Origin of the sequence: Providencia sp. PROV130 (assembly GCF_028482225.1) — a bacterium.
GTDB classification, from domain to species: domain Bacteria; phylum Pseudomonadota; class Gammaproteobacteria; order Enterobacterales; family Enterobacteriaceae; genus Providencia; species Providencia rettgeri.
The window spans coordinates 173015-230685 of sequence record NZ_JAMPQC010000013.1; the positions used below are offsets into that span (position 1 = coordinate 173015).

Below are 57671 nucleotides of genomic sequence, written 5' to 3' on the forward strand. Positions count from 1 at the left end.
ACTCCAAACCTGAATAATATTGTTGGTATAAGGGGTTAGTTTGTCATTATTTGACCAAGTTTGTTCTCCAACCGGGTTACGTTCTGGATGGTTAATATCTTGACATTTTGTCACGCACGCCTGGCACCCAATACACAGAGTCGAGTCATATAGCATCCCCAAAGAATTGGGAATCGGCGGGCGGTTTTCGGGTCCCGCCAAACTGGGTGAACTTCCCGCAAGTAATGCTCCCCCCGCGGAGAGTTTCAGAAAATTTCGTCTATTCACGGTTATTCTCCCCGTGAGTCAGTATCTTGTTGGCGTTTTTGACGGCCTAGCTCACGTACCGCCATCACACTGACGCCAGCCACTAACCCAACAACACCACCGATTAACCCCACAGCAGTAGATGAAATTTGGCCACCTTCACGGTTATTGACATCTGGTTTATCCGCCCTTGGTGTTGGGTTTTCCACGCTCGCCAACTGATGGATCGCTTTGTGAAAGCCGACATTTTCCTCATTACAACCATAACAAGGATGACCAATTGCCACAGGCCAGACACCGCCAACATCACAGAATTGCAATGTGGAACAATTCCCGTAAGTTTCAGGCCCCTTACAACCTAAATGGTATAAACACCAACCTTCACGATGACCATCATCACCGAATTCTTTTGCGAAGCGGCCTGCATCAAAATGAGGGCGACGTTCACAGTGTTCATGAATTAAACGACCGTACGCGAACATTGGACGATTTTTGCTATCCAATTTTGGTGGGCGATTAAACGTAATTAAATGCGCGACTGTCGCAAGAAAATTATGAGGATTCGGCGGACAACCTGGAATATTGATAACTGTTTTATCTTTAATCACTTGGTTTAAACCCACAGCGCCTGTTGGGTTATCACCTGCCGCAGCAACACCGCCCCATGAAGCGCAAGAACCAATCGCAATCACGGCTGCGGCGTGTTCAGCCACTTCACGAATATGCTCAACAATCGGCTTACCCGCTACCATGCAATAAATACCGTTATCTTTGAGTGGGATAGAACCATCGACCACTAAAACATATTTTCCTTTGTACTTTTCAATTGCGTTATGTTTGTTTTGCTCAACTTGCTCACCAAAGGCAGCAGACAGCACCTCGTGGTATTCCAATGAAATGGTATCGAGAATTAAATTTTCCAAAGTAGGATGGGTGGAACACAGCAAAGACTCCGTACACCCCGTACACTCTTGGGCACCAATCCAAATGACTGGTGGCCGTGCTGGGTCACTAATAGATTCCGCAATTTGGGCAGCAGCCTTCCCGCTTAATCCCATTGTCGCGGCCAGTGCTGTACATAACTTCATAAAATCACGGCGGTTAATGCCATGCGAAGAAATAATAGAGTTGTCTCCTATCATTCTTTTTTCCTATTATTATGGGTGGCTTAGAACCTATTCATTAGGCAATTTTTGTTTATTATCTTGAGGTTATAGATACCACAAAGCCCTGTGTACAAATGATATACACACGTTTGGCTTGTGTTTATCTATTTAAGAAGCCAACAAAACCAAGTCTAATGAAATAAATTCTTATTTAAGTAACCTGATGCATAAATATAAAATAAGATCCTATTCCTACCGCGCCTAAATCATTTGATCTTCATCAAGAGGCAATAAGAAATTTTATTTTTTTTATATATTTGCTAGAAAAATCGATTCAGTAAACTGTATTTAAAAAAGAAAAGAAATATAAATAAATGAATTTAATTTTCAATAATGCGTTATATATCACATCATTTTAAATATAAAATTCTTTTATTTTCATTACGATATTGAAATTTATTATTGAAACTTAATTAATTAAACGGAATGAGTGTATTAATAATAAACAATCTATTAATATAAACATGAACATGCTAAATAAGAATCAATATCAAAAAACCAATATAATTTATTAATATAATGGACTGCAATATTATAGGTAGATATACAATCTTTTAAATATAATACTACCCATCAATAATAGATTCATGTTTCAATATTGCAGAAGCGATAGCTACCTGCCCAAGTGATAACCCCCCATCCCCCATGGGAAATTGTTTTGCATATAACACATCGAACTCAGATAGATTATTCACTAATAGCTCTCGCAGTAGTTGGTTATGAATCACACCACCCGACAAAACAATTTGTTTGCTACCATATTGGTTCGCTGATTTCCTAGCAAGCTCGGCAAAACCTTGCGCTAATGCCACATGGAATGCATGTGCCCGTTGTGGTTTAGGCGCACAGTACGCCATCCATTGTTGCCAAAATGTGTGTAGATCCAATTGTTGGCCAACTAATGGCATAGTGACCGGATGCGAGATCACGGGTGACTTCATTGCAATCGCCTCAAGTTGGCAAGCGGCTTCCCCTTCCCAACTAGTTTGCGCCGTACAAATACCTAATGCTGCAGCAACCGCATCAAAAAGCCGCCCAGTGGATGAAACCATTGGGCTATTAATTCCTTTTTCAATTGCTTTTTGTAAGCCCTGCCAAGGAAATGACATTAAATAAGCAGCGCTTTCTTGCTTTTGCCACTGGGGAACAAACTGTAAACAATGAGCAAGGAAATTACGCCAAGGCTGGCGAGAAGCTAATTCCCCTCCCGGTAGTGCTACTGGAGGTAACCCCCCTAGATATTGGCTGGACTTATAATCCACCAGTAAGCATTCACCTCCCCATAAGCGGTCGTTATCACCATACCCCAACCCATCGAGAGCTAACCCAATAACTTTATTACTATTTAATGGTAAGCCATGTTCGGCCATTACCGCAGCAATATGCGCATGATGGTGCTGCACTTTTAGTAATGGAATTTGTAATTGCTGTGATAACGCCTCACCATAGCGCGTACTCACATAACTAGGATGCCTATCACTGACTATCGCTGCTGGCGTGAAACGATAAATAGATTCAAATAATACAATCGCAGACTGATATTGTTCGAAAATGTCCATGTCATCAAGATCGCCAAAATGTTGGCTCATTACCGCACTTTTGTCTCGCAATAAACAAAAGGTATTTTTAAGATCCGCCCCTAAGGCCAATATTGATGGCGAATTCTCAAACCCTCCAGGTAAGTCAATGGCATCAGGAACATAGCCTCGCGCACGGCGGAGCATTTCCGCTTTCCCATCATGATAGCGCACCAATGAGTCATCTGCGCGTTGGACGATATCGCGGTTATGAGTGAGGTAAAAGTCAGCGATATTGGTTAAATCTGCCAGAGCCGCTTGCTCACTCAACGCAGGGGGTTTTCCAGATACATTTCCTGACGTCATCACTAATGGGCGATTAACTTGTGCCATCAACAGGTGTTGCAACGGATTAGACGGTAACATGATACCGACTTCCGCTAGGTTTGGCGCAATATATTGGCTTAATACATGATTTTTCCAATTTTTAATCAATACAATCGGGGCTGCTGGGCTTTTTAATAATGCACGTAGCCCATCACTAGGCGGCATATTGTGCAACTCTAACCAATTCAGTGATGGGATCATTACCGCCAGTGGCTTAGTTGGGCGACATTTACGAACGCGCAAAGCCTCTACTGCGTCATCATGACTCGCATCACAAGCAAGGTGAAAGCCCCCAATCCCTTTAATAGCAACAATTTTCCCTGCCAATAGCTGTTGAGCTGCCAAGAGTAATGCGTTCTCTTTATTTGCAGTCGTTTTTCCTGATGAGTCGCATAATTTAATTTCAGGACCACACACCGCGCACGCATTGGGTTGTGCATGAAATCGTCTATCTGCTGGGAATTGATATTCCTCTAAACAATTTGGGCACAAGGGAAAATCAGCCATTGCGGTATTGGGCCTGTCATAAGGCATATGGCGAATTATCGTGAAACGCGGGCCGCAATGCGTGCAGTTTGTGAATGGGTAATGAAAGCGCCTATTCGATGGGGTGAAAAGCTCTTGTTGGCATGCATCGCAAGTGGCGGCATCAGGGATCACTTGGGTATCCATTTTGCCTTCGCCACTACGGCGAATAGTAAATGCGTTGGGTAATTTATCCCATTGAAATGGTTGTTGTTCAATACTTTCTATGTGGGCTAACGGTGGGCAGTGTTGGTACAATAACTGGGTAAATTCAGTGATATCCGAATCAATGCATAAGCGCACTAGCACCCCTTCGCCATCATTACAGACATCACCTAATAATTTACATTGGTGGGCTAATTGCCAAACATAAGGGCGAAACCCGACCCCCTGAACTTTCCCTTTGATGCGTAACTGTATACCACTTTTCACTGAGATATCCTCTTACCACTGTAAGGATATTTTCGCGCTAAAACATAAAAAAAGCTTCACTTGAGATCAAGAAAAGTTGTGGAAGTACAATTGACAGATTCATTTTTCAAAAACCGATTCATTAATTGGCAATATAATAATTCCATTAAAAAAATAGAACCTATCATTTACTCATTAATAATTCTAAACAGTCTCAAATATAAACTTAAAATCCAATTTAACTTGAATGCGTAAACAATATAACTTTCTCTATTAAATAATATTAGAATTATAGCCAATTTGATTAATTATTTTCAGAATTATTCTCTACAAACCGACATAAATAACCTTTCTAAATCATTCACCTAGTCCATAAGAACGATAGTATCCCGTCATACATAAACGTAGACTCATTCATATATTAACAATATAGCAACATCTTGGGATGCATGAATATTATTCATAAAAAAAATCAATCTATTAATAATATAAAGAGGTGATATTTTGAAATTAAAACAACTTTTCGTTTCTCTTTCTATCGGTGCTGCGCTGTTTGGTGCTAGCCATCTAGCTAGTGCAGATGAAATTATTACGCTTGGAACAAAAGGCGGTCCTTCCTTATTAAATGAAAAACGCTTGCCGCAATCTACAGCATTTATCAAGAACGATAAAATATACCTATTTGATGCGGGATACGGATCAAGTTTACGATTAGTTCAATCAAAAGCCCCATTAAAAAACCTTGATTCTATCTTTATTACCCACCTTCACAGTGACCATGTTGCCGATTACCCAGCCCTACTGTTAAATGCCTGGAACAGCGGTTTAAACCATAATATCGCTGTTTATGGCCCTGTTGGAACGGAAAGTATGACAAAAGGTGTTTGGGATACTTTTAGTCGCGATATTGATTTACGCGTTAAAGATGAAGGTAAACCTGATTTGCGTCAAATGGTTACAGCAAAAGATATTCAAGAAGGGCCTGTACTCAAGAATGATGATATCGAAATTAGTGCCTTATTTGTTCCACACCCACCTTTTAACTCAGACGAAGCCCTCGCTTATAAAATACAATCTGGCGGAAAAACTATCGTTATTACCGGTGATATGATTGATAATAGCCAAATCATTGAATTTGCTAAAAATGCTGACTACTTAATCAGTGAAGTTGTCTTAGTTTCTGGGGTGGAAAATTTAGCAAATCGTATCGGCAACGGCTCAACGCTGGCAAAAGCAATTATTTCTCACCATACGACCGCAGAAGATGTCGGCAAAATAGCCCAACAAGCCAATGTAAAGCACCTTGTCCTAACCCACTTAGTTCCTGCCGATGACCCATCCATTACAGACGATATATGGATTAATGAAGTGAGAAAACAATACTCAGGCCCAGTAACGGTCAGTAAGGACTTACAACGTTTTGAGGTGAAATAAGTTATTTCAATAATAAAAAGGTATTGATATTCAATATCTTTTTATATCTATTTATTCAAAAATTAACGTACAGAATAATAGCAGTGAAATTTAATCACTAATAAACCCATCTTCCATGCGATTAAAGTTGTAGAAGAATTCAGAAGGGTCTACGACAGCTGGGTCGCTATATTTTCTGGCTTCATCCCACCACAATTGCTGTAATTCTTTCAATTTTTCTGGGTATTTCTGTGCTAAATCTGTTGATTCAGAAAAATCTTCTGCTGTATTAAACAGTTGCCATTGGTCATCATTGTAGCTGGTGTTATAACGGTGCAATGCGACCGCTCTCCAGTTACCCTGAGTAATAGCTCGCTGACTACGCAATTGAAAATACTGCACATCACGGGTTTTTGCGTCATCCGAATTTAATGTTTCTAAGAAAGATTTACCGGCCACAGGAATTTGTTTTACGCCATCAACCTCTGTTGCAAATGACGTTCCCGCCGCCTCTAAAATTGTAGGGGCAATATCAATAACACTAACATATTGAGAGCGAATACTATTTGGTTGTTGTATATGACTAGGCCATGACACAATCAGAGGGGTTCTAACACCACCTAAATAAGGCCACAGTTTATAACGCTTAAAGGGTGTTGCCCCCGCATACGCCCAAGGGCGCTGATATAGCATGTCCGTTTTTGGTCCACCGGCATCATCAAGGTTATCGTACATTTCTTTAACCGTTGTTTTATCCATATATGCCGTTCTAAAACCACCATTTACCCCGCCTTCTGGCGCGGCGCCGTTATCTGACAATAAAATAATTAACGTATCATCATATTGGCCTGTTTCTTTCAAGTGGTCGACTAAACGGCCAATTTGTTCATCGGTATGAGTCATAAAACCAGCATAGGTTTCCATAAACCTTGCATACACTTTTTTCTGCTCAGTATCGAGTGAATCCCAAGCTGCGTCTCCTTTCTCCCTTGCCGGTAAAAGGGTATTTTGTGGAATAATGCCTAACTTCTTCTGTTTTTCAAACCTATCTAAGCGCAGTTGATCCCAGCCTTGATCATATTTGCCATTGTAATTTTTAATATAAGATTGCGGCACATGATAAGGCGAATGAGCTGCGCCTAAAGCCAAATAAATAAATTTCGGTTGTTCTGATTTCTGATCAATACGCTTAATCGCATGGTCGACTAAATCAACCGATAAATGATATTCAGGGTGATTAGACGGGGTAATTTTTTGGTTATTTTCGACTAATGCAGGTTTATATTGGTTGGTATGACCGCTTAAAAAACCATAGAAATAATCAAATCCACGCTGTCTTGGCCAAAAGCTCTGATTACGAGCTAAATCATCTTTATAATTTGGTGCCAAATGCCATTTGCCCAACGCATAAGTATCATAACCTGCAGATTTCAAGGCTTGAGCAATATTTTGTGCATTTTCAGGTATTTCCCCACTCGTTGCTGGCCCTGTACCATGAGGTGTTTCTTTCGATGGCGCATTCACATTATCCGGTGGCAAATCTTCCATATTGACAGTTTGATTGTTTCGTCCTGTAACGATAGCCGCGCGAGTTGGCGCACTAATCGCACTTGTATCAAAGCGGTTATAACGCACCCCGGATTCTGCAAGTGCATCAATATTTGGTGTTTTGATCTCTGAACCAAAAGATCCAAAATCAGCAAAACCAACATCATCAAGCACAATTAAGATCACGTTCGGTGGCTTTATATTCGACGCAGTATTTTCAGCTGCGGCATGTGTAGCAAAAGATGCCGATAGCATCAATGCGCCACTTAATGCTGTACTCATACACTGTCTAAGCGGGTTTGGCTTGTGTGGTAATTGTAAAAAATACCGTTTTTTAGTTTTTCTTGTTTCTTTATTCGACCGCTCTTTATTAGACATAGTGCCTCACTTATAAAATACGAGTTAGTAAAAAACAACTCACATTCGGATTAAAAGGACAAAAACAAAAAAACCTGAGACCTATAACATCCAATGCTATAAGTCTCAGGTTTTTGCCTAGTCAAACTAGTAACACACCCAGAATGCCACTATCTAATCAAAATAAATTAAATTCACAATCTATTATTTATATATTTGTGAACAGCATCAAAACTATTACATCCATTAAATTCTTATAATTAAATAAATTCATAGAGTTGTAATTAATTTAACTCATATCTATTTTATTTACTTCAGGAGCTCTATTTATTAAAATCAGTGGTAGCTCACAATTTCAATCATTATATATTGTAATAAAAAATAAACCCGTTTTAAATATGTATTAATTGGTGTGTTACTAGCTTGACTAGGCAAGAACCTGAATTTTTATACGTTTTATCAAATCGTATAAAAATTCAGGTTTTTTTTTGCCTAATCTTCTTGCTCAGTAACCTAATAAAATTAAAACCATAAAAAGTAACAATTAAAATAATATTGCTAATAATCAAGAATAAAGGTTGGTATATGAAAAAAGTTAGACTACTAAAATATCTGAAAGGGTCAATGCTCATCCCAATATTATTCTCTTCTATTGTAGATGCTAGAGAATATAAATTTATTGATAGCCTAAGTAATGAAACGTTAATCAAAGACAGTAAAATGGATTTATTTCTCAGAAATAGATTAAAATATTTAAACGAAAATGAAGTTGGGCCAACCTATATCCATACTGCATGGGCGCAAACTATTGGATTAAATTATCAATCAGGTTTATGGAAAGAAACTTTGGGTTTTGACGTTTCTTATACTTATGTAGCTAAATTAGGAGCCAGTGATTACTTTGCAAGTAGGGATTTATTATGGAACGATGGTTCTGGATTTAAATCTTCAAATGCTGAAAGCTTCAAAAAATTTAATAAACGTAATATTAAATTACAATTAGGTGACGATAAAGAATTAAGCTTTAAAGCTAAATATGGCTGGCAAGCACCGGGGAGATATACTGTATTAAAAAACTCTTATGAGTCATCGGAAAATAGCTATTTAGGCTATACAGGTACGTTAAAATATTATGATATCTCAATTGATACATTATATATTGATAGTGTAATGGAGCGAGCTTCCCCTAACAAAGAAAAGCTACGCAGTAAGAGCAATGAAGCAGTTGAATATATAGCCGCAGGGGGGCTTAATTATAAAACAAAAACCTTAAATGCAACCTACAATTACGGATATGCAAAAGATTATATCGATCGCCATTTCATTGATTTTAACTACATGCCACGTTCAGATATTACACTCGGTTTTCGAGCCGTTGGTAATATTCCTCAGGAAATGTATAAAAATATGCCTTCCTCACGGCAGGCTGCAAATGGCAGCTCATGGGTATATGAAGGTACGGCCAAATGGCAATATGATGCCCTAGGAATGAAAGTGGGTATTGGGTACACCGATGCCGCTAAAAATGATGGGTCACTCGGTTACTTTGACCGACATCCTGTTAAAAACGTTCGCTGGCGTTTAGACCCAATGTCTTCCGCAGCCTATCATTATCAACGTGACGGAGAGCTCGCTCTCACAGGATTGATTGACTATAAATATGCTGAAGACTTTTATTCCGCAATACAATTAAATTATGGCCAGTTCGATTTTAAAAATAACAAAATTAAAACGGGAGAAATTAACCTTATCAATGCATGGCAACCCAGTGATCCACGGTTAAAAAATTTCACAATGTTTACTAAATTAACCAAAGCTTGGTTATATCAAACAGAAGGGAATCGAATACAACCCGCCTTTGATAATAATGGTCATTATATTAAAAGAAATTCCATCGCAGTAGATATTATTTTTGACTATAAATTCAATATATTTTAATACCACTAATCATGTGTAGAGATGAAAAATGAAAAAAACTATTTTAGCTGTCAGTTTACTCGCGCTATTTGGACTTCAAGCCCAAGCATCCACAGAAAAAATGCGAATTTTATTGGTTAATGATGATGGTTGTGATGCATTTGGTATCACTGAATTAAAGTCACAATTAGATGCTAAAGGCTATGATGTTTGGCTTGTCGGCCCAGCAACAAATCAAAGTGGAATAGGGACGGCTATTACATTCAAAGCAGGGAAAGAATTCGATGTTAAAAAAGTCGATGAGCGTACTTATTGTTTTCCTGGTACACCGGCTGATTCTCTCGATTTCGGTTTACAGGGGTTATTACGGGAAACACCACCAGACCTTGTCATTTCAGGGGTCAACGATGGTCCAAACACCGGAACGTCACAACTTAATTCAGGAACAGTTTCAGCTGCTGCACGTGCTGTACGTCTTGGCTACCCAGCGATAGCCGCCAGTATTGGCTATATTATGACTGAAGAGGAAATGAAATCTGGCTGGCCAAGTACCCATAAGTATTGGCCTGATTCTGTTACTTATGTTGTTGAGCTAGTTGATGACCTAAATAAAAATTGGGTTTCAGGGCAAGCCATACTTCCGGCAAAATCAGGGCTCAGTATAAATTATCCCGCTTTAGCTAAAGATAAAATTAAAGGTATTAAATTTGTGGAGAATGAATATGCCGTATCCCCACAAATTTTATATGAAATAACACCCGATGGAAAAGCAAAACAAATTATTAATCCAGAAGCATTAAAAATAAGAAATGATGATTCTGATACAGGATACCTTGATAAAGGTTACATTACTTATACTATATTTGATGGTAACTGGAATGCCCCAGATGAAAAAGTTAAAGAGTATCAAAAAATCCTTAATATAAAATAGGATTACAATTCTAATAAATAGAGGCATAAGTATGAGCAATACAAACCCAAATTTTCAATTGATGGCAAAGCCTTCAGGTTCAGTATGCAATATTGATTGTACTTATTGCTTCTATTTAGAGAAATCGAAACTGTACCCAAATAGAAAAAATCAATGGCGAATGAGTGGCGAGGTTTTAGAACAGTATATTCGCACCAATATAGAGCAACAACCTGCTGATGTTGTTGAATTTGTTTGGCAAGGTGGAGAACCCACTCTGCTCGGGTTAGGCTTCTATAAAAATGCCGTCGCACTGCAGCAAAAATATGCAGGCAAGAAAAAGATTACTAATTCATTTCAAACTAATGCACTCAACCTTGATGATGATTGGTGCCAATTTTTTAAAAGGCATCATTTTCTATTAGGGGTGTCAATCGATGGTGACCGTTCTTTTAACGACGAATATCGTTTAACTCGTTCAGGAAAAAGCACCTTTGACCGCTTACTTGCCAGTATTGAACTGCTTAAAAAATACCAAGTTGATTTTAATACACTAACGGTCGTCAATAATTTCAATGTAGATAAGCCGATTGAAATTTATGAATTTTTAAAAAGTATTGGTAGTTATTATATGCAGTTTATTCCTGTCGTTGAACGTCAAGCACAGCAAGCAACAACGGAGGGGTTATCATTAATTTCCCCTGAATTTAATGGAACAGCAAAGGTCACGGACTGGTCCGTCGATGCAATAAAATCTGGCCAATTTCTTAATGATATTTTTGACCATTGGCAAGAGAACGATATTGGTAAGGTATTTGTCATGAATTTTGAGCAGACCATGAGCCAAAGCCTTGGTTTGCCGAGTAGCTGTGTAACCAGTGAAAGCTGTGGAGCTAATTTAGTTTTAGAAGCAAATGGCGATCTATATTCTTGTGACCACTTTGTTTATCCTGAGAATAAAATCGGCAACTTAATGGTAGATGCAGTCTCTAATATGTTGAAATCAGATAATCATCAACGCTTTTCATCACTTAAAAAAGAAAAGATTAGCGCAGACTGCCTACCCTGTGAATTTAAACCGTTATGTCACGGCGGCTGCCCAAAACATCGTTTTTTACTTGATTCAAAAAGGTTACCAAAGAAAAATTATTTTTGTGATTCCTATAAAATTCACCTTTCTCACTCTTTAGGAAAAATGAAAGCTATTTTAGAAGGATTACAAAAAAACTAATCCCCCCGTTCTATGTATTAGACAAAAAACCCAGTAAGCGTTACTGGGTTTTTTAAGACTTACTTATCTTTAGGCGCTCTTATAATGCGTATTTCTCAATCGCCTTAGCGACGCCATCAGAATCATTACAACTCGTAACCCCCGTAGCACGCTGCTTTAATTCTTCCGTTGCATTCTCCATTGCAATACAAATTCCTGAGACATCAAACATAGGCAAATCATTATTTTGGTCACCAATGCACATGATTTCGTGTTTATATAAATCTAATTGTTGTGCAAGTGCTTGGATTGCTAGCCCTTTATTTGCATTTTTATTTAAAACTTCTAAAAAATAAGGCGTGCTTCTAACTAATGTATATTGCTGAAAATAATTGGATGGTATCTTTTTGATAACACTAGATAAATAGTTTTCTTCAGAAGAAATCATTAATTTCGTAAATAAAATATCTGAGGGCATCTCATTCATTGGTACATAATGGATTAATGTATTCGAAAGATAAGCTTCATGTGTCGTATAAAAACCAATAATTTTATTTGCAGTAAAAATTTTATTATCACCGAGAGCATGTAAAGAAAGAGCTAATTCTTCCGTTTGAGCATAAATTTTCTTATAGTCATCAATATCTAATAAAAAATCGATAAGATGATTACCATTTGACGCATCATGAATAACGCTACCATTATTACTAATGCAGTAGTTTCCTGGCTTATCCAAGCCCAACTGTTGTAAATAGGGTTGAATACCTGAATAAGGTCGGCCAGAAGCTAGAATGATCTGTATGTTGTTTTTCTGTGCTTGTTGAAGAACTGATTTAATATTATCGCTGATTTGATGATGAGTATTTAATAGCGTGCCATCAAGGTCGATAGCAATTAATTTTACAGCCATACGATTTTCCTTTTCTATTCCCATTTAAAATAGCAATACAGTATTTTACAGTGGGAGAATATGACGTAGGTTAATGCCTAGCCTTACCAGTTACACACCTATACTAAAAAAATATTAAAGTAACGTTTAAACTGAATGTAGTAGCCTTTCTATGTGTAATGCCAAATAGATAATCTCCTCACGAGAGACAGGAATAGTATATTCAGACTGTATCAATGCGGCTATTTTTTTTGCACATGCAAAATTTTTCAGTAATTCCTTTTCAACGAGTTCCTCTAGTACCGAATTAAATTGGCTACTTTTGTCATGATTTGTTTGGCAGCGGATCAATAAATATTTTAGATGGTTAATAAACCGAGAAAAGCTATCGGCATCCGTATTAACTTGAATATGAAAAGAATAATTTATGATATTAACAATCTTATAAACCGTTTGCGTGAATTTTAACGTATCCCCTACGCTTTTATTATTTAACTTCGCATTGACAAAATGTAGCGCAATTAACGATGCTTCACCCGGTGGTAGGCTAACCCCTAGCTTTTCATTAATATAATCAACGGCCACTTTCCCTGCAATAAATTCAAGGTGATAAAGATAGGGAACTTCATAGAGAGAAATACTCATTTCTCTATTTTTACTTCGCTCAATAGCAAATGTAATATGTTCAGATAATGTAATGACTAAACTGTCACTTAATTTTGCATTTAAAATCGGTTTACATTTATTAATCACTTCAAGTGTTAACTTTATTATCCCAATCGGAATATTATCGACAAAATTATGAATATCATAGTCATGGGGCTTACTAAAAAGCTCATCCCCCTCAGTGCAGTGGTAGTTTTGACCTGCCTTTGAATTAAAACCAATTCCTTTACCAATTATAACGAATTCTTGTTGGGCATCATTATCCACAAGTATCACATTATTATTTATAACTTTTTTTATTATATACATATAGAGTACTTCCATTTTTATAAGTTATAAATGCAAAAAACCTGAAATGACATGAAGTAAACTTCAGCCTCTTCAGGTTTTTGCCTAGTCGAGCTAGTAACACACCAATTACCTGTAGATATATCTTTTCTCCTTTTAAAAAGCAAGATACATCGGTGCTTTTTGTGATCAATAGCTGAGTAGAAACTCCTAATTATTTTAGAGGAATGGTTTTAGTCATCGACTCGTTGTAAATAATACCTTCACAATTAAATTGTAAGAGAAATTTAAGCTTAGATATAAGCGCATCTCTGTCGCACGGATCACAAATTTATTAATCAACGATTGTCTTTCATTCATAAAAATCTTATAACGTAATGGTAGGTCTGTAACTAGCTAGACTAGGCAATAACCTGAAACAGATTGAATTTAATTAATTCAATAGTTTCAGGTTTTTTTATTCCTAAATTTTGAGGTGCAGACAACGACTTTATAAATAGTAATGATTATGAATAATAATGTTTTTTCAGAACGATAAAATTCATTATTATTTGTAAAAAATGATAGAAATTAGCATTACTCATTAGGTTGTTTGTAAAAATAAAATGAGTCAGGCATAAACTTAAGCTTGAAATATAACAGGTGTGTAACTGGCAAGACTAGGCATTAACCTGAACAATACTTCCAATTAATTTCGGGGGGGCATTGTTCAGGTTTTTTTATAGGTATACTTATGGAAAGTAGACAAGTTGCAGAACAGATCATCACGCTTATTGGTGGTCAAAAAAATATTAGTCAGCATTGGCATTGTATTACACGCTTGCGGTTTAACCTGCACAATAATGATCTTGTCGAGGTTGAAAAATTACGTGATATCCCTTGGGTATTGGGCGTTAACTTCCAAGGTAATCAACTGCAAGTCATATTGGGAAGCCACGTCACCCACGTCTTTACCGAGCTACATAGAATCGTTGAGCCAAATGGTTCTCCGCTCGAAGAAAATCAGCAAGAAGAAATAGTAGAACCGAAACAAAATATTATTAATACCTTTTTTGATTTTCTTTCAGGTATTTTTACCCCTATTTTACCCGCTATTATTGGAACTGGGTTATTGAAGGGGTTACTTGCTCTTCTTGATATTTTTGGCTTTATACCTAATGGTAGTTCAGAATACCGAATTCTCTATACAATTTCTGATTCAGCATTTTACTTTTTACCTATTTTACTTGCATTTTCTGTCGCTAAAAAATTTAAAACTAATGAGTATATCGCCGTCACATTGGCATTCATCCTTGTTTACCCGATGTTTCAAGGCGAGTCCACAATGTCTTTCTTTGGCATTAATATCCCTAACATTACTTATAACTTCACCGTTATTCCGATTATTTTAGGTGTATGGTTATTAAGCTATATTAGCAAATGGGTTGAAAAAATAATCCCTGCTAGTGTAAAAATTATTTTTGCGCCATTACTTGTTTTAATTATCTCGTCGATTATCACTTTGTCATTATTAGCACCGTTGGGCTACTACGTTGGCGAATATTTACAACAAACATTCTCATATTTATTTGATGTTGCAGGCCCTATCGCTGGTTTCATCATGGGAGGATGCCTATCACTGCTAGTGATCACAGGGATGCATTATGCCTTTTTCCCAGCGACATTTTCTAATTTTAAAACATTGGGTTATGACTTTGTCTTATTACCAATTAGTTTATCCAGCAACCTCGCTCAAGCAGGAGCAACATTAGCTGTCGCGATTAAGAGCAAAAATACTAAATTAAAGTCCATCGCTTACTCCTCATCCCTTTCTGCGGTTTTTGGTATTACAGAGCCTGCAATTTATGGCGTTACCATGCGTTTGAAAAAACCATTTTATGCGGCATTAATTGGAGGAGCCGTGGGAGGCGGAATTATCGGTACATTTGCAGTCAAAGCGTTTGCTTTTAGTATTCCTGGAATTACGGCCTTACCCACTTATGTTGAAGCGGGAACCAATAACTTCCTGTTTGTTTGTCTCGCTGTCATCGTCAGTTTTTCTTTAGCATTTATTATTACACTTTCATTAAAACTTGATGAAACGGGACTCTCTCCAAATAAAGAGTCGACTTCACCTCATAACCTAGTTTCGTCAAATAAGAATAATAGCGAAGAAAATACTCTATCAACACACGCTCAAAACGATAAAAAATTAATCAATCTTAACTTATTCGCGCCAATTTCAGGGGAAACACTGGCACTAGAACAAGTCCCAGATACTGTTTTTGCCAATAAAATCATTGGAGATGGTATTGCCATCCTTCCTTCAGATAACAAAGTTTATGCTCCCACGGATGGCATTATTTCTATGGTCACCCCAAGCAAACATGCCATCGGCCTAACTACCCATGAGGGGTTAGACATCCTAATTCATGTAGGTATCGATACCGTTTCATTAAATGGTGAAGGTTTCATTCTCCATGTTAATGAAAAAGATAGCGTTAAAGCTGGAGACCTACTCATCGAGTTCGATATTGAAAATATAACTAAACATTCATTATCAACAATCACCCCGGTTTTGATAACCAACTTTGACGAGTTCAGTGAATTACAGGTGACAAATCAGAAACATGTCACAAGTAATACCACAACATTGCTCACCGTTAATTGATTTAGTAAGAGGATATTATGAAATTAGATACCAAAAATATTAGCACAATTGGTTTTCCAAAAGGTTTCTTATGGGGCGGTGCAACAGCGGCTAACCAAATCGAAGGCGCTTTTGACCAAGGTGGTAAAGGATTATCAACTTCAGACGTTGCCGCCTATAAAGACCCTTATGCAGATGGTTCCGTCAATAACTTTACGTTTAACGTTACCTCAAAAGAGCTGGAAGAATATTTAAAACCCGAGTGTAAAGCATTATTCCCGAAACGCTGGGGGATCGACTTTTATCATCGTTATGAAGAAGATATCGCATTGTTTGCTGAAATGGGCTTCAAAGTATTCCGCTTATCTATTTCTTGGGCTCGCATATTCCCAAATGGAATTGATGAGCAACCAAATGAAGAAGGTTTAGCCTTTTACGACCGTGTATTTGATGAATTAGCGAAATATGGTATTGAGCCACTGGTGACACTTTCTCACTATGAGATGCCTTTAACGCTGACACAAAAATTCAATGGCTGGCAAGATCGCCGCCTAATTGATTTATTCGTAAAATTCGCAACTACTTGTTATAAGCGATATGAATCAAAAGTAAAATATTGGATCACGTTCAATGAAATGAACATGAACCTGAACAGCTTATATACGGGTGCAGGTACATTACCTGATACCGTTAAAAATGTTGAAGAAGCCGCATACCAAGCGTCGCATAACCAGTTTGTTGCCAGTGCAATTTCTATCAAACTGGGTAAACAAATGATGCCTAACGCCAAAATTGGCTGCATGATTTGCCGCTTAGAAACTTACGCTGAAAGTTGCAACCCAGAAGACCAACTACAGGCGTTAAAAGAAGACCAAATCAACCTATTCTACCCTGATGTTAGCGTTCGTGGGGAATACCCTGCTTACATGCTGCGTTATTTCGAAGAAAATAATATTAATATTCAAGTTGAACCGGAAGATTTTAAAGTATTAAAAGAAGGAATTGCAGATTTTATTTCGCTCAGCTATTACATGACCTATGTCACTAAAGGTGGACCAGACGCAAAAGAGTTATCAGGTCACTTAGTCAGTAAAATCAAAAACCCATTCTTAACACAATCCGAGTGGGGCTGGCCGATTGACCCAACAGGCCTGCGTATTACCCTGAATAAACTCTGGGATCGCTACGGTGTTCCACTGTTTGTCGTTGAAAATGGCTTAGGCGCACGTGACACCCTAAACCCAGATGGCACTGTTTCTGACCCATATCGTATTGAGTATATTAAAGAACACGTTATTGCCATGAAAGAAGCCATTCGTGATGGTGTGGATTTAATGGGATATACCACTTGGGGCTGTATTGACCTGATCAGCTGCGGTACCTCACAAATGACCAAACGTTATGGCTTTATCTATGTAGAACAAGATGATGAGGGTAATGGTTCTTTAAAACGTATACCGAAAGAATCTTTTTATTGGTATCAGCGAGTCATCGCTTCTAATGGTGAAAACCTCGAGTAAGCCTTAAATTTAACTTATTTAACCGAATACGCCCTCAATAGCTTATCCGCTATTGAGGGCTATTTTATTGGTATGCCTGGCCTTCAACTGTTTTTATTTTCTACACCAGATATGAGTGGCGACCTTAATACCTCGCGTTAACTGGTTTCTCATATGAAACCAAACTCCATCATAACCTCGACACACCCCACATTTTGAAACGAATATTTTACATATAGTCAACATTCGATTGACTAATAATCATCCATACAATTAATCTGGTTTTAAATAAAAAACAATGTTTCATCTATGAAACAAAATGTTACAACACATTCGAAAGGAGAAAACCATGAGCTGGGTTGCTGTCTGCGATATCTCACAAGTTCAAGAAGAATTTCCTTTTTCCGCCAAAGTTGATGATGCCGAAATTGGGATCTTCTTAGTTGAAGACCAATATTATGCCTTAGAAGATGTTTGTCCACATGCCTACGCTCTGTTAAGCCAAGGTTTTGTTGAAGATGGCAAAGTGGAATGCCCATTACATGAAGCCGTTTTTGATATTAAAACAGGTAAATGTTTACGCGAACCTGGTGGGCGAGATCTCAAAACCTACCAAACACGCATTCACGACAACCAAATCGAAATCAGTTTGATTGAGGAGTAGGAATGGAACCCATTCAAAATTTTAATCCGTATTTGCCGGCGAATAACCAAATCATCCCGGCGCGAGAAGGCGGTAAAGGCAGTATTCAAGCACCGGGAAGTGCACCGAATATCGTTTGGCAAACACGTTCACGCATCCCTGATGAATATGAAAATAAGCTTATTTTTGCACTGGAAACGCTATTCGCCGCAGGCACTGAATCACTTGAAGAATTAGTTAGCGCATTAAATCAACAACAATTATATGACCGACAAGGGCAACCTTGGTCTACCAGCAGTTTCCGCGAATTTCTTCTTGTCAATGGTTACTAACACATTGCCATAAAAAGAAAATAAAACAAAAACACTTTTGATAAACGGAAGCAAATGATGACAACGAATACACAAATTCAAAACTATCAAGATTATCTCGATGTCGGGTTACGAGGGCAATGGTACCCCGTATTATCCAGTTGGGAAGTGAGTAGCGACCCCATCGGTATTACCCGTTTAGAAGAACAAATTGTCCTTTGGCGTGACGATAAAGGACAAATTCACGCACTAGAAGACAGATGCCCTCACCGCGGAGCCCGTTTATCAATGGGTTGGAACCTAGGTGAACGTATTGCCTGTTGGTACCACGGTGTCGAAGTCGGTGGTGATGGTGTCGTTAAAGATGTCCCAGCGGTCAGCCAATGCCCTCTTGAAGGTCAAAAATGTTTAAAAACCTATCCCGTTCAAGAAATTCATGGCGCTATCTTCCTCTATTTTGCGGTAATTGACGGTGAAACACCTCCAGCCCTTGAGTTTCCTGAAGAGTTAGCTGATGACGAAAACCACAGCAATTTTCTCTGCACCGCATCGTGGAAATGCAATTACCAATACGCATTAGAAAACGTGATGGACCCAATGCATGGCACCTATCTCCATTCATCATCACACTCAATGGCAGAAGGTGATAAACAATCAGAAATGATCCTAGAAGCAACAAAAAGTGGGTTTATTTTCCGTAAAAATGACCAAATTGGTGTCAACTTTGACTGGGTGGAATTCGCGAGCACGGGTGCAAATTGGCTACGTTTATCTATCCCATATCAAAAACGCTTCGGTCCTGGTGGGCACTTTTGGATTATCGGCATGGTCGCTCCTGAAGACCGTCACCACACGCGTGTTTTCTTTTGGCGTATTCGCAAAGTGAAAGACTGGCAACGTGATTTATGGCGCTTTATGTACCGCAACCGCCTAGAAGGGCTACATTGGGATGTCCTAGAGCAAGATCGCATTATTTTGGAAAACCTCACACCAAATGCACGGGATAAAGAGTTTCTTTATCAACACGATGTGGGGTTATCTCGCCTACGTCGCATTATGCAACGTGAAGCGAAGAAACAGTTTGACTTAATCCACAATAAGGAAACTGAAAATGCGTGATGTTTTGGCAGGAAAACGCCTTGTGATCACTGGTGCCGCAAGGGGACTGGGCTTTAGCTTTGCACAAGCCGCCGCAGAGCAAGGCGCTCAAGTTATCTTGTGTGACATCCTCGAACAGCGATTACAAGAAAGTGTCGAGTCCCTACAACAACAAGGGTTTGAAGCCCAAGGTGTTTCTCTCGACTTAGCGGATCCTGACTCAATCACTCATGCATTCGACAGTATTGGTCAACAAGGTGCAATTGATGGGCTGATTAATAATGCAGCTCTGGCAACCGGAGTGGGTGGAAAGCTGCTCGATGAATATGACTTGGCGCTATGGGATAAGGTTATGACCGTCAATGTCAGAGGAACGTGGCTAGTCACCAAAGCCGCCCTCCCCTTTTTAAAACAGAGCTCCCGCGGGAAAATTATCAATATTGCTTCTGACACCGCGCTTTGGGGAGCTCCCAAGCTGATGGCCTATGTCGCCAGTAAAGGGGCGATCATCAGTATGACCCGCTCAATGGCGCGTGAACTTGGCACTCATCGAATTTGCGTCAATGCGATTGCCCCCGGGCTCACAAAAGTCGAAGCGACCGAATACGTTCCAACCGAGCGCCACCAGCTATATGAAAATGGCAGAGCATTACAAGGGGAGCAAATGCCCGAAGACGTTACAGGAACCGCTTTGTACTTGCTTTCTCCTATGGCTGATTTTGTTACAGGACAACTAATCCCAGTTAATGGTGGCTTTATTTTTAACTAATTTCACCATTCAGTAGGTAAAGAGGTGAGGACCATGAATTCAACATGTAAATATCTGGTACCCGGTTTGGAAAAAGGGCTACAGCTTCTTCTGCTACTTGCAGAACAGCACCGTGAGCTCACATTTGCAGAGATCCTTCGCTTAGTCGATATGCCCAAAGCAACGGCTTACCGTGCGATCCAAACCTTAGTGCACTTGGATTTCCTCGTCCAACACCCACGTACTGGGGCATTTTCATTAGGCCGCAAAGTACTCAGCCTTGGTCTTGGCTATATTGCATCACTCGATTTAACCCAGTTAGGCCAGCCCATTATCGAGCAACTCAGAGACCGAAGCCAATGTAACAGCCATTTAGTCATTCGAGATGGCCGTGACATTATTTACATCGCCAGAGTCAGTGGCGCAGAATCAAAAATTAACCATGTTAGCGTAGGCACGCGTTTATTAGCCCATCGAACCTCACTCGGTCGCATGCTGCTCAGTGGGTTAACTCGCGCTGAATTCGATGCGCTTTACCCAGACGATGAGCTCCCCGACAACGCAGGCAGCAAGCAGGAGTTTTGGCAAATGATCCAAGCTGACAAACTGCGAGGCTATGTGATTGGTGAATCATTTTATCGTCGAGGAATTTCATCCATTGTTTACCCTGTTTATAACCAAGCGAATGGCGTCGAAGCGGTGATTAGCATCATGGTGCCAATGAATAGCATCCCTGCACAAGAGTGCCGGCGACTACAAAATGAAGTGAGCTATGCAGCCCAAAAACTCACTGAATTTATAGGTGGCATGAGCCAAGCAAAAGCCGTTTAGCGTTAACCGAATATCATCCACACATTTTTAGGTTTATTGCCATAAGCCTCAGGTTCTTTTTGTCCAAAAAACCTTTGGCAATAACACCAATCGATAGAGGACTTTATAATGTCAGTGATTGGAATAGAAAAATTAGAATTTGGTGTTGAAGATATCCCTAGCAGCCAGAAATTTTTACATGATTTTGGCCTCCAAGCAGCCTCTGATAACGCCTCGTTATTCACCACTTTATCGGGTGCTGAAATACAGTTATTTTCCCACCAAGACCCAAATTTACCCGCACCTTTTGAAGCCGGTTCAACACTGCGCCGCATCACATGGGGAGTTGAAAGCCCGGATAAACTCAAGGAAATCATTGAGAAAATTAGGCCTTGTGATGGTTTTCAACTGACGTCAGATGGCGCACAGTGCCGTGACCCAAATGGCATGACAGTCGCTTTCACCATTAGTAAACAAAAAACAGTTGAATTAGAGGTCACCGCTATCAACCAATGGGGAGATATTCGCCGCATTGATAAACCCAGCCCAGTTTACGAAAAAGCCACGCCAATTAACGTCGGTCACGTGGTGTTCTTTGTGGATGACTTACCTTCTACAGAAGCGTTCTATTGCCAAAAACTGGGTTTTCAAGTTTCTGACCGTTATATCGACCGTGCCGTCTTTTTACGGACACAAATAAACGGTTGCCACCATAACCTGTTTTTGCTGAAACTTCCTCATCGTGGCAGCGGCCTCAACCATGTCGCTTTTACGGTTCGTGATATCCATGAAGTGATTGGCGGCGGTCTGGCAATGAACCGCCACCAATGGAGCACCTTTATTGGCCCAGGCCGCCACCCTATCTCATCCGCTTACTTTTGGTATGTCAACAGCCCAACAGGTGGAGCTTTCGAATATTACACCAATGATGATTACCTTACCGATAAATGGCAACCGCGCGAACTGGAACATTCCTTGGTTTCATTTACCGAATGGGCTGTAGAAGGCGGTCTCGATTATGAAACTCGCCGCCAAGTTAAGGAGTAGCACCATGAGCTCATTAATCCAAGGCGGTATTGTCATTATCGGTGGGGGTCAGGCTGGTGGTTGGGCGGCAAAAACCCTACGCGATGAAGGCTATCAAGGTATTATTTCGGTGATCAGCGATGAAAACCATGATTTTTATGAGCGCCCACCGCTGTCTAAAGCCGCATTGACACAGGAGAGTTTTTCATTATCACGCTTATTCAGCGAACAAGAAACTCACGCCTTAAATTTACAGTGGTTTCGCCCACTACGTGCCACCAAAATTGATAGCCAAACCCAATGTATTTATTTAAGTGATGGTCGTGTCATTACGTTTGACAAATTACTGCTCGCGACAGGCGGTCGGCCTCGCTACCTGTCGAATCGTTGGCAGCAACATCCACAAGTATTTGCCTTACGTTCATGGGATGACGCTCAGAAATTGCGCATTGCGCTGCTCTCTGCACAAAAAATTGCCATTATTGGTGGTGGTTGGATTGGCTTAGAAGTCGCCGCTTCTGCTCGAAAAATGGGGATTGATGTCACGATTTTTGAGCGGCAAAGCCGCTTATGCGAACGAAGTGTACCGCAGAATGTTTCAGAGGCTCTTGCATTACGCCACACACAAGCAGGTGTTCATGTCATAACCGATTGTGGAGATATCGAACTTGGCGAGCCGACACCAAGCGGATTACAAATTAGTTGCCAAAAACAGCCTTCGCAAAACTTCGATCTCGCTGTTATGGGGATTGGTGTTGAATTAAATCTCGAACTGGCCAAAGAAGCGGGGCTTGATGTCACCCACGGTATTGTGATTAATCATCAAGGGCAAACTTCTCACCCAAATATTTACGCTGCGGGCGACGTCGCTTGCCATCCAACACTATCCTTATGTTTACAGTCATGGGCTTATGCGCAAAACCAAGCCATTACCACAGCAAAAGCCATGCTAAACCCGCAGTCTGAAGGGTTCAATGAACTCGCTTGGTTATGGTCAGATCAATACCAGGACAACATCCAAATTTTAGGCGTCCCAACCTCACAAAAATTAAAACATATTCAACGGTATACCCCTAATTCAGAGGTTCATTTTGCTTTAAATGAAAGCAATGAATTGGTGCAAATGATTGCATTTAATGATGCACGAGCCATCAAGCTAGGTAAACGTTGGATACAAGGCCACCGCAAATTGGACCCTTCACAACTTGCTGATCCCACATTTTCATTAATGTCACTGAAATAGTGCCCAGCAGGAGAAATCTCATGGCTAATCAGACTATAACCTTACAAAACTCAGAGCATGATCAAGTCGAGCAAGATGTTCCTGAAAAGATCAATTGGTTGATCCCTATCGGGTTGTTTTCCTGTGTACTACTGGCTTTCTTCGATAAAATCAGTATTGCAGCTCTATTTTCTGACGAAAAATTTCAGCAAGCTCTGGGGATTGATTTTGACCCAACCCGTTTAGGGTTACTGATGAGCGCATTTTTATTCGCTTATGGTGTTTCTTCCATGCTGCTAAGCGGTATTGGCGATAAATTTCACCCCACCAAAATGCTGTTATTTATGATCAGTAGCTGGTGTTTTCTCATGATTTTTATGGGATTCACACACCACTATGGCACGATGGTTTTTCTGCGTGTATTGCTAGGAATTGCCGAAGGGCCTTTGCTGGCAATCGCTTACGCCATTGTGCGCCGTACCTTTCCGCCAAAAATGCAAGCGCGTGCCACCATGATGTGGTTATTAGGCACACCGTTAGGTGCAGCATTAGGCTTTCCTATCTCATTGTATTTACTCAATAATTATGGTTGGCAAAGTACATTTTTTGTCATGGCCGCCTTTACTGTTCCTGTTTGGTGGCTTGTGGTGATTGGTATTCGCCATCCCAACTTAGTCAATCGCCAAGCTCAGACTAAAAACACAGCAGGTGAAACACTTCCAGCGGAGCAATTGGCCGTGATGCGAGCCCATAAAAAACGCTTATTCCAAAATAGCCATTTTTGGATTATCTGCATGTTTAATATCGCTTTTCTTGTCTACCTTTGGGGAATGAATGGTTGGTTACCCAGCTATTTAATTAAAGGTAAGTCTATTCACTTAGAACATGCAGGAATTCTGTCATCCCTTCCCTTTATCGCCATGTTATTTGGTGAAGCCATCGGAGCATGGTTATCAGATCGCTACGATCGCCGTGCACTCGTTTGTTTTATTTCACTACTTGGTGCCGTTTTAGGCCTTGCTGGTGTGTTATTTCTCACTGGCACCTACAGCATCATTCTTATGATGGCGTTTAGCATGTTCATGTGGGGGGCGGGCGCACCAAATATCTTTGCTCTACTCGCAAAAGCCACACAAAAGCAAGTCAGTGCATTAGCAGGCGGTATTTTCAATGGGTTAGGAAACCTTGCTGGCGCTGCTACACCGCTGGCAATGGGAGTTCTTATTACTGTCACTCACACTATGGATAGCGGGCTGTTATTTATCGTCGTCATAGGTTTATTCGGCAGCTTGTTACTAGTGCCTTTACTGAAAAAATATTAATTCATTTTTTATTGGAGATAACACCATGTCACAACCGCAAATCAAACCACAAGATATTCCAATGGCACAATGGATTGAGTCGCGTATTGCTCGCCTTGAAGGGCGTAAATATGACTGGAATGCACTGAAATTCCAAGCGGATTACGACCCTAAATATCGCCGCGCACAAATGCGCTATATCGGCACGGGTGCGACTGGCGTTGCTAATGATGTCAACACCGTTCCCGCAGAGAACTTTACCTTCTCCACCATGGTTCTCCCTGCCAAATGCGAGGGGCCATTACACCTGCACCCCGATGTTGAAGAAGTGTTCTTTATGTTGAAAGGCACCATCACGTTGTTTGTGAAAGATGGCAATGAAGAGTATGAAACCGTCCTGAAAGAACGTGACCTAATTTCAGTCCCTGCGGGTATTTATCGTGGCTTATTTAACCATGGAGAAGAAGAAGCCTTAATGTGCGTCATGATCGGGACACCAAAACCTGCGATCCCGACATATCCCGAAGATCACCCTTTATCAAAAGTTAAACGTAACTAACAGGAGTCGTCAGTGATGAATTTGCTCAATAAAAAACTCCCGGAACCACAGATAGCAGACTTTGGCCAATATCGCCTCAATTGGCGAGAAGCAGGCCAAGGGCACCCGGTGGTATTGCTGCATGGTATCAGCTCTGGTTCTGCTTCATGGGTAAGCCAACTGACCAGTCCATCACTGACAGAACACTATCATCTCTATAGCTGGGATGCGCCCGGCTATTTAGAAAGCCGTGAGCTAGAGACGACAACGCCTACCGCTATTGATTACGCAAATGCATTGAATACTTTTATTGATAAATTGGCCTTATCACCCGTCGTGTTAGTGGGACACTCTCTTGGCGCCATAATGGCAAGTGCTTTTGCAGCGCAATATCCCAATAAAGTTAAAGGCTTAATCTTAGCGAATCCCGCGCAAGGTTATGCCACAAAAAGCCCTGACCAACAAAAACAAGTTTACCAACAGCGGCAAGATATTGTTTTTAGTTCTGGTATTGAGGCATATGCGCAAAACCGTGCCGCTGCTTTGTTATCCGCCAACGCAACCACTGAAAAAGTCAATTGGGTTCAACAGAACATGAAGAAGCTCAACCCCAAAGGCTTCTTAGCCGCGGCGTGGATGCTAGCCCATGACGATATTAGCCAATATTTAAATCGCTATGGTGGCCCCTTGGAAATACTGGTTGGCACAGAAGATACCATTACGCCACCAGCACAAGTAGAGCAACTCGCACGCCAAAAAAACTGCCCTTATTTCCTGATAAACCAAGCGGGACACGCCAGTTATTTAGACGCGCCAGATGCCTTTAACCACCACTTACAACAATTTTTAGAGACACTCTATTGCAAAGCCGAATAAAGGAAGACCCATGAATTTACAGTTAAATAACCGTGTTGCTGTCGTAACAGGAGGAAGCTCCGGCATCGGCTTTGCAACCGTCAAACTCTTACTGGATGAAGGATGTAAAGTGGCATTCTGTGGCCGTGATCAAGACAAACTCCAGCAAGCGCTTACAACATTACGAGAACACTACCCACAAGGGCATTTTATTGCACAGCCTTGTGATGTTCTTGATAAAACACAAACCGAAGCTTTCGCAAAACAGGTTCATCAACAATATGGACACGTCGATATATTGATTAACAACGCAGGGCAAGGCTATGTCGCAAGCTATAGCGAGACCCCCGAAGAAGCGTGGTTACACGAAGCTCAGTTAAAACTATTTGGTGTGATTAACCCCGTGAATGCTTTTTTGCCATTCTTAGAGCAATCAAATATAGCTTCTATTACCTGTGTCAATTCACTGTTGGCCTTACAGCCTGAACCACATATGGTCGCCACCTCGGCGGCTCGGGCTGCATTATTAAACATGACGCTAAACTTGTCGAAAACACTGTTACCCAAAGGCATCCGCGTGAACTCTATTTTACTTGGCATGGTGGAATCCGACCAATGGCGACGCCGTTTCGACAATCGCAGTGATAAAAATATCGATTGGGAACAATGGATTGGTGATATCGCTAAAAAACGCGGCATTCCAATGCAACGTTTAGGAAAACCCGAAGAGCCCGCACGTGCCTTAGTCTTTTTAGCCTCCCCCATGGCGTCGTTTACCTCGGGTGCCGCTTTAGACGTTTCTGGTGGCTTTAGCCATCATATTTGAAGGATTTAACGATGAAAACACTCATGTTGATTGGTTATGGTGCAATGGCTCAAGAAGTGATTACTCGCTTACCTAATGAGATAGCACTGCGCTACATTGTTGCCCGGCCCCATCATCATCAAGCCATTTTGGAACGCTTTAAAGGGGCAGTCACCCCCATCGATAACTTTGACAATAATATCGTTCCACCGGATTTAGTGTTGGAGTGTGCGGGTCACCAAGCCGTTAAGCAATATGCACCAACGGTACTCGAGAGAGGCTGGACACTGGCCATTATCTCGACGGGAGCACTTGCAGACACGGAGTTTGAACAACACTTAATCGCCTTAACCCAACGCTACCACAGCCAGTTGATCCCACTGACTGGCGCTGTTGCAGGTCTTGATGGCCTACGTGCCGCAAAAGAGGCGAATATCACCCAAGTGACCTATCAGTCACGTAAAAGCCCTGCAAGTTGGCGCAATGGCGCGGCTGAACGTTATGTCGATTTATCGCAAGTGACACAGCCCACGGTGTTCTTTAGTGGCAGTGCCCGTGAAGCGGCACTGAATTTTCCAGCGAATGCCAATGTGGCTGCCACTGTTGCACTGTATGGCATTGGGATGGATGCCACCCAAGTGCAATTGGTTGTTGACCCGACTACCACACAAAACTCGCACCGCATTGATGTTACTGGTGATTTTGGCCATTTCTGCATTGAACTCAATGGAAATCCACTCCCTTCAAATCCGAAAACATCGATGTTAGCCGCTTTAAGTGCTGTTGAAATTTGTCGTCGTGTCGCTGAGCACCAAGCTATTTAATAGGAGCCCTATTATGAACAAAATGGATATTTTTGTTGGTGGTAAATGGCAGCAAGGTCGCGGGCCTGAAATGCAATCGCGTTTTCCGGGGAATAACCAGGTGATTGCGACCCTTAACAGTGCCAGTCTAGAAGATGTCGAAGATGCGGTAATTGCCGCAGATAAGGCGTGGAAAGCGCCTTCTTGGCGTAATCTTCCCGCTCACCAGCGGGCAACTATCTTGTACAACGTGAGTCGCTTAATAGATGAAAACTGCGAAACATTAACTCAATTACAAACCTTGGATAACGGCAAGCCTTGGGCAGAAGCACGTGGCTTGGTGATGAGCGCAGCAGCAACCGCTCGCTACTTTGCGGCGGTTTGTGAAGTCTCAGGTGGTGAACTTCCTCCTCGCCGCCAGCCAGAGCTGATGACCATAAGTACTTACCAACCTATTGGCGTGATCGCTGCAATCACGCCGTGGAACTCCCCGATTGCCAGTGATATGCAAAAAATTGCCCCAGCGATTGCTGCCGGTAACGCAGTCATCTTAAAACCCGCGGAAGCCACACCTTTAATTTCATTAAAATTGGCTGAGCTATTTGAGCAAGCAGGTTTACCCAGCGGCCTATTGAGCGTGCTACCGGGTAAAGGTTCGATTGTCGGTGATGCACTAGTTCGCCACCCTCTGGTGAAAAAAATCTCCTTTACGGGTGGCACCAATACCGGACGACAATTGGCTCACATTGCGGCAGATAAACTCATCACCACGTCACTCGAGCTTGGAGGAAAATCCCCAACTATCGTGTTGTCAGACGCTGACCTTGATATCGCTGCACATGGTGTTTGTTACGGTATTTTTAGTTCGATGGGGCAAGCATGCATCGCGGGTTCGCGCCTATTTGTGGCTAAGGATATCTACTCATCCTTTATGGAAAAGCTAACGCAATTGACCCACAACCTGATTATTGGTGACCCAAGGCAAGAGCGTGTTCACCTAGGGCCATTAATTTCCCCTTCACACCGAGATAGCGTCAGAAACTATGTCGAGCAAGCCGTTCGGCAAGGGGGGAAGATCCGTATTGGTGGAACCGCTCCCGCTGACCCGGCACTTCAAGATGGCAATTACTTTTTACCGACGATTATCGAAGGCTTAAATAACCAATCTACGGTTTGCCAAGAGGAAATTTTCGGCCCCGTGCTCGTCGTAATGCCATTTGATGATGAAGACGATCTCGTTCAGCAAGCTAATGATTCTGTTTATGGGCTTGCCGCTGGTATTTGGACACAAGATTACATCCGAGCGTTTAAGCTTGCCGATGCACTTGATGTCGGCACTGTTTGGGTCAATACCTACAAAGTTTTTTCTATTTCAACGCCATTTGGCGGCTTTAAAGAAAGTGGCATTGGCCGTGAAAAAGGCCTTGAAAGCCTCAAAGCCTATATGCAACAAAAAAGCCTATTTCTGGCACTTAACCCACAACCAAACCGTTGGTGTGAATAGCAAATCCGTCACCGGATTATGGCAGCATTGAGGAGAATAAAATGTCTGAAATGATTACAGTTGGCGAAGCTATCGCCAGAACACTCGAACAATACCAAATCACAACGGTTTATGGGGTTATTTCAATTCATAATTTGCCCATAGCAGATGCTATCGGGCGCCGGGACGTGATTGATTTTACGCCAAGTCGTGGGGAGGCTGGGGCCGTCACCATGGCGGATGCCCATAGCCGTTTTAGTGGCTTAGGGGTAGCGCTAACCAGTACAGGAGCAGGTGCTGGAAATGCTGTTGGATCAATGATTGAAGCTATGAATGCATGCTCCCCCATGATCCACATTACAGGCCAAGTTGAAAAAGCTTATCTGGATATGGACGCAGGGTTTATTCATGAAACACATGACCAACTCGGCTTTTTACGTTCGAGTTCAAAGCAAGCTTTTCGTGTTCATACGCCCGAACAAGCCGTCGCCACGCTGCATAAAGCCATTCAAGTTGCTCAAACTATACCTTGTGGCCCTGTCTCTATCGAGATCCCAATTGATATTCAAAGTGCGCAGGTCCCATTATCTGTACTGAGTGCACCGCTTCCCCCTTCTAGGTTACCTGACAGTTGTACATCGTTAGTCAATGCCATTTGGGATAAACTTCAACACGCTGCACAGCCTTTATTGTGGGTTGGCGCAGGAGCCCTACAAGCAAAAGATGCTGTCAAACGCCTTGCTGATGCAGGTATTGCCGTCATCAGCAGCACCCATGGACGAGGTATTTTATCGGATGACCATCCATTCAGCTTACGCGCTTTTCATAATGCAGATTCCGTTGATGCATTAATGCGTTCATGCGATTTAACTATCGTCGCAGGCTCACGTTTACGCAGTAATGAAACCAAAACATGGTCATTACCTTTGCCACACCCCATCATTCAAATCGATATAAACCCACTCGCCGCCAATCGCAACTATTTAGCTGATTTGTCAGTAACTGGGGATTGTAAAAGTTTACTTGAAGCACTTGCCGATAAAATCGAACAAGCCAAGCGCCCTATCTCTACTCAGTGGAAGAAACAAGTGCAAGAGGCCGTACAGCAGGCGGAAGAACAACTAAGGCAACAATGTGGCCCTTATAGTCAACTCAGTGATGCCGTAGAGCAAGTCTTACCACGCGACGGTATTTTTGTCCGCGACATCACGGTATCAGGGAGTTTATGGGGAAGCCGTTTACTCAAAGCGACCCAGCCAATGCACAACATTCACTCTTTAGCAGGCGCAATTGGGCTAGGACTCGCCATGGCAATTGGCAGTGCCAAAGCAAACCCTAATGTACCTGTTATTGGCTTAGTTGGTGATGGTGGGTTAATGTTAGGCGTAGGCGAATTGGCCACCATGGCACAAGAGCAGCTCCCGATTGTATTGATTATTATGAATGACCAAGGTTATGGCGTAATGCGAGGTATTCAGGAAAAATATTTCTCAGGCCGCCAATACTATAATGAGTTACTCACCCCTTCATTTAGTCAATTAGCTCAATCGATGGGGATTCAAGCATTTACGATAGATAAAGCCACCGATTTTCAATCAACGCTCCGCCAAGCTGTCGATTTGAAGCAACCTGTTGTCGTTGAAGTGTTAATGAACCATATTGGTACAATGAATTTCTCCGGTCCACCACAGAAAAAGTTATTTTAACTTTCACCATGGTTAGGGTGGCATGAGCCACCCTATTTCATTGATAGATAATGATACAAGCGATTAAAGCCTTCTGCTTTTTAAATTATTATAGCGAGGAACTCTAGCACCCAACTAAGGTTATGAATTTGGCTTAAAATATTGCGTATAAATAGACATCGCTTGCTCTTTTAAGATGCCTTTAACCACTTCAGGTTTAAAGGGGCTTTTGTCAAAGATTTCATCACTCCCCAGCATAATATTAAAACCAGCAATCTCGGCAAGTTCATCATGAGAAAGGCTATAAACCATCCGGCCTAATTGGCTCCATACCATTGCACCGGAACACATACAACACGGCTCACAACTGGTATACAGCGTATAATCGGACAAATCCATGACTTTATGTTCAGAACAATACTGGCGTATGAGACCCAACTCCGCATGATAGGTTGGGTCACTTTCAGTATGAATATGATTTTCACCTGTCATAACGACTTGGTTATTTTTAACTAATACTGCACCAAAGGGTTCATTGCCATTTTTCGCAGCATCCGTTGCTAAAGCCAAAGCTTGCGTCATAAACTGAATATCTAGCGCATTCTGCTGCTCATTGTTGTTAAGTTTATTTTCCATATACACACCCTTTATGCATAAATTAATTTAATTTTAAAATAACCTAAATAGGTTATATCAAGTCTAGTTATGAATTAATACAAAATAAGAATGTGTATTTCCTTTTCGCTACTATTACATCCAATTCATCCTCGAAGTATTTTTCAAAAAATAATTTTAACATTATTTAATTTATTGGTTTTTAATTCTAAAATAGAAAAAATAATTTATTGACTTCAGCATTTTCTACTTTTATATTTTTCACTCTGAGGTTGATGATATAAGTTTGACCAGAACTTTAGCTGTAACAATAACTGTTCGCGTACTCCGGTAGTGAGTATTGGTCTTGAGGCAGGGCTCAGAATAAATTTGCAGTGTTTCGTAGTTTATTTTCTTGCAAGTCAGTAGAGAGTTTATCAGTAGATAAAACCTAGGATTGTGAGTTTTACAAATATCTTTGTCGAAAGGAAATGGCTATCCCCTAAAGGATGAGGGTTATTATCTCAAATGTCTCTCCTCTAATCATCCTTTAATCTGAAACGCTTTTATCATCATTATATCGTTGTAATACAACAATTACGCTAGTTACTGCAATCAGGATTTTAAATTAATCGCTATATCTGTAAATAGAGCATCCGAACGGCCACTCTTATCACATTCATACAATCATTGAGGATACTATGTCTAATAACATGAAATTGATCGTAACCATCAAAAATACTCTTGCGAAAGAATTAAATATCGAATCTATCGATGAATTAAATGAATCAACATCATTACGTGATGATTTAGGCCTCGATTCAATGACCATACTGACTTTTCTCATGTCTCTTGAAGATAATATCGATAACTTCACTATTGATGCTAACACCCTTGAAGGGCATCACGTAGAAACAATTGGGACCATCTATAACTATGTAAATGCTCGGCTTGAGGAAAAAGCATGATATGTACTATATAAATCAGGTTTTTTGTAAGGTCATGGACAGACGTGAATTAAGAAGAATACCCAGAGACCGATTTATTACTTACCAGAAAGATTTACACCGAATAGCGCAAGATGTTCTTACTGAATTGACATTACTTGAGGGGGACCAGTATTCCTATACTGAGTTGGGCAATGCGGTGTTACAGGATATGGAAAAGGAAGAATTACTTGATGGCGTTGACATGGCAATGTTTTGCTACTGGACACCCGAGTTCGACCCTGACTATTCAGCCTTCGGTCCCTATTTTATAGACCGCTATAAAATAGACGGCCACTCTTTTGATATATGTGATAACGGTAGTCTAGTCTCTGCCACAGCATTAAACGTTGCCGACAGCTATCTGAAAAATGGAACAGTTCAGAAAATACTACTGCTAGGTATGGAACAAAATACGATACCTCGAAATGTAGTACAGGGTTTTCCTATTCCATCAAGATCCTGTTCTGTTGCAGCAATATTAACGACAGAGAAAACACCTGAAAGTCAATGGAGACTCATTAATTCTGGTCACATTACTGAATGGGATTCAAGTAAATTAGAAGACAGTTATAGTTTGCTTGTCGATATTCTTAATCAGTCAAATATCAATGCAGATGATGTCGTATTGTTAACTCACCGCTGCGGGTATTTTTATAAGAAACTTCGTTTTCATCTGGAAACCACCTCTCAGGAATTATCAATAGACTATGCATTTCTTCGTCCTGACGTCACAGGAATGAATGCTTTGCTGACACTCGCAGGTGAAACACTTGCACCACTTAACAAGCTAACCGTATTACTTATCGAACATGATGTGGAAAGTCTGAGAATGGCATGGACCGTTTTACAGCAAATTCAGGAGATGGATCATGTTTAATATTAATTATCCCTTCGAAACGAAGTATTATCAGCCGTTTTATTGGAATGCAGAAGAAATATCTCTAAAAGCCTATTCAAGCCGACAGAAAATTGCTGCTCGTGGCAGATTTGCTGTGGTTTCAGAGCATCAATTAACCCACAAACAATTAGCTTTTATTACAGCACGTGGAACTAGCTGGCAGGAGACTGCTGCACTGAAGATTTACCAGAACAGTAGCGCCTTAACGCTCCATAACTTGGTAGTGTGCCAACTTCCACTACAGCCTACTGGATCTACTTCATTTCATGAACGGACGTCTCTGTTTACCTGGCAGCGAGAAATTATACGAAGTCAGTTGGAATGGATTGCACTCTGGACAAAAGTACTGATAGAACATGCTGCACAACGTAAAGTGGGGTCATCCACACTGTTATCTGTACCTTCCATTCGCTTGCGACTCGGTCAAGTCATACAACACCACGCCTTGTTAGAGCAATGTCTAATTATGAACAACTGGTCGGTACAACAGTCGCTGACTGAAATCGAAAGAATGGTGGATGCTCTGATCAAGACAGCAGGCGGTAGGGCCATGATGCAACACGGGCTGGTAGAAATGAATAGTTTATTCACCGTATTAAACCAAATTTATCTCGGAGCCGACCATGATGAATTTTGACCATTCAATCGCCTTGGCTCACTACAACCAGAAATGGCTGGATCTGGCTCAGCTATTTCGTTCTCTCTCCCTAGAAGTACTAAACGATCGTGATGTCGTGTTGGCACATCTAGACAGGCCATATTTTGAAGAAGTTTATGCTGACCGATCCAGCACCTGCTTCGAGCGTGCCTGCATGTATGAAACCCTATCATATGGCGATCCAAACATATTACTTTCCTGTCCTGGACCCTCGCTTTCAGGCATCGTACTGCGTGAGTTAGGTTCACCTGAACAACAGGACTGGTTCTTTGAACACGTTTCTCGCCAGCGAGCACGTACTTGTATGGCTGTAACGGAACCAGAAAAAGGCTCGGATGCTGGTAATCCGGCTTCTAGACTGAACTCTGACAATCTCCTTCAGGCAGAAAAATGGCTGGTGGGCAATGGATGCGAGGCAACTATAGGAACCATTGTGGTGAGAATCGGTCCCGGCCCCTACAGTATTGTGGTACTGATGCTTACTCCCGAAATGCTGTCCCATACTGGAACATTCCGCCAACTCTTGCCCCTGGCTGGCTTGCAGGGCGCTGGTTTGAGTCATCTATATTTTGACAGTGTACCCGTAAAATCAGAACAGATTCTGGGAATGCACCTCCGTCCCCTAGAACGTGGTATGCATGGCGTGATCAAAACCTTCTATCGTATGCGTCCGTGCGTTTGTGCTATAGCACTGGGTAATGCACAGGCGCTGCTGGATCATGTCCTGCCGTATTTGCGAACAACCTCGGCACGAGAACTTCATCGTACGCTGCAAAGCCAAATAAACGGTGCTCGTGCACTGAACCACCGCGCAGCACAACGTATTGACGACCAAATTTTTGACGGCGCCGCCGTGTCGCTGGCCAAAGCGTGCGCGACGGAACTGGCTGAGAAAGTGGTTCGCAGTATACCACTACTTACCGGAACCACCCATTTTCTGACGAATGCGTGGTTACAGAAAGCTACGACAGATGTCCACGGTTACGAATGGATGGAAGGCAGCTTAGATATGCAACATCTGAATATCATAGCGGGTTATCACTCCACAGCGAAATAGCTCAACAAACGGATAAACACGATGGCAATGCAACCAATACTCAAGCAACGACTGGCTCGCCGTTATCAGAAATTGAAGCTATTGAATGCACTCTGGGACACCACCTTTACGCTCTTGCTTACGATGTTAGTATCATCTATGGCAGTATTAATCAACATTAGTGTCATCAGCCAGAATACACCTCAAGCTCTGTATGCCTTAGGGTTATTTCTACCGCTGAACTACGTGATGATGGCCATTCATGAAGGACTGCGTATCCCTACGTTGCGTTATAGCTCACAGCACCACAACAACGCGTATAACGTATTGGGAAGCCGTCTGGCATTGATCTTCTGCGCAATGGTTGTGTTGATGGCATTACTTGTTGGCTGTGTCTGGCTGTTCCAGTCAAGCATTGCTGCCCTGTTTCATATTGCAGAAGAACATCAGCAGGATATTATGTCGTTCATTCTGCCGATGTTACTAGCAGGTATTCCAATTGGCTGTGCAACGCTGATTTTGTCCATCCTATTTAGCTGTGGCCTCAATCGTTCTGCCAGTATGCTGGGTATCAGCGGAACCGCTCTTAACCTAGCGGTAACATGGCTAGCCGCCACATACTGGCATCAGGGGCTACAGAGCCTTATCTGGGGGGCATTGATCGGCAGTAGCTACCTGGCATTTAGTGGCGGTACACTGTTGTACAGTCACGGAATTCGTCTCTCACTCACTAACGTCCGCCGTGAAGCTGTGCTGGTATTGAATGATATTGCTATTATCGGTTCGCCAGTGGCAGGAAGTTTTCTGCTGCTATTTGGCTTCCTTTTTTCTTTCAACTACCTAGTTTCGTTTTACGGCGCAAATGAAATCGCTGGTTTTGGTATCGCATTTCGAATCCAGTCATTCGTCATTCTACCCGCAATTGCACTCGGAACAGCCATGGCGATACACGCCAATAATGCGATTGCAGATCAAAATTTTTACCGTATCCGCCATATTTTCTTTACTGGGATAGGACTCGCAGTCGCACTTTATTTGCTCATCAGCGTACTAGTATTTTTGCTACAAGAACATCTAGTGGCGCTATTTACCCTGGATGAAACAGTCATTGTGCCTGCGTTACGTTACCTCAACTGTATTGCACCATCCTACCTCAGCTTAGGCGTAGTTTTGGTACTAATGACAACACGGGAACAGACTGGTCAAGGACAGCGAGTCTTGCTGGTCAATATAGTCTTTTACGCGATGGAAATTGGTATTGCCGCCTTACTGGGGCTCAACTACATCGATGCAACGCGCCTTTATCTCGTGATGGCGATTATGAATTGGGTGTCTGCGCTTTACGTTGTTTACGAACTGAATAAACACCTTGCTCCCATACCAGCTTACCTCGCAGGAAATACAACCTTAAACCGTGATGAAGGAAGTTCTTACTTATTGATTAATCAGGAGTTATACATGATGAACAGCTTATCAGAATTGATCCGCGATGCGAGTACAAATTACCCGACAAGAACCGCCTTAATCTTCAAAGATCGTCACTACAGTTACCATGACATTTGGATGCGAGTGTGTGCTATTGCGGCCGGAATGCGTCAAAATGGCTTACAACCAAGTGAAAGAATTGTGATTTGCCTCGGCAACCACCCAGACAGCATTGCTGTATTCTGGGCGGCACAGAAGCTCGGCGCCTGCCCTTCACTGGTCCCAATCGATACCTCCGTGAATAAGCTCGCTTATATTCTCAATAATAGTGGAGCCAAGCAATTATTCACCTCTCCAGCAATCTCCAGTGCACTAATGAAGTTTGGCCTACAGCAAGTACCTAAGCTCAGCTCAGTTATTGTGGCGGGAGAAACAAGCAGACCAAAAAACGGTATATCGCTGGAAGATTTCATTGCTGATCCGCTAACAGAAATCAATATTCCGCTAGCAGCTATCAGCGTTGACCTTGCATCGATCATTTACACTTCAGGTTCAACCGGCGAACCAAAGGGAGTAATGTTGAGCCATCAAAATATGCTAGCAGCCACTGACTCTTTAGTAACATATCTAGGTTATCGACAGGATGATGTCATTATTGCAGTTCTCCCTGTCGCGTTTGATTATGGGCTCTATCAACTAATTCTGAGCTGCTACGTAGGAGCCACTGTGGTTCTAGAGCCAGATGACGCTTTACCCACACAGATTCTTCGCCATATACAGCAATATGGCTGCACTGTATTGCCGGGCCTATCTTCTCTCTACAGTTTATTGGATACCTATGCCAGTAGAGGTAAGTTTGACCTGAGCCACGTGCGTCTGGTCTCAAATACTGGTATGGCATTACGTAAGCAGCACATCAATACGATAAAGCGCCTGTTCCCGCAGGCAGATATTTTCTCAATGTACGGTCTGACGGAGTGCAAGCGCTGCACATGGCTCCCACCAGCAGATTTGGAACGTAAACCTGATAGCGTTGGTATCGCGATTCCTAACACACAGATTCTGGTGGTGAATGATCAGAACCAGCCTTGTGTGCCGGGCGAAGTGGGTCAGCTAGTTATACGTGGCGCCACCGTAATGCAAGGTTACTGGCGTAATCCTGAAGCGACAGCAAAAAAAATTGGCAGACATCCGCTGTATGGTGACCGTTGCCTGTACTCAGGTGATTACGGCTGGTTGGATGATGAGGGCTATTTTTACTTTGCTGGACGAATGGATGAAGTTGCCAAAATTCGTGGACGCAAGGTTATTTTTAGTGAAGTAGAGAAAGCTTTATTCCGTCATGAGGCGGTTATCGAAGCGGCAGTCATTGCCCATAATGATGAACAGGATCCTGAAGATCGTATCGTGGCTTTCGTCGCTACATCTTCTCCCTGTCTACTGGCTGAAGCCGAGCTTCGCCAGTTCTGTCTGACCCAGCTAGAGCAGTATCAGGTTCCTCACATATTCGTTCAGCTATCGCGATTACCAAAAAATGCCAACGGAAAATACGATAAGCATAAGTTACTCTCAGACTTTAAAAATACCACACGGAGATTGCCTTCATGAGGAATAGGCACACATTGGTATTGTTGTGCACAATCCTTTCGGTGATATTTGCAGGGGTATCTGTCACTTTTACCACTGCACGCATATCGGAGCCAAACAAAACAAGCAGCAAGGAGCCACCCATTGCGTTACAAGGGCCACCACCGGCACTAGTTGAAACTGCGCAGGTGAAAGCCATACTCTGGCAGGATAAAAAGAACGTAGTGGGTACCGTTAAAGCAGTGCATTACCTTGATGTAAGCACAGAAGTGTCTGGAACTATTCTACAGGTGGCACCAGCAGGTAGTCAGATGGCGAAAAATGGCGTGTTGTTACGCATTGATGACCGAGCTGAACGTGCGCAGTTGAAACAAAAAGAGACTAACCTAGCAATAGTACAAAAAAACGCTCAGCGTGCTGACCTACTAGTAAACAAAGCCATTTCACAGGCAGAGCAGCAGGCTGCTCATGTTAACCTTGCTCAGGCTGTCAGCGATCAAGAAGTATTGCGCAGTAGGCTACGTAAAATGACGATCACTGCACCCTTCGCTGGCGTCGTAAGCTTGCATGATTTGTCACTAGAGCAGTCTATTCAGGTCGGACAGAAGATATTTTCCTTTTATGATCCCACAAAGCTTTATGTCGAATTCAGCGTACCGGAAGCTGATATCTGCGCACTGCATCCTGGAGTGAAAGTCACCGTGGATGATACGGTATCTGGGTATACCAGTAGCGCAACCATCACGCTAGTTAATACGGAAGTCAATACGACTAACCGTACTTTAACATTACGCGCGATGCTAGACATCGGCAAATTTCGACATGGTTCCAGTGTCCGAGTAACTTATCCAACTACGATGCCACAATCTAGATTGGTACTGCCAAAAGTAGCCGTAAATTATTCTGCCTACGGACAATCCGTATTCGTAGTGGAGGATCACACTGCGAAATTACGCTCCATTGTCATCGGTGATAAACGTGACGGTTTGGTTCAAGTACTGCAGGGGCTGGATGCGAATGAAACGGTGGTCACCGCCGGGCAAATCCACCTATACCCTGATGCTCCACTACGCTTGAGGGATAAATAGTGAATATAACTGAACTATGTTTACGACGCCCAGTAATTGCCACAGCGCTAAGTGCCTTGCTGTTTATCAGCGGAATATTTTCTCTTGGCCAGTTACCCGTTGCTCTTTACCCTACTGTTGATGCAGATGCTATCAGTATCAACGCCTGGTACCCCGGTGCATCCGCGGAGCTGATGGATGGACGAGTAACATCAGAGCTATTGTCCGCTATATCCGGCGTGGAAGATGTCAGCTACGTTACCAGTAATTCCGAAACAGGCCACAGTGAGGTGGTGCTTAATTTACGCCTCGGGAGTGACACGCAAAAAGTACTGACAAATATCATGGAACGCGTAAATGCCATTTCACGCTTTCCAACCGATATGGCCCCTCCACAAATTCTGCGAAAAGAACCGGATCGTGCGCCAGACTTCGCTTTAACATTTACCAGCGATGCAATGCAAAACGCTCAGGTATCAGATTACCTCACTCGGGTAGTGAAACCACGTCTAGAAGCCCTGAAAGGAGTAGGCAGTGTGGAGATTCTTGGCAGTGAATATTCCATGCGTATTTGGCTGGATCCACAGCGAATGGAACGCTACGGCGTAACTGCCATAGACGTCAGCACCAGCTTGAAGTCTGAAAATATACAGCTCAATGCTGGTGTGTTACGGGAAAATGACCAGCGATTTCAGCTGGTACCCCATACTGGCCTGTCAACGGTTAATGAGTTCAATCGGTTGCCCATTGTGACAGCTTCAGGCTCCCCTCCTGTGCGACTGGGTGATGTGGCCAGAGTGGAACTAGGAGGAGCTCAACCCCAGATCCAATCCGTCTTTAATGGCAAGCCGGCAACAGTGGTATTTATTCAGTGGCAGCGCGGCAGTAATCCACTTCTAGTGGGTGAGGATCTCCGTCGCACTCTTGATGAATTAAAACCCAATTTTCCTTATGACTTAAAAGCCAATTTACTTATCGACAGTAGTGAATATATCAATGGGGCGATCCATGAAGTATTTCTAACCATTCTGCTAACCTGTGTGGCTGTAACATTGGCAATCTTCTTTGGCACGGGAACGATGCGTGCCGTCAGTATTCCGGTTGTAGTTATTCCTCTGTCGCTAGTCAGTGTTTGTTTGTTGATCTGGCTTTGTGGCTTCTCTATTAACACACTCACACTGTTGGCTATGGTTCTGGCTACCGGGCTGGTAGTAGATGATGCCATTATTGTGTTGGATGTGGCGCTCCGCCGAATGCATGAAGGAGACTCCGCTTGGCTGGCCACTTTAAAAGGTGGGCGAGAGATTGCTAGTTCTCTAGTGACCATGACACTCGCTCTAGCCATAGTCTATCTACCACTGGCGTTTATCGGTGGCATTGTGGGTAAACTATTCTCTGAGTTTGCCATGACACTGGCAGGCGCAGTCATCATTTCAGGTGTACTGGCTCTGACGTTGACGCCAGTAATGTGTGCTCGGTTATTGTCGCAAACCCATCAGCAATCCCGAATGGTGATACGGGTTGAAAATCTGTTCGTTATACTACGTCGCCGCTATGAGCGCTGTCTAGTGAAAGTATTACGAACTGGGAATATTCCCCTGTGGATTTGGGGTGCAACACTTGTCAGTTGTGTAACATTGTTCGTTATGTTACCGCATGAACTCGCGCCGAAAGAGGATCAAGGCAGCCTGATGGTCATCGCAGAAGCGCCTAGTTCAATGGATAGCTCGTATCTGGAACTACAGACGCCTGCGCTTGAAGCCATTTACGACTCGTTTACCGAAATCAACAACTTTAACTACGTGCTGGGTGTCCCCAATGATAACCAACTTCTCTCCTTTGCCCGCCTGACTGACTGGTCACAGCGACAGAGATCGGCGATGGACCTGCAAGCGGAGTTACAGCAAAAATTGGTAACGATCCCAGCGTTACAATCTGTAGCGATCCTTCCGTCTTCATTACCCGGAGTGGGAGGATTGCCTTTCCAGTTTGTTCTAAAACATGAGGATAAGGATTACGCCAAACTGGACGCACTCAGTAACGCTATGCTGCGTCGTATGCGCTCTAGTGGTCTATTCCTTTTTGCCACTAAAGATCTCAAATATGACGCCCCACAAATCACTCTGCAGCTTGATCGCGAGCAGCTGGCGCAGTCCAGTATTAGCTCATCAGATGTCGGCTATACCCTCAGCCTAGCGTATGCCAACACCAAGCTTCAGCCCTTTACTTACGAAGGCCGCACCTATGATGTCATTCTAGGTTTGGATAAATCTTCGCAGTCAGCCATGGACACCTTGCTGAACCTGCAAGTCAGAAATACTAACGGTAACCTCAGTCGTCTGGGCAGTTTTATGATAGTGCAAAATCAGATTGTACCCGCCTCGCTGAAGACTTTTCAAAAACAGACATCCGTCACCTTGCAAGGCGTTTTAATGCCCGGTGTTGGTCAATCACAGGCTGCTGAATTCAGTCGCCAGATACTGGCGGACTTCAAAGCGCGAGGAGTTTCCTACGACCTAGCAGGTGAAACCCGGCAAAGCGAAGAAGAGGGGCAACGCCTGTTAATTACCTTTGCTATTGCCCTGATTGGAATTTACTGCCTGTTGACGTTGCAGCTCACCACACTCAGGGATCCTCTCATTGTCCTGTTCGGTAGCATCCCATTTTCAATCTTTGGCGCACTACTAGCACTATTTTGGTTTGGCTTACCGCTGGATCTATTTACTCAGGTCGGCATGCTGACTCTGGTCGGACTGATCAGCAAGCAAGGCATTCTGATGGTACATGCCGCAAACACCCTAAGTGAGCGTGGAGTGACAAATATCTGGTTTGCCATTACCCGCGCATCTGCTTCCCGTCTGCGAGCTATCATTCTGACCTCTCTAACGATGGTGATGGGTGCTCTGCCATTACTTTTCGCTTCAGGTCCTGCAGCAGAATCTCGCTTTGAGCTGGGATTAGTCATAGTCTCAGGAATGTTGATGGGGTCGTTCATGACCCTCTTCCTGTTACCCTCACTGTATCTTTTCGTGTATAGAAATCGAATGGAGCCACACTTGTGAATCTTACCATCAATGATATTGGTATTTATCTACCAGAAACCGCACTTGAGCTGGATCAGATTTGCATGGAGCCGCGATTGTCGAGTGCGGATATCAAAGTTTATCAACGCTTCTATGGTCTTAAGCGGATCGCTATTAGTAATACCTCTCTAGAAGACATGATGTTCCTCGCTGCCCGGGATGCCCTAACCCGCAGTGGTATCGCAGCAAGATATATCAGTTTGCTGGTACATGCCCACACGGCCCCAGAAACCTGCGCTTGGCCCAATGGACTGTTAACACGATTGTGTCGCCGCCTAGGTATGCATCACGCAATGCCACTGGCAGTACATACCAACAACTGCGCGTCCACCTTGAGCGGACTGATGCTCAGTCAAAATTACTTAGTGGGGAACAGTAAAAAGAAGCACACATTATTACTGACTGCTGATCTGACTTTCAGTGGGATTTTACAGCAAATACCCAATACCACTTTGTGCGGTGACGCCGCCACTGCATGTATTATCAGCCTGAATGGCATTGGAGCAGTAATGAAATCCCTTGAACTGAGCTATTTTGGCGAACATGCCAAAGGAGCTTGGCAATCTGATGAAGAACAGGCCAGGTTTGAAAGCAACTATACGCAGCGTCTGGCAAAAGTGATGCAGCGAAGTCGTCAACAAGCTGGCCTAGAATGGGAGCAAATCCGCTGGATCTTTCCGCACAATGTTAACCTTATCTCCTGGCGTAATACCGCAGCCAAATTACACGTCCCGTTGAGCAAAATTTATCTGGATAAGCTGCCTGAATTGGGGCACTGCTTTGGTGCTGATATTTTCATTAACTGGTATTTTGCCAGCCAGACACTTCGGACTGGCGATTATATCATGGTTGCAACAGTCGGACTGGGCGCCGTATTTGGCGCAGCCGTATTTCAATTTGTACCTCAGGGATCTACATCATGACAACAAACCATCATTTAGGGCAATTACTACTAGCAACAGCTGCTAAATATGCGCACCTTGAGGCACTGTCGATCAAAGACGATATCTGGAGTTATCAGCAACTGCATGAGTTTGCAGGACTTCTAGCCAGAGGTTATGCCCTGTCAACAAAAAAATATTGCGCCTTACTTGGTCCACGCCACATCGGAACTTTGGCTGGTGTGGTAGCTGCATTATGCTACGGTAAAACCTATCTACCTCTTCATGAAGAAATGCCAGTAGATCGGCTTGTACTCCTATCTCACAGTACAGGTTTCGATCTGCTGGTTACACGTGAGCAGGAACAAGTTCTGCTACAAAACTTTCTGATGCAGAATGAATCTCCGCTGATAATTATTCTCACTGATTGCAAGCATACTCCTAGCTGGTGTTGTGACTACCCACAGCATCGTTTCCTTGGAATGGACGATCTTGCTGTGCTCTCAGCCGTTGAACCACGGAGTGATAATCCTCAGGCCTATCTGATGTTTACTTCGGGCAGTACTGGTACACCCAAGGGCGTCGAGGTCTCACACGCCAATGTGATGCGCTACGTTGAAAATACTGTCGCATTATACCAACCCAGTCATTACGATCGTTTTTCCCAGCTGGCACCATTAAGTTTCGATTTTTCTGTACATGACCTGTTTGTCCCTTGGGCAGTGGGTGCATCAACCCATGTGTTTGGTAACAGTCAAAGTATGGTGCTAGGGCGTTTAATCGATGAGAAACGGCTGACGTTCTGGGCTTCAGTGCCGTCAACTATACTCTGGTTGAAGCGACTCCGCCAGCTAGTACCAGGAGCATTCCCGCATTTACGGCAGTCGCTGTTCTGCGGTGAACCACTACTGCATGGAGCTGCTGAGAGCTGGCATCAGGCAGCACCACACTCGCGTATCGACAATATCTATGGTCCCACTGAAGCCACTGTCGCAGTATGCGGTTACCACTGGAAAAGTAATCCCTCTCTAGCGGCTGGCACAGTAGTGCCAATTGGTCACCCTTATCCGAGAACTGTTCTAAAAATTGGCCAATCACGGCTGGATGAGCCTAGCAGTCATGAAGGTGAACTGTGGATCGGCGGCGAACAGGTCGTGCAGGGCTACTGGCCCGGTCTACTCGTGAAGGCAGACAACTTCACGGTCGAAAACGGTGAAACTTGGTATAGAACAGGGGACTGGGCTACGTTAGATCCCGAAGGGTGTTTACATTTTCTTGGGCGCTGTGATGATCAACTGAAAGTACAGGGACAACGGATCGAGCGGCTGGAAATTGAATCAATGTTGCGACAGATATCAGATACTGAAGATGTTGCAGTAGTGGGCTGGCCGATCATTGAAGGAAATAGTGTCGAGGGTTTAGTGTTTTTTGTTAGCGCACACCACAAAAGTAACCTGAAATTACGCAAATTATGTCAGGAATCTATGCCACCTATTATGTGGCCAGGCAAGTTGGTACTCGGTGCGATCCCGAAAAACCACAATGGCAAAACTGACTATATACAATTGCGCTCTCAACTGGAGGCTGAAAGTAATGCCAGCTGCGATGCAGAACAACCAGACACTGAACAGAGGTAAATATGTTCATTCAACACGTTAGCGAGCGACCTTCAGCAATATCAGTCAACTTACTTAAACAACCAGAGCTATTTAGCCAAACCACATGCAACGAGCTGATCTATAAAAAATTTATCAGTATCGAATATGTTCCTATTGCCATTCTCGGCGAAATGGAAATTCTACTTGAGCAGACGGTGTCCGATGCTGTGCCGGTCGATAGCCGCGAACGTATCAAGTTGGTAGTCCATGCACATACCTGCCCAGTGGTCAGCAATTATTCCACTCTTTTAATACTGCATGTAGTTACATGAAGAAATCATCAGTCATTTAACCACTTTTTACGATCAGCTATACCATGAAAAGCCAACACTTACGCAAGGAGCGACACACTATGTTTGATCCAGTCAGTCATTACAGACAGCACACTACCATAACCCTGCCGGGTCGTTTTGTCGCTGCGTTGGAGCCCTTACCCGATGATGTAGATGGATTGATTGGTGCGGTACAAAATCTACTGGTTCATTACCAAACGGATAAAGCGAAACTATCACCAGACATTATCGCTGCCCGAGGTGCAGAGGTGGATTTACGCTGGGCTGAGGCGATGCTTAACCGCCTGATGCAATTACAGGATGGAAATCTACTTTTACCTCGTGAGCCTGCGAAACGTCTGCTGTGTACCTGCCGAGATTTTGCCGTATTGCTCTGTACTTTTATGCGCTATAAGCAGATCCCGTCCCGGGTTCGCTATGGCTTCGCCCACGATCAATACAAACCAGAGCGACCCATACATGACCATGTGCTGGTAGAGTACTGGGATGGGCAGCACTGGCGTTATGCCGAAAGTCGTTTGTATGCGCTTCCGGAGCCCATACAAGATATTGACCAAAAAGATTTTCCGCGCGACCTATTCTTTAGTGGCGGAGAAACATGGCGACTGATTCGAGCCGGTAACCTCAGTGAGCGAGCTTTTAGTGGTTATCACTTTGACGACGATTATGGACAGTGGATCGTGCGTAACCTATTTCTGTTTGATATGGCTTCATTATGCGGATATGAGCCCCTCATGTGGGATGCATGGGGCGTATTACTAGAGGAAAAACCAGGTACACGGGTCATGAATGTTGACCAGTTGGCATTGCTCGACAGGCAGGCGCAATTTGATGTGTGTGATAGAGCAGACTGTGCATCACTACGTACTGCTCTGTTATCATGCTCTGAACTATACTATCTGCACGACGTTCACAGCTTTAGTCCAGTAAAAGGAACCTACCGCGTCAATATCCATAGGAATGAGGGAGAATAATGCGCCCGATGATCCTGGAAGGACTGGCTAGCTATCTACCGGCCACAACTCTGGTACTAGAACGCGACTATGAGCGATTCGGTATTTCTCAAAATCAGGCTCGAGTTTTCAGCCGTATGTACGGGCTACCCAACTGTCCTGTGGAAGAAGGTGATGAACTTCACATGCTGTTGCGAACCTGCGAGAAACTACTGGCTGCCTCCCCTAAACTGCATCAGCAAATCGACATAGTGATATATGCACATACAGGTGCCATCAGCGGTGTATGGGGGCAGAGTACCGTAACACAATTGGTGAGACATTTGAGGCTGAAACATGCACTACCACTGGCGACCTGCAGTAATAACTGCGTAGCTATATTTTCTGCATTAGATTTCGCGAAACATCACCTGCAGGGTGCCGGTTCTAACGCAAAGGCGTTGATTGTAGTCGGCGAAATAGCTGACAATGTTGAATTACGTCTTGTGTCAAACGTAGCAATTGTTGGTGATGGTGCTGGTGCCGGAATTTTCTCACTTGCAGGCAGCGGTCCAAAAATGCTAGCGCATACCATTCACAACTGGCCAGGCTATTCCCACGGTATCTGGCTACCGACAAATTCTGATTGCTACAAAGATTTTGAGCTGCACTATCAGGCTCGCCTGAAAGCGGTAATAGACAATGTGTTGTGGCAGGCGGACACAACACTAGATCAAATCTGCTGGATTATTCCCCATAACGTCAATATCTGGATGTGGCACAAGGCGGCAACACACCTTGATTTTCCGCTGGAAAAAATATTCCTGAGTAATATTAACCGCACTGCTCATTGTTTAGGCGCAGACATGTTTATCAATTTTCAATCCCTACAGGAGAGAGCTAAATTTTATGCTGGTGATAAAGTACTGATGGTTTCGGCAGGCGTTGGCGGGGTGTTTGGTGCAGCACTTTTTCAGTATTAATACATTATTAAATGATGAAATAAAGGTAACTGCTGAAATAAGCCAAATGGCAACCTACAGGCTCCCCCTTTGACAATTATAAAATTTTTTATGATTGCATGGTTATTTGGTGAAGTGCTTATTACTAGCTTACTGCTTAGTGCCAGAGCACGTAAAGTGATGCGTTCTTTGTTATCGGAGAACGTAAATATTAATCATTCCAGCAGGATAGGAGCATTAATTATATTATCTCTTTTCATTGTTTGCATTTGTAGGACTGGTGCTGTGCCTGGTCGAGGAACAGCGGTTACTGACATTATTCACATCAATCGGAGCAGTTTTTATCTGTAAGTAATTTTTATCAGTTACATTACTGATATTCAAACTAATTTAAGGATAAATTATGACACAGAACCGTAGCAAAACATCATCTAGTCTTTCCTTTAAAATGGCAAAGAAATTTACAATTGAGAATGATTGTCTGACCATTGGGGGTATACCTCTTCCCCGGCTAGCACAACAAATGGGGCAGACACCTTTTTTTGCCTACTCTCGTGAGCTTATAGAACGTCAGGTGGAGTTATTAAGGATCCATATTCCGAAAAAGATTAGTATTCACTATGCCATCAAAGCTAACCCATTTGTCCCTGTCGTACATCACCTGTCGCGACTGGTAGAAGGGTTTGATGTAGCATCGGCGAATGAAATGGCACTGGCGCTGAACTGTGGTGTTTCTCCCGAAAATATTAGTTTTGCTGGGCCAGGGAAGACGGTAGAAGAGTTACAACGTGCAGTGGCCGCTCAGATATTACTGAATGTCGAATCAATCACTGAACTACAGCGGATCAAAGATATTGCAGTGGAATATACTATCGCTGCACGCATCTCACTTCGTATCAATCCTGATTACAAGCTCAATTCATCTGGCATGAAAATGGGCGGCGGGCCGCACCAGTTTGGTATGGACGTATCCTGTGTGCAGGATGCCATGATGATGATCCGTGACAACCCTGAACAATTGCATTTTGAAGGTTTTCAAATCTTCCCAAGTTCGCAAAATCTGCGCTCTGATTTTCTGATTGAGACACAAAGCAAAGCGCTGGATCTGGTCATTCAACTAGCAAAAATTGCCCCCTATCCGGTACGGCGCTTTAATCTTGGTGGCGGGTTTGGTGTCCCTTACTTCCAAGGCGACATAGAGCTGGATGTGGCATCTGTAGGAAAAGCAATGCATGCTCTGGTCGCCAAAGCAGAACAGTACTTGCCTGAAGCAGAGATCATTCTGGAACTAGGGCGTTTTCTAGTTGCACCTGCGGGGATCTATGTCACGAAAATTATCGACCGTAAAGTATCGCATGAAGTGACTTACTTGGTCACAGATGGAGGTATGAACCATCACCTTGCTGCATCAGGTAATTTAGGTCAGCTCATCCGTCGCAATTATCCGGCTGTTATTGGTAACAAAATACAAGGGGATCAACGGGAAATAGTCAATGTAGTGGGACCGTTATGCACACCTCTAGATATTTTGCTGAACCAAAGTGATGTCTCTGTCGCAAAGCCGGGGGATTATATTGTTATTTTTCAGTCGGGAGCTTACGGCCTGACCGCCAGTCCAAACGGTTTTCTTAGCCGGAAAACTGCAGCAGAAGTTTTAGTATGAGTCAGGTCAAATTCAATTGAGTAGCAGGAGATAACTTTGATAAGTAAATTACTCAACGATGCACATAAATTCATACTTCATATAGTATCCTATCCCCTTTACTATTTCTGCTTAGGCTCAACCCACTGATTGTGATTTCGCATGGTAACTCAGGCAGCTTGTAGAGTCTCCATAATCTGGTAGCTTAGTGAGTAGCATCGGCAAGAAAGCCGAAATAGATATTGCCGAAGATGCCACACTTAAAATTGGCCAAAAGCTAATTGAAAAGGTTGGCGCACTTAAGCAAAGCATCACGGGTACCAAACAAGAAATTATTGCACCGGTTGTTTGGATTGGTAGCCAAAAAATTAACGTGGCGCAGCTGATGATTGATACACTGGATATTGTGAAAGAGCTGGCCGAACTTACTGCAAGCCACAGCCACCACAACACAGGAACACCATTGAATGCCAATGCCATCAAAGGCACCGCAGGTAAATCAGATGGCTTGAAAGAAAAGTATCAGCCAGTTATTGGTTAATAAAGTTTTAGTCCAACTCTTGCCCACAGCCGTGGGCTTTTTTATACCTGTAATTTAACAGCATGTAAGACAGCCTAAGCACTCCAACCATCAAACCACATCAAGCAACCTTTCATTTGGATCACATCAATAGCATGGCGCAGGCGCAGCGCTACCCCACGAAATAAAGTCCTCTACCACGTAAAATGCACTACACCGCACCCGCCTGCACAATTTGGATCTAAACTTTATTTCAGTTTTGAAATTCTACAAAACATATCGCCAAGCCGCGCCAGTGCTAGGGAGTTACCGAAAATTTCAAACTGAAATGTGAGCAAAGAATTTCAGGGGATTACAGTTTTTGGATCATGAAATGGATCGCACTAAAAATACAACGCAATGAAAGATAAAAGAAATTTCTATTTTACGTGGCTTTCATTGGATCGCGATATCAACAGCGTAATTTCAAAAAGTCAGCATCCATGCGGCTTGAGATAAATTAAAAAATGAAATTCATAATAACATTAATTTATACAGAGTATCTTTAATCATTTCCATTGCTTCTTCGTCTTCAAAAAACATATAATCAGACCTGATTCTATCTCGAGCTGAATTCCATTTTTTCTCTAACAAGTTGATTAGCTCTACATTATTAGCTCTATAAATAGCATAATCATAAGCCCCTTTTAAAAGAGGGAAGACTATTGCATTAGCAATGTGATTGACTTGTTCTGAGTATATTTTGTCAAAACTGTTTTTTTCAATACCAATAGCTGAAAGTATATCCTCACATGTATAATGTCCAGTTATAATTCTATTTCTTAAGTTATCATTTAACATATAAATAAAGACCCCAAGAATTTTATAAATAACTAATACAAAAGCTGAATTTTCTTCAATGGAGCTATTACTAGTATGTTGATAAATTTTTAAATATTTAAAAAGCTTCTCTACATCACGTAAAGAAAATTGGCGTTCTTTTATTAAATAAGAGATAAACCCCTCATATCCAGGTGTAGATAATATCTTTAAATTTTGATTTCCTTTAACTAAATAGCTGAAATATGAAATTGAATTGCTATACATTCTTTCATCATATTTTTTATGGTACTCAAGAAGATTTATTTTAAAACCAATAAATTTTTCCAAGTATCTAGTTGCATTTATTGATTCGCCATATACTTTACTAATTGATGAGGATAGTTGTTCTATGTTAGTCACCAATACAAACTTAACATTCTTTATATCAAAAATATGTTTTATAGATTCAATCATTTTCAAAGCATAATTAGGTCTACACCTATCTAATTCATCAACAAAAACAATAACAGGGTTATCACGAGCCAATGATTCAAGAATACTCCTTAACGCAGAAACATTCTCAGTAGATTTTTCATGTGTATCTAATAAGTTATCAATAGTCGCATCTATTGCTGTTGCGGTTTGATCTTTTAAAGCTTCCGATAAATCTTCGCCTAGTTTTTCTACATTTTCTTTAAGTATTAAAGTGGTACTAGCATTAAGCAAAACCTTTGATGCATATTTAATAACAGGTATTGCCTTCTTTATTATGGATTTTTTATCTTCTTTATCTGGAAACAATGAAACTATAGCTGCAATTAATGTTAAAATAGGCTCATCTGAACTATCAGCATTAAAAGCATCAATATAAACGCATTTTAGTTTCTCATTACTTCCTTTCATTTCTTGAATTGTTTTAAGACAGAACTCAGTTTTACCTGTCCCCCAATCACCATTTATCACTATTGGTGAAAGGTCAATATCACTTTCTAGTAAATTAATTAGCTTTTCAGCTATAGGTTTTCTAGAAAACTCATCCCTTGTAGAAAAAGATAGTTCAGATTGCATATAACCACCCATTAAAATTTTAAGTAAATGAAGTTATAGCAAGTTCATTTTTATTATCAATACAACATATGGCTTTATCACTATAAAGGTCACACTTCCAGCGACAAAAAAGCTTATCCTCATAATTGAAGTTAGGTGTGTAATCTCAGACACAAACTACCTAAAAAATTAATTCTGAGACTATTTTTTATACATAGCCAGCCAAAAACATATCCATAGCTTAACGAACGCCTCTTACAGATTTGAACTTCTTCAAAATCTCTGTCGCCATTTTGTCGCCATTGGCTTTTAGATACAAAAAAGCCACTTCTTTCAAAGTGGCTTAATGCGCTGATTTAACAGCTAAAATTTGGTGGCCCCTACTGGACTTGAACCAGTGACCAATCGATTATGAGTCGACTGCTCTAACCAACTGAGCTAAGGGGCCAAAGTGGAGAGGATTATACGTGTAGTTTTAGCTTAGGTCTAGTATTTCGAAACCGTATGCTGAAATTGTGTTCAACTCAATCGCTCCTCTTATAATTCAAGGCGATAGCATAAGTAATTGCTATCATTTGAAAGTCGTTTTCTGCAATTTTAATGAGCCCTACTCTTTTTTATTTAAATCAGTTTCTCACGCCTTATTTATATTTAACGCTTACCAATATCAAATTAATAATAAAAACAACATCATAATGGCAACTAAATTTATTAAAAATTCTTTATTCAAATAATTGATATAAAACAATATTTTTTACATTCAGATCTCACAATATAGTTTATAGATAATTCGCATATAGGACAAAAATGATGAAAAAAGTACGTGCAGTTCAATATGGTTGCGGAAAAATGGGTAAATTTTTGATCCGTTACTTGCAAGAGCATGGCGCTGACGTTGTGGCGGCTTTTGATATCAATGAAGCGGTTATTGGCAAAGATATAGGCGAAATCGCAGGGACGACGCTAACAGGGGTAAAAGTACAACCGCTACATGAAGCAAATAAAACCCTCGAAACATTAAAGCCTGATGTTGGCATCATCGCCACATTGAGCACCATGGCTGATTTAGAAGATGCATTCTCCTTATTTGCTCGCCATGGTGTGAATGCAATTTCAACCGGAGAAGAAGCCCTTTATCCATGGAATTCATCACCAGAAATTACGCAAAAACTCGATGCACTAGCCAAAGAAAATAATTGTACCCTTGCAGGTAGTGGCTACCCTGATATGTATTGGGGCGTACTCATTGACACCTTAGCAGGCTCCATGCACAAATTGGTGAAAATCAAAGGTTCTAGCTGCTATAACGTTGAAGATTATGGTATCGCTCTCGCCGTTGGCCACGGTGCTGGTTTAACCGTTGATGAGTTCGACAAACAAATTGGTAACTATAACGACTTACCTTACGATATTATTTCTCAGAAAATCGAAAGTGGTGAATATGCACCTCCCTATATGTGGACACAAAATGGTTGGCTATGCAGCCGGCTTGGTCTGACGATCATCAACCAAACTCAGCGCTGTGTACCGCAAATTGCTCAACAAGATATTTACTCCGACACCCTCAAAATGACCGTCAAAAAAGGAGATGTACTGGGCTTATCTGCCGTGGTGATCACCGAAACAGCAGAAGGTATTACCCTTGAAACAGAGTGTATTGGAAAAATCTTAACGGCGGATGAGTGTGATAAAAACAGCTGGCAATTCATTGGTGAACCCAACACCTCAATTGAAGTGAATAACCCAGCAACTGTAGAATTAACTTGTGCAAATTTGGTGAACCGTATTCCGGCATTGATTAATAGCCCAGCAGGCTATACCACCACAGAAAAAATGCCAAACAATGTGTTTATGACCAAACCTATGCATGAGTATTTATAGCGAACGCCGCCCACCTTTCGGTGGGCGACTTACCGGCACCTAGCCTCAGCGCGGTTTCACCATCTGCCATTCTAAGTGATGTTTTATCGACGGCCATTCTGACTCGATAATACTATATACACAGCTATCACGTAGCTCACCTGTTTTAGTTTTCATATGGTTGCGCAAAATACCATCGAGCTTGGCCCCTAAACGTTCAATAGCTCGACGACTTTGGCTATTTAAAAAGTGCGTACGAAACTCCACTGCAACACAATTTAATTCCTCAAAAGCATGCCTTAACAGCAAATATTTAGCCTCTGTATTTAATGCCGTGCGTTGTACTTCGACCCCATACCAAGTGGCTCCGATTTCAACCCGTCTTACTGCATGGTCCACACGGTTATAAGAAGTAATACCCACAGGCTGACCACTGCGTTTATCTATTACCACAAAAGGTAAACATTCCTTTTTCTGGAAATTTTCCAGACGCTTTTCCACATCTTGAGAGAAATGCTCAGGCTCAGGGACTAAGGTATACCACAAATTATTCAACCCATCTCGTCGAATGATATCTGCCAGTTCGGCATCATATTGGTGAGATAGAGGCTCAAGGCGAACATATTCACCTTCTAAAGTAATAGCTTGGCAAATCTCTTTCATCATGGTTTTCCTATATTGTTCTTTATGCTCTGTGTCTCTTTTTTTAATCTCTTTTTATGACATAAAAAAAGAAAAACGCCTATTTTTTTATGACACTCAGCTATTTAACCGAAAACATATGATAAAAATCACAAAATTTTAACATCTTTACCAAATTGCGGCTTCATTACGCTACAGTTAACTCATCTGACCTGTTAATGAAATCCCGAATGGGAGTATAATAATGAGCAATTTCCCACACCTTTTTACCCCGCTTGATTTAGGCCATACCGTCCTAAAAAATCGCATTTTGATGGGCTCAATGCATACTGGGCTTGAAGAACACCCACAAGGCAGCGAACGACTGGCGCATTTCTACCGCTTACGCGCTGAAAATGGTGTCAGCCTCATCATTACTGGTGGCATTGCCCCCAATCCTGAAGGGGCACTTACTGCACATGGCGCAGTACTAAATGATGAAAAACAGCTGTTATTTCATCAACAAATTACGGATGCCGTCCACCAAGCTGACGGTAAAATCGCCTTACAAATTTTGCATGCAGGGCGCTATGGGCTACACCCCAAATTAGTTGCCCCAAGCCCTATTCAAGCAGAAATTATTCCATTTGCCCCCAGAGAGCTCTCAACTGATGAAGTTGAAAAAACAATTGATGACTTTGTAACAACAGCCAAACTCGCTCAACAAGCAGGCTATGATGGTGTCGAAATTATGGGCTCCGAAGGTTATTTAATTAACCAATTCATCACCAAACGTACCAACCATAGAACCGATAAATGGGGTGGAAGCTACACAAACCGAATTCGGTTTCCTATTGAAATCGTACGGCGAATACGGGAAGCCGTTGGTGCTAACTTTATTATTATTTATCGACTTTCCATGTTGGATTTAGTCGAAGAAGGTTCAATATGGGAAGAAATCGAATTACTTGCCAAACAAATTGAGAATGCAGGCGCCAGTATGATTAACACGGGTATTGGTTGGCACGAAGCTCGAATACCGACGATAGCAACACAAGTCCCACGTAGTGCATTTAGTTGGGTTACCCAGAAATTAATGGGAAAAGTGAATATTCCGCTGATAACCACTAACCGCATCAATGACCCTTTTGTTGCAGAACATATTATTGCCAATCATCAAGCCGATATGGTTTCAATGGCTCGGCCGTTTCTTGCTGATGAAGCGTTTGTTCGCAAAGCGGCAGAAAATAGAGCAGACGAAATTAATACCTGTATTGGCTGCAACCAAGCCTGTCTCGACCTCATTTTTAGTGGAAAACTGGCCAGTTGTTTAGTTAACCCACAAGCCGTTAGAGAAATGGATTACCCCAACGAAAAAGCCCCACAGAGTAAATCTGTTGCGGTTGTTGGCGCAGGGCCTGCTGGGTTGTCTTGTGCAATTTACGCTGCAAAACGGGGGCACCGTGTCACTTTGTTTGAAAAATCTAACTACATAGGTGGGCAATTTAACCTCGCAAAGCAAATACCCGGTAAAGAAGAGTTTCATGAAACTATCCGTTACTTCTGCCGACAACTAGAACTATTAAATGTTGATGTGCGCCTTGAACACCAAGCCGATGTTGACTGTTTATCGGGGTTTGATGAAGTCATTATTGCAACGGGTGTCATCCCACGGAAAATCCAGCTTGAAGGGGTTGATCACCATAAAGTCATTTCTTATATCGATGTCATCACCAAACAACGCTCGGTTGGGAAAAGCGCCGCGATTATTGGTGCTGGAGGGATTGGCTTTGACGTTGCTGAATTACTAACCCAAGAAGGGAAAAGTAGCAGTTTAGATGCTTCACTATTTAATAAAGAGTGGAATATTGATACCACAATTCATTCTAAAGGTGGCGTATTCCCCCCACAAAAAGTCCCTATGGCATCAGCCCGTCAATTGTACTTATTACAGCGTAAAAATAGTAAAGTAGGGGCCGGTCTTGGTAAAACGACGGGTTGGGTTCATCGTTTGTCACTGATGAAACGTGGTGTTCATATGCTAAATGGTGTTGAATACATGCGAGTTGATGACGAAGGGCTCCATATTCGCTATCAAGATAAAACCCAATGCCTTCCCGTTGACAATGTGATTTTATGTGCAGGTCAAGAGCCTTACCGGCCATTAAAAATACAATTAGCAGAACGTGGTATTAATGCCCATGTTATTGGTGGTGCTGATGTAGCAGCCGAGCTTGACGCTCGCCGCGCCATTGAACAAGGAATGAAAATCGCGTATCAGCTTTGATTGCTTGTTCTATTGGTGAGGTTTGTCACTGAAATTAATCGTATTTTCAAAAATAAAGGCAGAGATTGTTTTCACGATCCCTGCCTTTTTCTTTAGTTTATTTGCTCGTTAATCACGGTGAGACAACCGCGCTTCCGCGTTCGCCAGTTTCTCATCTTCGGCTAAGCACACCGCCGCAGTAAATAACACGTCAGTTGAAGAGTTAAGCGCCGTTTCTGCTGAATCCTGTAACACGCCAATCATCACACCAACCGCGACGACTTGCATCGCAATCTCATTTGAAATACCAAACATGTTACAAGCTAATGGGATCAGTAATAGTGAGCCCCCTGCAACCCCTGAGGCACCACACGCACATACTGCAGCCACAACACTTAATAACAATGCCGTTGGGATATCAACAGGGATCCCTAACGTATGTACCGCAGCTAACGTCAGAACAGTAATCGTTACCGCTGCGCCTGCCATATTGATGGTTGCGCCTAATGGGATAGAAACAGAATAGGTATCTTCATGCAAATTCATACGACGACACATCCCCATATTCACAGGGATATTCGCGGCAGAACTACGTGTAAAGAATGCCGTTACCCCACTTTCACGTAAGCAAGCGAAAACTAATGGATATGGGTTGCGTTTCATTTTCCAATACACAATTAGTGGATTAACAATGAAAGCAACTATCAGCATACAGCCAATTAATACGGCGAGAACATGTATATAGCCTTTTAAGGTTGCAAAGCCTGTCGTTGCGATAGTTGAAGCAACCAAACCAAAAATCCCTAAAGGCGCTAAGCGGATCACAACACGTACCAGTTGTGTTACTGCATTAGAAAAGTCATGAACTAAATTTTTTGTGGTTTCATTTGCATGGCGCAGCGCAATACCCAGCCCGATCGCCCACGCTAATATACCAATATAATTACCCTTAATCAGTGCGTCGACAGGATTCGCAAATATGTTGATTAGCAAACCTTTTAACACTTCGGCAATATTACCCGGTGGATTTAACTGTGTATCACCCACTGCTAAAACTAAACTTGACGGGAACAGGAAAGAACCAATAACTGCGACAACCGCAGCAAAAAATGTTCCCAAAATATACAACACCAATATCGGTTTGATATTGGTTTTTTGCCCTTGACGATGGTTAGCAATGGATGACATCACTAATACCCATACCAATACCGGAGCAACCGCCTTTAACGCACTAACGAATAAATCCCCTAACAACCCGACATTTTTTGCAGCAGATGGCCATAACCATGCAAGCAAAATACCCGCGACCAAACCAACCAATATCTGTTTGACTAGACTACCTTGGCTAATAACTCGCCATAACCCTATTTTATTTGTATCCATAATAGACCTATATTATTTATCTTTTTTAGGAATTAAATGTGTTTGCACAGCAAGTATAAGGAATAATAGTCGCCTGAAAAGGCAATTATTCAAAATATACACAATGATTGACTTTGTTTAACAAACATTTTACATAACTGTGATCTCAATAGAGTTTTGTTTCTTATAGTAGAATGAGAGGAGTAAAATGGTTGAGTATTTTCATAGAGTTAAAAAAAATCCCCTACTTTTACAGTAGAGGATTTAAAAGTGAAAAAGTTAAATTAACTTTTTGCTTCGTTACGTTTATTAACAATCGCATTAATGATTAACGTTACGACTAAGATTGACGCAATCACCCCCAACGAAATCGGCGTTGGAATATGAAAAATATCGATTAACAGCATTTTTATACCGATAAAGCTTAAAATCACTGCTAAACCGTATTTTAGCATTGAGAACTTCTCAGCAACCCCAGACAACAAGAAATACATGGCACGTAGGCCTAAAATGGCAAATAAATTCGATGTTAAAACAATGAATGGGTCAGTTGTTACCGCAAAAATAGCGGGTATGCTGTCCA

47 protein-coding genes and 1 tRNA gene (2 of these 48 running past the window's edge) are annotated in these 57671 nt (G+C 42.2%); 36 read left to right on the forward strand and 12 right to left on the reverse strand.

Annotation, left to right across the window (positions count from 1 at the left end; all coding sequences use genetic code 11):
- The 3 genes from hybA to hypF form a co-directional block, all read right to left on the reverse strand.
- Nucleotides 1-267, reverse strand: partial view of a hydrogenase 2 operon protein HybA gene (gene hybA, locus PSF28_RS09590; RefSeq protein ID WP_272684981.1) — the start only. The gene continues 720 nt to the left of window position 1, outside the view; only the first 267 of its 987 coding nucleotides appear in the window; it begins with the start codon at nucleotides 265-267; its stop codon lies off the left edge, out of view.
- Between the two features lie 2 nt (nucleotides 268-269).
- Complete coding sequence (gene hybO / locus PSF28_RS09595; protein ID WP_210837671.1) at nucleotides 270-1388, reverse strand: hydrogenase 2 small subunit; 1119 nt, start codon at nucleotides 1386-1388, stop codon at nucleotides 270-272.
- A 590-nt stretch (nucleotides 1389-1978) separates the two neighbouring features.
- On the reverse strand, nucleotides 1979-4273 hold the full coding sequence (gene hypF, locus PSF28_RS09600) for a carbamoyltransferase HypF (RefSeq protein WP_272684982.1): 2295 nt from the start codon (nucleotides 4271-4273) through the stop codon (nucleotides 1979-1981).
- Nucleotides 4274-4756: 483 nt separating this feature from the next.
- On the opposite strand from hypF, the gene PSF28_RS09605 reads away from it, so the two are divergent.
- Nucleotides 4757-5686, forward strand: a complete 930-nt coding sequence (locus tag PSF28_RS09605) for an MBL fold metallo-hydrolase (RefSeq protein ID WP_272684983.1) — start codon at nucleotides 4757-4759, stop codon at nucleotides 5684-5686.
- Between the two features lie 90 nt (nucleotides 5687-5776).
- Here PSF28_RS09605 and PSF28_RS09610 read toward each other — a convergent pair whose 3' ends face one another.
- Nucleotides 5777-7495 (reverse strand): arylsulfatase, encoded by a 1719-nt coding sequence (locus PSF28_RS09610; protein WP_247605357.1) that lies wholly within the window; start codon nucleotides 7493-7495, stop codon nucleotides 5777-5779.
- A gap of 660 nt (nucleotides 7496-8155) precedes the next feature.
- Between PSF28_RS09610 and PSF28_RS09615 the strand changes: the two genes are divergently transcribed.
- Genes PSF28_RS09615 through PSF28_RS09625 form a run of 3 tightly spaced genes read left to right on the forward strand, consistent with a single transcriptional unit; the run spans nucleotide 8156 to nucleotide 11628 of the window.
- Nucleotides 8156-9508, forward strand: coding sequence for a hypothetical protein (locus tag PSF28_RS09615; protein ID WP_272684984.1), 1353 nt, complete (start codon nucleotides 8156-8158; stop codon nucleotides 9506-9508).
- Between the two features lie 28 nt (nucleotides 9509-9536).
- Entirely contained in the window at nucleotides 9537-10418 is an 882-nt protein-coding gene (surE, locus tag PSF28_RS09620; RefSeq protein ID WP_210835844.1) for a 5'/3'-nucleotidase SurE, read from the forward strand.
- 31 nt (nucleotides 10419-10449) lie between these two features.
- Nucleotides 10450-11628 (forward strand): anaerobic sulfatase maturase, encoded by a 1179-nt coding sequence (locus tag PSF28_RS09625; RefSeq protein ID WP_272684985.1) that lies wholly within the window; start codon nucleotides 10450-10452, stop codon nucleotides 11626-11628.
- Between the two features lie 79 nt (nucleotides 11629-11707).
- On the opposite strand, the gene yidA is transcribed toward PSF28_RS09625, so the two are convergent.
- Nucleotides 11708-12517, reverse strand: coding sequence for a sugar-phosphatase (yidA, locus tag PSF28_RS09630; RefSeq protein ID WP_247605254.1), 810 nt, complete (start codon nucleotides 12515-12517; stop codon nucleotides 11708-11710).
- A gap of 126 nt (nucleotides 12518-12643) precedes the next feature.
- Nucleotides 12644-13471, reverse strand: coding sequence for a PRD domain-containing protein (locus PSF28_RS09635; protein WP_210835849.1), 828 nt, complete (start codon nucleotides 13469-13471; stop codon nucleotides 12644-12646).
- 712 nt (nucleotides 13472-14183) lie between these two features.
- Here PSF28_RS09635 and PSF28_RS09640 point away from each other — a divergent pair.
- The 16 genes from PSF28_RS09640 to PSF28_RS09715 all read left to right on the forward strand — a co-directional run bounded on the left by PSF28_RS09640 (nucleotide 14184) and on the right by PSF28_RS09715 (nucleotide 30927).
- Nucleotides 14184-16100 carry a beta-glucoside-specific PTS transporter subunit IIABC gene (locus PSF28_RS09640; RefSeq protein WP_210835851.1) on the forward strand — a complete coding sequence of 639 codons (1917 nt, stop codon included), beginning with the start codon at nucleotides 14184-14186 and terminating at the stop codon, nucleotides 16098-16100.
- A gap of 17 nt (nucleotides 16101-16117) precedes the next feature.
- Nucleotides 16118-17599 (forward strand): glycoside hydrolase family 1 protein, encoded by a 1482-nt coding sequence (locus PSF28_RS09645; protein WP_210835853.1) that lies wholly within the window; start codon nucleotides 16118-16120, stop codon nucleotides 17597-17599.
- A 328-nt stretch (nucleotides 17600-17927) separates the two neighbouring features.
- Nucleotides 17928-18242 (forward strand): nitrite reductase small subunit NirD, encoded by a 315-nt coding sequence (gene nirD / locus PSF28_RS09650; protein ID WP_210835855.1) that lies wholly within the window; start codon nucleotides 17928-17930, stop codon nucleotides 18240-18242.
- Between the two features lie 2 nt (nucleotides 18243-18244).
- Nucleotides 18245-18553 carry a recombinase-like helix-turn-helix domain-containing protein gene (locus PSF28_RS09655; protein ID WP_210835857.1) on the forward strand — a complete coding sequence of 103 codons (309 nt, stop codon included), beginning with the start codon at nucleotides 18245-18247 and terminating at the stop codon, nucleotides 18551-18553.
- 57 nt (nucleotides 18554-18610) lie between these two features.
- Nucleotides 18611-19651 (forward strand): aromatic ring-hydroxylating oxygenase subunit alpha, encoded by a 1041-nt coding sequence (locus tag PSF28_RS09660; protein ID WP_210835911.1) that lies wholly within the window; start codon nucleotides 18611-18613, stop codon nucleotides 19649-19651.
- A complete protein-coding gene (locus PSF28_RS09665; RefSeq protein WP_210835859.1) occupies nucleotides 19644-20399 on the forward strand; it encodes an SDR family oxidoreductase in 756 nt (251 codons plus the stop codon). Before PSF28_RS09660 ends, PSF28_RS09665 begins: the two co-directional genes overlap by 8 nt.
- 33 nt (nucleotides 20400-20432) lie before the next feature.
- Nucleotides 20433-21209 carry an IclR family transcriptional regulator gene (locus PSF28_RS09670; RefSeq protein WP_004908423.1) on the forward strand — a complete coding sequence of 259 codons (777 nt, stop codon included), beginning with the start codon at nucleotides 20433-20435 and terminating at the stop codon, nucleotides 21207-21209.
- A 108-nt stretch (nucleotides 21210-21317) separates the two neighbouring features.
- The gene (locus PSF28_RS09675; protein ID WP_210835860.1) at nucleotides 21318-22235 is read left to right on the forward strand and encodes a VOC family protein; all 918 of its coding nucleotides are present in this window, start codon (nucleotides 21318-21320) and stop codon (nucleotides 22233-22235) included.
- A gap of 4 nt (nucleotides 22236-22239) precedes the next feature.
- Nucleotides 22240-23457, forward strand: a complete 1218-nt coding sequence (locus tag PSF28_RS09680) for an NAD(P)/FAD-dependent oxidoreductase (RefSeq protein WP_210835861.1) — start codon at nucleotides 22240-22242, stop codon at nucleotides 23455-23457.
- A gap of 20 nt (nucleotides 23458-23477) precedes the next feature.
- Complete coding sequence (locus tag PSF28_RS09685) at nucleotides 23478-24758, forward strand: MFS transporter (protein ID WP_272684986.1); 1281 nt, start codon at nucleotides 23478-23480, stop codon at nucleotides 24756-24758.
- Nucleotides 24759-24783: 25 nt separating this feature from the next.
- Nucleotides 24784-25296 carry a cupin domain-containing protein gene (locus PSF28_RS09690; protein ID WP_004257990.1) on the forward strand — a complete coding sequence of 171 codons (513 nt, stop codon included), beginning with the start codon at nucleotides 24784-24786 and terminating at the stop codon, nucleotides 25294-25296.
- Between the two features lie 15 nt (nucleotides 25297-25311).
- A complete protein-coding gene (locus tag PSF28_RS09695; protein ID WP_272664333.1) occupies nucleotides 25312-26151 on the forward strand; it encodes an alpha/beta fold hydrolase in 840 nt (279 codons plus the stop codon).
- A 10-nt stretch (nucleotides 26152-26161) separates the two neighbouring features.
- Nucleotides 26162-26956, forward strand: a complete 795-nt coding sequence (locus tag PSF28_RS09700) for an SDR family oxidoreductase (protein ID WP_210835862.1) — start codon at nucleotides 26162-26164, stop codon at nucleotides 26954-26956.
- Between the two features lie 11 nt (nucleotides 26957-26967).
- Complete coding sequence (locus PSF28_RS09705; protein WP_210835863.1) at nucleotides 26968-27759, forward strand: aspartate dehydrogenase; 792 nt, start codon at nucleotides 26968-26970, stop codon at nucleotides 27757-27759.
- Between the two features lie 13 nt (nucleotides 27760-27772).
- Complete coding sequence (locus PSF28_RS09710; protein ID WP_272684987.1) at nucleotides 27773-29242, forward strand: aldehyde dehydrogenase; 1470 nt, start codon at nucleotides 27773-27775, stop codon at nucleotides 29240-29242.
- Nucleotides 29243-29283: 41 nt separating this feature from the next.
- The gene (locus PSF28_RS09715) at nucleotides 29284-30927 is read left to right on the forward strand and encodes a thiamine pyrophosphate-binding protein (RefSeq protein ID WP_272684988.1); all 1644 of its coding nucleotides are present in this window, start codon (nucleotides 29284-29286) and stop codon (nucleotides 30925-30927) included.
- Nucleotides 30928-31047: 120 nt separating this feature from the next.
- Here PSF28_RS09715 and PSF28_RS09720 read toward each other — a convergent pair whose 3' ends face one another.
- The gene (locus PSF28_RS09720) at nucleotides 31048-31542 is read right to left on the reverse strand and encodes a nucleoside deaminase (RefSeq protein WP_210835867.1); all 495 of its coding nucleotides are present in this window, start codon (nucleotides 31540-31542) and stop codon (nucleotides 31048-31050) included.
- 659 nt (nucleotides 31543-32201) lie between these two features.
- Here PSF28_RS09720 and PSF28_RS09725 point away from each other — a divergent pair.
- From PSF28_RS09725 to PSF28_RS09790, 14 genes are all read left to right on the forward strand, one after another.
- Nucleotides 32202-32468: an acyl carrier protein gene (locus PSF28_RS09725; protein ID WP_272684989.1), complete on the forward strand. Its 267-nt coding sequence runs from the start codon at nucleotides 32202-32204 to the stop codon at nucleotides 32466-32468.
- Between the two features lies 1 nt (nucleotide 32469).
- Nucleotides 32470-33366: a hypothetical protein gene (locus tag PSF28_RS09730; protein ID WP_272684990.1), complete on the forward strand. Its 897-nt coding sequence runs from the start codon at nucleotides 32470-32472 to the stop codon at nucleotides 33364-33366.
- A gap of 115 nt (nucleotides 33367-33481) precedes the next feature.
- A complete protein-coding gene (locus PSF28_RS09735) occupies nucleotides 33482-34024 on the forward strand; it encodes a hypothetical protein (protein WP_272684991.1) in 543 nt (180 codons plus the stop codon).
- Nucleotides 34011-35102 (forward strand): acyl-CoA dehydrogenase family protein, encoded by a 1092-nt coding sequence (locus PSF28_RS09740; protein WP_272684992.1) that lies wholly within the window; start codon nucleotides 34011-34013, stop codon nucleotides 35100-35102. The genes PSF28_RS09735 and PSF28_RS09740 overlap by 14 nt, the downstream gene beginning before the upstream one ends.
- Nucleotides 35103-35123: 21 nt before the next feature.
- On the forward strand, nucleotides 35124-38114 hold the full coding sequence (locus PSF28_RS09745) for an AMP-binding protein (RefSeq protein ID WP_272684993.1): 2991 nt from the start codon (nucleotides 35124-35126) through the stop codon (nucleotides 38112-38114).
- The gene (locus PSF28_RS09750) at nucleotides 38111-39181 is read left to right on the forward strand and encodes an efflux RND transporter periplasmic adaptor subunit (protein WP_272684994.1); all 1071 of its coding nucleotides are present in this window, start codon (nucleotides 38111-38113) and stop codon (nucleotides 39179-39181) included. The genes PSF28_RS09745 and PSF28_RS09750 overlap by 4 nt, the downstream gene beginning before the upstream one ends.
- The gene (locus PSF28_RS09755; protein ID WP_272684995.1) at nucleotides 39181-42222 is read left to right on the forward strand and encodes an efflux RND transporter permease subunit; all 3042 of its coding nucleotides are present in this window, start codon (nucleotides 39181-39183) and stop codon (nucleotides 42220-42222) included. The genes PSF28_RS09750 and PSF28_RS09755 overlap by 1 nt, the downstream gene beginning before the upstream one ends.
- Nucleotides 42219-43166, forward strand: a complete 948-nt coding sequence (locus tag PSF28_RS09760) for a ketoacyl-ACP synthase III family protein (protein WP_272684996.1) — start codon at nucleotides 42219-42221, stop codon at nucleotides 43164-43166. Before PSF28_RS09755 ends, PSF28_RS09760 begins: the two co-directional genes overlap by 4 nt.
- Nucleotides 43163-44761 carry an AMP-binding protein gene (locus tag PSF28_RS09765; RefSeq protein ID WP_272684997.1) on the forward strand — a complete coding sequence of 533 codons (1599 nt, stop codon included), beginning with the start codon at nucleotides 43163-43165 and terminating at the stop codon, nucleotides 44759-44761. The genes PSF28_RS09760 and PSF28_RS09765 overlap by 4 nt, the downstream gene beginning before the upstream one ends.
- A gap of 2 nt (nucleotides 44762-44763) precedes the next feature.
- Nucleotides 44764-45054, forward strand: a complete 291-nt coding sequence (locus PSF28_RS09770; protein ID WP_272684998.1) for a hypothetical protein — start codon at nucleotides 44764-44766, stop codon at nucleotides 45052-45054.
- An 80-nt stretch (nucleotides 45055-45134) separates the two neighbouring features.
- Nucleotides 45135-46049, forward strand: a complete 915-nt coding sequence (locus tag PSF28_RS09775; protein WP_272684999.1) for a transglutaminase domain-containing protein — start codon at nucleotides 45135-45137, stop codon at nucleotides 46047-46049.
- Nucleotides 46049-46990 carry a ketoacyl-ACP synthase III family protein gene (locus PSF28_RS09780; RefSeq protein ID WP_272685000.1) on the forward strand — a complete coding sequence of 314 codons (942 nt, stop codon included), beginning with the start codon at nucleotides 46049-46051 and terminating at the stop codon, nucleotides 46988-46990. The genes PSF28_RS09775 and PSF28_RS09780 overlap by 1 nt, the downstream gene beginning before the upstream one ends.
- Nucleotides 46991-47372: 382 nt before the next feature.
- A complete protein-coding gene (locus tag PSF28_RS09785) occupies nucleotides 47373-48632 on the forward strand; it encodes a pyridoxal-dependent decarboxylase, exosortase A system-associated (protein ID WP_272685001.1) in 1260 nt (419 codons plus the stop codon).
- Nucleotides 48633-48819: 187 nt separating this feature from the next.
- Complete coding sequence (locus tag PSF28_RS09790) at nucleotides 48820-49152, forward strand: hypothetical protein (protein WP_272685002.1); 333 nt, start codon at nucleotides 48820-48822, stop codon at nucleotides 49150-49152.
- A gap of 492 nt (nucleotides 49153-49644) precedes the next feature.
- Here the strand turns inward: PSF28_RS09790 and PSF28_RS09795 are convergent, their stop codons facing one another.
- Both PSF28_RS09795 and PSF28_RS09800 read right to left on the reverse strand, forming a co-directional pair.
- Complete coding sequence (locus tag PSF28_RS09795) at nucleotides 49645-51000, reverse strand: KAP family P-loop NTPase fold protein (RefSeq protein ID WP_272685003.1); 1356 nt, start codon at nucleotides 50998-51000, stop codon at nucleotides 49645-49647.
- Between the two features lie 350 nt (nucleotides 51001-51350).
- Nucleotides 51351-51427, reverse strand: a tRNA-Ile gene (locus PSF28_RS09800).
- Nucleotides 51428-51786: 359 nt separating this feature from the next.
- Here PSF28_RS09800 and PSF28_RS09805 point away from each other — a divergent pair.
- A complete protein-coding gene (locus tag PSF28_RS09805) occupies nucleotides 51787-52860 on the forward strand; it encodes an NAD(P)H-dependent amine dehydrogenase family protein (protein WP_210835869.1) in 1074 nt (357 codons plus the stop codon).
- A gap of 45 nt (nucleotides 52861-52905) precedes the next feature.
- Here PSF28_RS09805 and PSF28_RS09810 read toward each other — a convergent pair whose 3' ends face one another.
- A complete protein-coding gene (locus tag PSF28_RS09810; RefSeq protein ID WP_210835915.1) occupies nucleotides 52906-53502 on the reverse strand; it encodes a GNAT family N-acetyltransferase in 597 nt (198 codons plus the stop codon).
- Nucleotides 53503-53725: 223 nt separating this feature from the next.
- On the opposite strand from PSF28_RS09810, the gene PSF28_RS09815 reads away from it, so the two are divergent.
- A complete protein-coding gene (locus PSF28_RS09815) occupies nucleotides 53726-55747 on the forward strand; it encodes an NADPH-dependent 2,4-dienoyl-CoA reductase (RefSeq protein WP_210835870.1) in 2022 nt (673 codons plus the stop codon).
- Nucleotides 55748-55855: 108 nt separating this feature from the next.
- On the opposite strand, the gene sstT is transcribed toward PSF28_RS09815, so the two are convergent.
- Nucleotides 55856-57109: a serine/threonine transporter SstT gene (gene sstT, locus PSF28_RS09820; RefSeq protein ID WP_210835871.1), complete on the reverse strand. Its 1254-nt coding sequence runs from the start codon at nucleotides 57107-57109 to the stop codon at nucleotides 55856-55858.
- Nucleotides 57110-57372: 263 nt separating this feature from the next.
- A protein-coding gene (locus tag PSF28_RS09825) for a TerC family protein (RefSeq protein ID WP_210835872.1) crosses the window boundary here: on the reverse strand, nucleotides 57373-57671 show its final stretch. The gene runs 661 nt beyond the window's last position; 299 of the gene's 960 nt are visible here — the last part of the coding sequence; the start codon falls outside the window, past its right edge; its stop codon occupies nucleotides 57373-57375.

Bases quoted from the DNA above. Each gene is read 5' to 3' on its own strand.
- PSF28_RS09670 (WP_004908423.1), top strand. From the start codon at position 20,433: ATGAATTCAACATGTAAATATCTGGTACCCGGTTTGGAAAAAGGGCTA.
- PSF28_RS09815 (WP_210835870.1), top strand. From the start codon at position 53,726: ATGAGCAATTTCCCACACCTTTTTACCCCGCTTGATTTAGGCCATACC.
- PSF28_RS09785 (WP_272685001.1), top strand. From the start codon at position 47,373: ATGACACAGAACCGTAGCAAAACATCATCTAGTCTTTCCTTTAAAATG.
- PSF28_RS09625 (WP_272684985.1), top strand. From the start codon at position 10,450: ATGAGCAATACAAACCCAAATTTTCAATTGATGGCAAAGCCTTCAGGT.
- PSF28_RS09740 (WP_272684992.1), top strand. From the start codon at position 34,011: ATGATGAATTTTGACCATTCAATCGCCTTGGCTCACTACAACCAGAAA.
- PSF28_RS09780 (WP_272685000.1), top strand. From the start codon at position 46,049: ATGCGCCCGATGATCCTGGAAGGACTGGCTAGCTATCTACCGGCCACA.
- nirD (WP_210835855.1), top strand. From the start codon at position 17,928: ATGAGCTGGGTTGCTGTCTGCGATATCTCACAAGTTCAAGAAGAATTT.
- PSF28_RS09695 (WP_272664333.1), top strand. From the start codon at position 25,312: ATGAATTTGCTCAATAAAAAACTCCCGGAACCACAGATAGCAGACTTT.
- PSF28_RS09710 (WP_272684987.1), top strand. From the start codon at position 27,773: ATGAACAAAATGGATATTTTTGTTGGTGGTAAATGGCAGCAAGGTCGC.
- PSF28_RS09660 (WP_210835911.1), top strand. From the start codon at position 18,611: ATGACAACGAATACACAAATTCAAAACTATCAAGATTATCTCGATGTC.
- PSF28_RS09610 (WP_247605357.1), bottom strand. From the start codon at position 7,495: ATGAGTACAGCATTAAGTGGCGCATTGATGCTATCGGCATCTTTTGCT.
- PSF28_RS09745 (WP_272684993.1), top strand. From the start codon at position 35,124: ATGGCAATGCAACCAATACTCAAGCAACGACTGGCTCGCCGTTATCAG.
- PSF28_RS09635 (WP_210835849.1), bottom strand. From the start codon at position 13,471: ATGTATATAATAAAAAAAGTTATAAATAATAATGTGATACTTGTGGAT.
- PSF28_RS09750 (WP_272684994.1), top strand. From the start codon at position 38,111: ATGAGGAATAGGCACACATTGGTATTGTTGTGCACAATCCTTTCGGTG.
- PSF28_RS09675 (WP_210835860.1), top strand. From the start codon at position 21,318: ATGTCAGTGATTGGAATAGAAAAATTAGAATTTGGTGTTGAAGATATC.
- PSF28_RS09655 (WP_210835857.1), top strand. From the start codon at position 18,245: ATGGAACCCATTCAAAATTTTAATCCGTATTTGCCGGCGAATAACCAA.
- PSF28_RS09645 (WP_210835853.1), top strand. From the start codon at position 16,118: ATGAAATTAGATACCAAAAATATTAGCACAATTGGTTTTCCAAAAGGT.
- sstT (WP_210835871.1), bottom strand. From the start codon at position 57,109: ATGGATACAAATAAAATAGGGTTATGGCGAGTTATTAGCCAAGGTAGT.
- PSF28_RS09615 (WP_272684984.1), top strand. From the start codon at position 8,156: ATGAAAAAAGTTAGACTACTAAAATATCTGAAAGGGTCAATGCTCATC.
- PSF28_RS09775 (WP_272684999.1), top strand. From the start codon at position 45,135: ATGTTTGATCCAGTCAGTCATTACAGACAGCACACTACCATAACCCTG.
- yidA (WP_247605254.1), bottom strand. From the start codon at position 12,517: ATGGCTGTAAAATTAATTGCTATCGACCTTGATGGCACGCTATTAAAT.
- PSF28_RS09705 (WP_210835863.1), top strand. From the start codon at position 26,968: ATGAAAACACTCATGTTGATTGGTTATGGTGCAATGGCTCAAGAAGTG.
- PSF28_RS09770 (WP_272684998.1), top strand. From the start codon at position 44,764: ATGTTCATTCAACACGTTAGCGAGCGACCTTCAGCAATATCAGTCAAC.
- PSF28_RS09805 (WP_210835869.1), top strand. From the start codon at position 51,787: ATGATGAAAAAAGTACGTGCAGTTCAATATGGTTGCGGAAAAATGGGT.
- PSF28_RS09700 (WP_210835862.1), top strand. From the start codon at position 26,162: ATGAATTTACAGTTAAATAACCGTGTTGCTGTCGTAACAGGAGGAAGC.
- PSF28_RS09665 (WP_210835859.1), top strand. From the start codon at position 19,644: ATGCGTGATGTTTTGGCAGGAAAACGCCTTGTGATCACTGGTGCCGCA.
- PSF28_RS09725 (WP_272684989.1), top strand. From the start codon at position 32,202: ATGTCTAATAACATGAAATTGATCGTAACCATCAAAAATACTCTTGCG.
- PSF28_RS09730 (WP_272684990.1), top strand. From the start codon at position 32,470: ATGTACTATATAAATCAGGTTTTTTGTAAGGTCATGGACAGACGTGAA.
- PSF28_RS09690 (WP_004257990.1), top strand. From the start codon at position 24,784: ATGTCACAACCGCAAATCAAACCACAAGATATTCCAATGGCACAATGG.
- PSF28_RS09810 (WP_210835915.1), bottom strand. From the start codon at position 53,502: ATGAAAGAGATTTGCCAAGCTATTACTTTAGAAGGTGAATATGTTCGC.
- PSF28_RS09795 (WP_272685003.1), bottom strand. From the start codon at position 51,000: ATGCAATCTGAACTATCTTTTTCTACAAGGGATGAGTTTTCTAGAAAA.
- surE (WP_210835844.1), top strand. From the start codon at position 9,537: ATGAAAAAAACTATTTTAGCTGTCAGTTTACTCGCGCTATTTGGACTT.
- PSF28_RS09715 (WP_272684988.1), top strand. From the start codon at position 29,284: ATGTCTGAAATGATTACAGTTGGCGAAGCTATCGCCAGAACACTCGAA.
- PSF28_RS09765 (WP_272684997.1), top strand. From the start codon at position 43,163: ATGACAACAAACCATCATTTAGGGCAATTACTACTAGCAACAGCTGCT.
- PSF28_RS09680 (WP_210835861.1), top strand. From the start codon at position 22,240: ATGAGCTCATTAATCCAAGGCGGTATTGTCATTATCGGTGGGGGTCAG.
- PSF28_RS09685 (WP_272684986.1), top strand. From the start codon at position 23,478: ATGGCTAATCAGACTATAACCTTACAAAACTCAGAGCATGATCAAGTC.
- PSF28_RS09640 (WP_210835851.1), top strand. From the start codon at position 14,184: ATGGAAAGTAGACAAGTTGCAGAACAGATCATCACGCTTATTGGTGGT.
- PSF28_RS09720 (WP_210835867.1), bottom strand. From the start codon at position 31,542: ATGGAAAATAAACTTAACAACAATGAGCAGCAGAATGCGCTAGATATT.
- hybO (WP_210837671.1), bottom strand. From the start codon at position 1,388: ATGATAGGAGACAACTCTATTATTTCTTCGCATGGCATTAACCGCCGT.